The following is a 57,671-nucleotide window of genomic DNA, read 5'->3' on the forward strand; positions in this document are numbered from 1 at the left end:
GTTATTACCACATGCTACGAGCATACTCACTGCACCCATGAAGATTAAACTTCCTTGTCCCCATTTTTTAATCATACCTGTCATTTTTGGTTCCTCCTCTTAACTATCTGTAAATAAAACAAAAAAGCGCAAATCCGTAAGGAAAGGCGCTTAGAATAAAATGCATGTGTGTACCCGGGTTTTGACAATAAAAATTCTATTAATAATAACAGAAAATGCCATGCATTTTAAACTTCCTTTCCTCGAAGGAGCTTAAAAACGAATAGGCAGGTCTCCTGACTTACGTCTTTATGAAAAACCCGTTTCTCCTTCCCATGCCGACAGCACAGTGGAATTGCTAAACAGATTCTAGACGTTTACAGTGGCGGGACCGTGTTGGATTTTCACCAACTTCCCTTTTCACCCTTTATGTTTAGCAAAAGCTGCTACGCGAACTTTCGTTAATATAAAGGGAACCTATTTGTTCTATATGTAATTTGCTTCTTTGCTCTATCAGTCATTATAAGTTAGTTTTTACAGAAAGTAAATTTAATTTTCAGCGTTTCCTTTCTCCGCGTCAGAGACACCTGCAGAAGAAAACGTAGCCATTTCACGCAAGATTCTGGTAGAGGCTTCTAAGATAGGAAAAGCCATTGCAGCTCCTGTCCCTTCCCCTAATCTGAAATTCAAGTTTAATAATGGTTTCGCATCTAGTAATGCTAATGCAAATGTATGGCCAGCCTCTTGTGAGTGATGTCCAAAAATTAAATAGTCTCTTACTTTACTGCATAATTTAGTCGCTAAAATCGCAGCTACTGTTGAGATAAATCCATCAACGAGAATTGGTGTTTGTCGAGACGCACCACCTAGCATCGCACCAACCATTGCTGCAATTTCAAGACCACCTACTTTTGCTAAAATATCCAAAGGGTCATCCTTTGCCGGACGACGATCTGCAAGTGCTTGTTCAATGACACGCTGCTTTTTAATTAACGTTTCTGAAGAAATCCCTGTGCCAGTCCCAACAACCTTTGATACTTCTGCCCCACTAACGGCTGCTAAAATTGCACTACTACTTGTTGTATTTCCGATGCCCATTTCTCCAAGAATCAAGCTTTTTGCACCTTGACCGATCACTTTTTCAGACATGTTAATTCCTACACGAATTGCCTTTTCTACTTCTACTTTTGTCAAAGCATCCTCTTCAGCAAAATTTTTCGTACCAAAACCGATTTTCTCTACGACAAGACCGTCCCTTTCAATGGTTTCAGCGACACCGACATCAACAACTTCCAAAAAGGCTTCTAACTGATTCGCCAAAACATTTATCGCTGATCCTCCGTCCAGGAAATTATGAACCATTTGTGCAGTTACCGCTTGAGGAAATGCTGATACCCCTTCGTTAACCACTCCATGATCTCCAGCAAAAACGATAATAGCCGGTGGAGTCACTTGTGGAAAATTTTCTCCTGTTATTTCCGCTAATTGAACGGCCAACTCTTCTAATCTCCCTAAACTACCGGGCGGCTTTGTCAACGTATCCAAATATGCTTCAACTTCCTTTGTTATCGATTTATCGACGGCCTTAATTTTTTTAATTGTTTGTTCCATCATCTAGCCCCTCCATCCTAGTTGTCCCTTTCCGAATCCGAAAACTCTTTCATCTTCTTTTCAATCAAGGCCATATCCAGACTTTTTTCAACAACCATGGCCAAATCTGAGAAGGCTTTTTCTTTGATAGCCTCGAACGGCTTTCTATCATGGATAGGTGGTAAACCTAATCTGGTTCTTAGATCGTTTAGAATTTCTATCCGTAATAAATCATTGTGAAAGATATGATGGAAATACGTACCTATACAGCGTTGATCTGCTTGAATAAAACCATCTTGACGACCGTCTGCTAATTGTATAAACGGTAATGAATGTTTGTCCTCATATGTGGAATCACCCATATGTATTTCAAATCCTTTTACAGGAAGTTCACGATTGGAGTATCGTGCATTTCCTTCTGACAGAATCGTCACCTTTTCTTCTAAGAGTTGAGTATGTAACCCTTTGATCAACCCTAACCCATTCGTTTTTTTCGTGGCTGATTCAATCCCAAATGAATCTTCTATTTTCTCCCCCAGCATTTGATACCCTCCACATATGCCGATAATCGAGCTTTTGCCTGTTTCCACAAGGGTGATAATCTCATCGACCATACCTAGTGTACGAAGAAATTCCAGGTCTTCTATTGTATTTTTACTTCCAGGCATAATGATCAAATCCGGCTGTCCAATTTCCTCTTTCGTTTTCACAAACCGAACATGACAGTCTTCCTCTTGAAAGAGTGGATCAATATCTGTGAAATTAGAGATTCTCGGATATTGTATAACCGCGATATCGATATCCTTTGTCGTATCTTTTAATGCTGTATATGTATCTAAAACGACGGAATCTTCCGCTTCAATATTCAAATCTTTTACGTGAGGAATCACTCCTAAGACTGGAAGGCTTGTGTATTCTTCAAACCATTTTAATCCTGGTTCCAATAATGAAAGATCACCTCTGAATTTGTTGATAATTACTCCAATAACGCGTTTTCTGTCTTCAGGATCAAGAAGCTGTAATGTACCAACCAGACTAGCGAATACCCCTCCCTTGTCTATATCGCCAACTAAGACAACTGGGGCATTTGTCATCCTTGCCACACGCATATTGACAAGCTCTCGATCATTTAAATTTACCTCTGCCGGGCTTCCTGCTCCTTCTATAATTATCCTTTCATACTCTTGGGTTAACGCTTGGTAAGATTTCTGAATAAGCATTAATCCTTGTTCATAAAAGTCTGTTCGATAAGAACCGGCTTCCATGTTTCGGTATGGCTTTCCATGAACAACTATTTGGGACCGACTTTCGCCAGTTGGTTTAATCAAAATTGGATTCATATTTGTTGAAGCCACAATCCTTGCCGCTTCAGCCTGAACCCCTTGAGCACGGCCAATTTCCTTTCCGTCCAGTGTAATATACGAATTTAATGCCATGTTTTGTGATTTAAACGGAGCCGTTTTAAAGCCTTTATCGGCAAAAATCCGACATAAGGCAGTAACGACAATACTTTTCCCCGCATCCGAATGCGTTCCTTGAACCATGAGAGGTTGGCATTTATCCAACGTGAGTCCTCCTTTCACTTTTTAGAATTCAATCCCTTTCACTGCTGGAATACCTTCATCATAGTAGTGCTTTTCTGGTTCCATAACTGAAACGAGGTCTGCAATATCCTTGATCTCCTTTTTTGCATCTCTTCCCGTAATCACGAGGTGAACATGATTAGGTCTGTTCTTGATCATATCAATCACTTCCGTGAGAGGTAACACATCGTCAATTGGAAACTTTTCCAATGCTAACGCGTTATTTAATTCATCCAAGATAACGACATCATATTCTCCACTCATTACCGCAGCTTTCGCTTTAGGCCATCCGATTCTTAACGCTTCCCGATGTTCTTCCGGTGTTTTAGTCCATGTGAACCCAATGCCGAGTTGTGTCATTTCTACGCCAAGTTTTTTTAATGCAATTTGCTCTCCGTAAGATCGCTCAGGCGATTTGATAAATTGAAAAATTCCAACACTCATTCCTCTCCCGATACTTCGAAGAGCCAGTCCTAAGGCCGATGTTGTTTTACCTTTTCCGTGCCCCGTAAAAACGAGGGTCAAACCGTGTTTTTTCTGTTCATTCATTTTTTTGCCTCCTAAAATTATATACTAAATGTATAAGTTCATTCTATCTTATAACTAACTCTTGCATACAACTTATTGTTTGCACTTCCAAAACTTAAAGTAATTGTAGTTGGATTAGGTAATATCATCAACACTTTATTATGAAGTTTAGTGAAACAAGATTGTATTTCTGCTTAAGCTTCGGTATGATAATAGTGTGGAAAACCGTTTGCACAAATTATATTGAAAGAATTCCACTTTTATATAATTTAAAAAATAAATCTACATTATAGAATATACGAGGTGGAGAAAATGGAGAGATTTTGGTGGAAAGAAGCTGTTGGATACCAAGTGTATCCCCGTAGTTTTCAAGATAGTAATGGGGATGGGATTGGCGATCTTCAAGGTATTATTCAACGATTGGATTATTTACAGGACCTTGGTATTAATTTTATTTGGATTTGTCCTATGTACAAATCACCTTTGGATGACAATGGATATGACATTTCTGATTATCAGGATATCTTAGAGGATTTTGGCACAATGGCTGATTTTGATGAGCTTCTTGAACAATGTCATGTGCGAGGAATCAGATTAATTATTGACCTCGTATTGAATCATACAAGCGATGAACACCCTTGGTTCATAGAATCCCGAACATCTAAAACCAATCCTAAACGTGACTGGTACATTTGGCGCGACGGAAAAAAAGAAAAAGAGCCGAATAACTGGGAAAGCATATTTGGTGGGTCTTCATGGGAGTATGATTCAAAAACGGATCAATATTTTCTTCACGTGTTTTCTCGAAGACAACCTGATTTGAATTGGGAAAATTCTGAAGTACGTTCCGCCCTGTATGACATGGTTAATTGGTGGCTCGATAAAGGAGTTGACGGATTCAGGATAGATGCAATTAGTCATATTAAAAAAAGACCTGGTTTTCCAGATATGCCTAACCCTCTCCATAAAAAATATGTATCTTCCTTTGACATGCATATGAATCAAAAAGGAATCCATACATTTTTGCAAGAATACAAGGATCAAACCTATGCAAAATACGACGACAAATTAATCGTTGGAGAAGCAAATGGTGTGAGTGTAGATGAGGCGCATTTATGGGTTGGTAAAACTGGAAAAATGGACATGGTTTTTCAATTTGAGCACCTTGACCTTTGGGACTCAAATCCAGATGTGGGTCTGGATATTCCTGGTTTAAAGAAAGTTCTGACTCGCTGGCAAAAAGGCCTGGACCACGACGGCTGGAACGCTCTTTTCGTTGAAAATCATGACAAAGCACGTGTTGTCTCAACATGGGGGAATGACAAAGAATATTGGCGTGAAAGCGCAACTTCAATTGCGACTATGTACTTCTTTATGAAAGGTACTCCTTTTATATATCAAGGTCAAGAAATCGGAATGACTAATAGTTATTTCCAGTCCATTGAAGATTACCGCGATGTCGCTGCAAAAAATTTATATCAGGAACAGATGGAAGCAGGTGTGGAAAAAACAGATATCATCCATACGCTTGCAAATACATCTCGTGATAACAGCAGAACTCCAATGCAGTGGTCTAGTGAAAAGAACGCTGGTTTTTCTGAGGGAAGTCCTTGGATCAAAGTTAATCCGAACTTTACGGAAATAAATGTTGAAAAACAGTCACAAGATAAAAACTCCATCCTTCAGTTTCACAAGGATATGATTCAACTTAAGAAACGTAATTCTATCTTTACTTACGGTTCTTATGACTTACTGTTAGCAAAGGATGAGCATATTTTCTCTTACAAACGTCAACTTGATGGTCAAACTGCAATTATCATTTCTAATTTAACAGATAAAGAAGCAACATGGTCAGTTGATTCAAAAGAAAACGCGATAAACAGTGAAGAAATTGTGTTACACAACCTTCCAATTACAGATCACCAAGATACGAGAAGTCTTTCCTTGAAACCCTTTGAGGCAAGAGTTTATTTGAAAAGAAAAGCCTAGATCTTAGAGCTAAGCTAGAACTGATTAGAAAGTTTAGCTTCAAAAACGCTTAAGCGCACCAGCCTATTAGGCTGATGCGCTTTTCCTTTCTAAGCTTCTCTTTTCACCTCTTCTTGCCATAGCATATCAATATGTGGAATATCATCTTCTGGATAAACCTCTGAGATTGGGCGGAATCCAAACGATGCATAAAACTTTTGCGCGTATTCTTGTGCCTGCAGTTTGATTTCCTTTTCATGAAGCTGTTCTTTCAAGAATTCCAAACCACGTTCCATTAGTTTTTTACCTAAACCTGTATTACGGTAATCATGTCTCACTAACACTCTGCCGATGGATGCTTGTTTTTCATAACTTATACCTAACGGAAGAAGTCTTGCATACGTTATAATCTCATCATTTTCCTTTGCAAAAAGGTGATACGAGTCTTGATCTTTGTTGTCAATTTCCGGGTATGGACACTCTTGTTCAACAACAAATACGTTCACCCTTTCATGTAAAATTTGATAAAGCTCCAATGTAGTTAAGTCATGGAACTTTTTTATATACCAATCCATATGTAGCTCTCCCCTTTATGAATTTGAAATCTCTAAACGTAACTTGTTAGGATGTTTTTGGCTTCATTAATTTCTTAGAATAATATAGAAAAGATATCCCAGATAAAAAACTACAAATAGGATACCTTCCACTCTTCCTACTTTCCATCCAGTCCTTGAAAATATTAGAAGTAACACTGTAAAAAGAATCATCACTACTGTATCCGTGAATATTTTAACATCTATCAACAATGGTGAGATGATAGAGGATGCCCCTAGAACAAACAATATGTTAAAAATACAACTGCCGACAATATTACCAAGAGCAAGATCGCTGTATTTTTTCAATGCTGCAGTAATGGAGGTTACAAATTCAGGTAACGAAGATCCAATAGCTACAATCGTTAACCCTACCAATGTTTCACTCATACCGAATCGAAGAGCAATATCTGTACTGCTCTCTACAACCCAATAACCACCAAGAATTACTGCCGCAAGTCCTAGCAGGGTAAAAACACTGCTTTTTTTCCATTTTGCTTCACTCTTAGCAGATCTGTTTTCGACACCCGATTCCATCGCGGTATCTCGACTGTTCAGGGCTAACTCAATAATATAATACATGAAAATAAGAAAGAATAGTAACAGAACTAATCCATCGCCGCGTGAAAGCATATTAGATGCTTCTCCATCCACCCCAACATCCGCAACCAATGCCAGCAAAGCAATACTAGCAATGAGTGTAAATGGTATCTCTTTACGAACTGTCTGTCCCTCAACTTTTAAAGGCAATAATATAGCAGTTATACCTACAACTCCTGCGATATTAATGATGTTACTTCCAATAACATTTCCAATTGTTACACCGGGATTCCCTTCTAATGCCGCAATAATACTCACAGTCGCTTCAGGCGCACCTGTACCAAAAGCGACTATCGTTAGCCCAACTAATAATGGTGGAACGGCAAAAATCCGTGCTAATTCAGAAGCTCCTGTAACAAACCAATCTGCTCCTTTAATGAGTAATAAAAATCCTAACACCAGAAATAAATAGACCATCATTAAACACCTTCCTGTCTTTTGTCACTAGAAGGTCTTATTATTTGCTCTAAATCACTATTTATTCCATACTTAAGACTTATGTTAAACCTATTTAGAAACGTTTTTCCTACTACAAAACAACTAGTACGAGATTTTTTCACATATTATTTTACGTAACCAGTAAATCATGAGTACTACTAGCGAGAAAGGGTATGTATAATAAAATAGAGTTACATTTAGTATCGGAGGAGCAATTATGAAAAAATATCTCATTGGTTTGTCTACACTAATATTTTCAATTTTACTTGTTTTCGTAAAAAAAACCAAAACAGAATCCTCACCAAGCGGCCTTGAGGACAAAGAAGTCGCTTTACCAAAGGATTCATCTATTCCGAATCCTTCACTTGCCCATTCAAGGGAAAAAAAACAGATTGAACCTCTGCCATTTAAAGGTGATATTCATCGTTCAAAACAAATTATTCAAGAATTACTTGAACAGGAGATAGATGTCGTTTCAATCTATATTGAAGAAAATTATATCTCAGCGGTTTTCACTTCACCAAACCATCGAGTCAAGGACGATGTAGAATTCCTCTTTGACACTGTCAATCAGCAGATTGATTACCACTCTGTTTCCAGAATCGGCTATTCCGATATTGGTGTCAATAGAAAAAGATACGATGCCATTCGAGAAAAATACTTGGCAAACAGTTAGTCTATTTTCGTTTTAAAGGATATGATACCATTTGAAACCTCTAGGCACCTTCTTTCGGTGAGGTCCTCAGCTATAGCTTTTCAAGGGCACTGTAAAAAAGATATTTCTTTTCAGTGTCCTATTTATGCCTTCTGAAGCCTTCATCCATTATCTGCTTCATACCAAGTAAAATTATTTTTACCGTGGTTTTTAGTTTTATACAAAGCTTGATCCGCTCGCTTTAGCATTTCAGCCAGATTTGAATTCTCATCGCTCCAAGTTAGCCCAATACTTATTGTCACAAAAACTTTTTCATCTTCATAAACCCAAGGTTCATCCATTGAATGAATCATCCTTAACGCAATAGCATTCACTTGTTCTTCGTCTTTTAATGTCGGAAGTAACACAGTGAATTCGTCTCCACCGATCCTAGCAATAGTGTCTTTAGAACGCATACATTTCTTTAGTCTGATAGCAAACTCACGCAACAGTTCATCACCTGCTTCGTGCCCAAAACGGTCATTTACTTGCTTGAAGTCATCGAAATCTAAGTACATAATCGTAAAAGGATCTTTTGTTTCTATATATCGTAAATACTCTTCTTCTAGCTTTCTATTAAACATATTTCGGTTAGGCAGCCCTGTGAGAGCATCGTGGAACGCCATATGGCCAACATATTCTTCATAGAGTTTCTTTTTGGTAATATCTCTAGTAATACATAAGACAAACTCTACCTTGTTTGATTTATATGTAATTGGTGACAATATAGACTCATCCACACATCCGTTTATTCGTTTGAATTCATAACTCATTGGTCGATTCTCCACACACGTTTCCTCATATTGTTCATGAAGTATGGCAGCAACATCTTCTGGAAGAACATCAAATAAACTTTTTCCAATAACATCCTCTGTTATGTTTGCTCTGCTTTTTCCTTCTTTATTAACAGCAACATATATAAATCCATCTTCTGATACTTGCATCACAAAAACTGCATCTGTCATACAATCAATAAACGTTTGGAATTCATCGCGCAAGTTTACAAATAATTCTTTAAGCAAGATTATCAAATCCCTTCACTAACAAATTCTCCTCTCAATCATATAGGAATAAATTCGCTATCGCCCACGGTAACTATATTATTAACAAATGAATAAAGAAAATCTGGCTCGGAGATAATTCCCGGTAAGCCAGATCGCTTTTATTTAGTAATGTTTTTATAAAGTTCGGATAACTCCTATTGTTGAAAGTCTTAAATAAGAAAATCCCCGATAATTCAACATGTCTATTAAAATTATTCTCTAACTCCAAATAAATTACCATCTATATCTGTAAAATAAAAGCATCCATGTATTAATGCCGTTACACTCACATTATTTCGTTTAAACTTTTCAAAGTCCTTCTCAATTTCGTTAGACTGAAAATAAATAAATGGTATGGAACTAGGTTTTGAAATAGATGTGCGTACTTTGGCTTCTTCTTCCATAAAAATTCCGATAGAAGCTCCTTTTATTCCTGATGGAAGAATTAAGCCTTTACCATCATTCCAATCATCAAATAACTTCATTCCCTCTAGTTCAAGAAACCAGTCACTTAATTTATCTACATTTTTAGTTGAAAGAAAAACACTTGCAACCCCATCAAAAATACGTTCACTATTTTCTTCGTATGCCTCTTTAATTGATGAATAAAAAGGATTCTTATAATCTCTTTCTTCACAAACATTAAGAATATTTCCGTCTGGATCTTTGAAATCAAATGTAAATACGGATGGTGATTCCTTGAAATTAAATACTTCCACACCTTTTTTCTTCAGTTGATCAAAACAAGTGTCAACGGTTTGAGTATAGAAATTAAATGGGGAAAGTTCCCCTTCAAGATCTTTCGACAGAAACTCTTCTTCTGTTACTTCTATTAATTCTAGATTTGCAAGTCCTTCGCCCACAATATATCTGGCATAACGGTGCCCACGAATATCACCTTCATCAATGCATTCAAAGCCTAACTTTTGCTCATAAAATTCTTTTGAAATAGTAATATTTCGAACCGACAGTACCACCGCATTAACATGCTGTAACATAGATCCACCCCATTCTTTCCTCGTAGTATTTATTAAATATAGTTTCTTTTATTATCTAAAGATTCTGTTACTTTATATTCTATAAATTTTACCACGTTCTATCCAAATTGGATAGAGAAGTGCCTAAGCTTTAAGGGAAAAATTACGAAACGTCTGCTTACCTGATAAGAAAAACTGCATTTCAGTCTTAAAAAAAGATGTGCCAATAACTCCTTGGCACACCTTTTTCCTAAGTTAAATTAAGCTTTAAAATCTACTGACGCACCTAAGTGCGGTTGTGCGGCTTGCTCAAGCTTTTGAATGGACGGCTGTTCCACCATTTCAGCAACGAAATCTACTTGTTGATCTGAAGTATCCATTGCTTTTTTCATCAACGACAGACTTGCCTGCTGTTGAACATTCATTTGACTCATTCCCATTGATAAAGCTGGAATATCCATAAAAACACCTCCAAACGTAGTCTTCCTTTCACTAATACTTTAGAGAATACAAGTTGTATAGAAAAGGATTTTACTACTATAATCGTACCACTTTCTAATTTTTAACACACATAATTATTACGATACGAGGGTATATTTGTAGTTTAGTACAGTTTTTTACCTAAATATGGATATTATTTTGTTGGTCAAAACTTAGTAAGAAGAAATTTCTTTCATATTCTCCGCTCTTTCAATTAACATCACAACAACCAAATCAATTTGCCCACTTATAGTTAAAGCGTCGTGGCGGTAAAATGTCTCAAAATCATTACTGAACAGTCTATTATTTTTTACTGCATCAAGATTGATCCAAATGGCAAACTCTTCAAGTTTTTATTCTCTCCTGTTCCTTCTTTCAACTTATAAGCTTATCATTTAAAAAAGGGAAAGCAATGGAATGCTTTCCCTCATGTTTCTTTTGTAAAACTCTCAACTTTACTTATAGATCGGCCCAAAGTTATCACAAGCTCTAAAGTCACTGGCTTCTTTATCTTTCGTACCAAACATATTCCATGCGTTTGGCCGGAATATTTTCTCTTCTTCGACATTATGCATGTTAACAGGGATACGTAAAATTGAAGCTAGGGATATAAGGTCAGCACCAATATGTCCATAACTCATAGAACAATGATTTGCTCCCCAATTGTTCATAACAGAGTATACATCTGTAAATGCACCTTCTCCTGTTAATTTTGGAACAAACCAAGTAGTAGGCCAAGTAGGATCTGTTCTATTATCTAATATATTATGAACCTTCTCAGGTAAATCTACAGTGTATCCTTCTGCAATCTGTAATACAGGTCCTAATCCTTTAACAATATTTAACCTGCATATTGTTACTGGCATATCGCCCTTTGTCAAGAAATCCGAGGAATACCCCCCACCTCTAAAGTACTCCACATTCGCGGGTCTCCATAACGTTGCCTCTAAGCATTTTTCAACTTCTTCATCCGTTACCTCATAATAAGGTTTTATACCTGCTTCACCTTTTACTGTTTGCTGTCCCGTTCCATCTAACGCGGCCGGTCCTGAGTTTATCAAATGGATTACACCATTTTTTCCTGCCCCAGTTAACTTATGTCCTGTAACTCTCTCTACCGCATCCGGACTCCAGTACGTTCTTACATCAGCAAATAGCTGGGCAGTGTTTGTTAATAAGTATCCAAAAGCCATAGAGACACCATTTAAACTATCATTTTCTGTCGCTAACATATATGGGGACCTTCTTCCGTTCCAATCAAAAGAAGAGGTAAGAATTGCTTCCATAAAATCACCATTTGGAAAATAATCGTTCCACTGTCTTTGCCCTTGAAAACCTGCTATTAAAGCATTTCTACCTAACGATTCTTCTTCATAGTCAATATCCTTCAACTTAGGGTTACCTACCATTAAATCACGTGCAATTAAAGTCATTTTAATACTAGTCTTCCAGTCCTCATCTTTTTCTTCTTCTGTCCTCTGGGCACCTTCTGGGTTATTATCCGGACCTATTTTACACTTTTCTTTTGTCCATTTATATGCCTTCTCGAATTCTTCTCTATCATAAATCTCCAAATCTATTCTTCTAATAAACTCTGACATATCTAAGTACTCATTTCGCATACCAAGATAATTCTGGAAAAAATCCTCCTGCACAATACTACCGGCTATTCCCATTGAGACACCCCCCATGGAAAGATACGATTTCCCTTTTAACATCGCCACAGCTAACCCGGCTTTTGCAAAACGAAGAAGTTTTTCTCTAACATCCTCAGGAATGCTCGTATCTCCTGCGTCTTGAACATCTTCTCCATAGATCCCGAATGTGGGTAGCCCCTTTTGATTGTATCCCGCGAGAACAGCCGCTAAATAAACGGCTCCAGGTCTCTCTGTCCCATTGAATCCCCATACCGCTTTTGGGATATGTGGATCCATATCCATCGTTTCCGTACCATAACACCAACAAGGAGTTACTGTTAACGAAACCCCTACACCTTCTCTTCTAAATTTCTCTGCCGTGCTGGCAGCTTCATTCACTCCTCCAATACACGTGTCAGCAATAACAACTTCCACAGGTTCACCATTATAGTAGAACACATTTTCAGTTATAAGATTGGCAACTGATTTGGCTAAATTCATGGTTGTTTCTTCCAAAGACTCTCTAACACCTCTTCTTCGTCCATCAATTGTTGGGCGAATTCCTATTTTAGGTAAATTACCTACGTATCTTTGGTCCGTCAATTTAAACCCCTCCATTATTTTTTGATAATATTTGCGAAAAACTAGCATATGCATTTTCCCACTCTTGCAAATTCTGAGGGTGATATTCGTTCAAATCGAAAGAGTTTTTAATAATATTTTTACCTTCTGTTATATTTTCAATATCACCTAATGCAATAAATTGAGAGATAGCATTTCCTATTGCACTTGCTTCAATTGGACCTGCTTTTACAATTCTGTTAAGTGCATTTGAGGTGTATTGACACAAAAATCTGTTTTGAATACCACCACCACCCATATGTACAGATGGTACCTTCGTACGAGTTACCTCTTCTATCTTTTCAATCACCCACCTATATTTCAATACTAAACTTTCATGAATGCACCGAAGAACTTGGCCTTTTGAAATAGGTTCAAGCTGGTTGGTCATCTTACAAAATTCTTTGATCGCTTCCGTCATACTGGCAGGATTAAAAAAATAACGATGATCTGGGTCTATAAAAGATCGAAAGGGAGTTGCTTGATCTAATAGTTCATCTTGATCTAAATACGTAATACTATCACCATTGGCTTCCCACTCTTTTTTACATTGCTGAATCAACCAAAGTCCCATGTTATTTTTTTGAAGTCGATAATTTCCATTAACGGTACCTTCATTAGTAAAACCATAATTGTAGGTTTTCTCGGAGACAATCGGTTCCTTAACCTCTATTCCTATAAGCACCCATGTACCACAACTCATAAACGCTGAGTTACCATTCTCTATAGGCATCCCTGCCAATGCACAAGCTGTATCATGACCTGGAACATTAATAATTGGAATAGCTTGTGAATTTATTTCCTGATTTATTGTTTCAGTTGAGTATCCTAAAATACTATTTGTGGGATTCAATTCTGCAAATGGTAGTTGTCTACCAAATAATTTACTTATGATAGATTCATCCCACTTTTTATCTTTGAAATTGAAAAGCTGTGTAGTAGATGCGTGTGTGAATTCGTTCGTTTTCACACCTGATAACAAATAACTAATGAGACTTGGAAGTGTTAAGATAGATGCAGTCTTTTCTAGTAAATCGGGTCTGGCTTTGAAAATTGCATACAATTGATAAATTGTATTAATCGATGAAACTTCCACCCCTGTTCTTTCAAACAATTCTCTTTCAGCTAGTTTTTCATGAACTTCATCCATCACGTTAACGGTGTGGGTATCCCGATAGGAGTAAGGATCTTCTAATAATTTTCCATCCTGTGATAAGAGTCCAAAATCAACGCCCCAAGTATCTACACCTACTCCATCGATTGCTACAGGATTACCCTCTAAATAGAGTCTAAGCCCTTTTAATATCTCGTGAAACAAATAGGAAATGTTCCAATGTAAATGACCATTTTTCTGAATTGGTTCGTTTGAAAAACGATGAATCTCAGTAATTTCCAATTTACTCTTGTTAAAAAGTGTCGCAAGAATTAATCTTCCATTTGAAGCTCCCAAGTCAATTGCTATAACTTTCTTCATTTCTTTCACTCCTAATGAATAAGGCTACTGCTGCTTTTTTAATAAGCTGGATCGGTAAGTTTCAGCTGATAAATTTTTTAAGTCTGTGCACTCTTCTTCACTTAAAATTCTTGGCTCGCCTACCGATGAAGCAATCGCAAACACTTTTGCAGCTTCTTCCGTTAACTGCATGTAGAAGTAGGCCTCTTTCATCGTCTTCCCAGTAGTCAAAACACCATGGTTTCTCATGACAATTACTTGGTGATCATTTACTACTTTACTAATAGCCTTTGCTAACACATCTGTCGTTGGGATGACGTAATCTATATAGGTGATATTCTTCACCATTGCTGGAAAATCTGGAAACATTGGAGGAATCTCTTTCCCACTTGAGGAAACCGCCACAGAATAACTAGGGTGAGCATGTAAAACAGATGAAATATCAGGATTTTTTCGGAAGCATTCTAAATGCATTTCTAATTCGGATGAGGGCTTTAAGTCACCATAAACTTCTCCTGTATTTATATCCACTTTAACCCAATCAATTTCAGAGATCTCTCTTAAATCAAATCCACTGGGAGAGATATACATATTGTCTCCATCTCTCATGCTCAAATTACCACCAGCACCTACCACTAAGCCACTATCAACTATTTTATGAGCGTATATTTCCAATTCTTTTTTAACATTAGACATGGTTAAGTCTCCTTTTCTTTAATTTACGATTACTTTCTCACAATAGAAAAATAGTCTCTTAATGGGTATAAATTTAAGGGAAGAGGCTGTTATGTCAGCCCCTAGCTCCTGTAGTGTTTTATTCATAAATTGCTGCTTGAACCTCTTCATCTTGCATATTCTCAGCATCGAACCAGAGGAATCCAGTATCAATAAGTTCTGGTACTTCCTCTCCATTCAATGCATCAACTGCTGCTTTCACTGTTTCATATCCAATACCCACTGGATTCTGAGTAACTGCTCCTACCATAACTCCACTTTCAATGGCGTCTATTTGTTGTTGCCCGGAATCAAATCCGATGATGACAATATCTCCTGCACGGTCCAGTTCCTTAACTGCATTCACTACACCAACTGCAGAGCCTTCGTTAGAACCATAAATACCGGCTAACTCAGGGTGTGACTGCATCATTGTTTTTGCAAGATTTGTTGATTCTAAGTGATCCCCACCGCCATATTGAGTATCTACTATTTCAATATCAGGATAATCAGATTCTATTTTTTCAATAAAACCATCTCTTCTTTGTACACCTGTGACACTCGTCTGGTCATGAATTACCAGGGCAACTTCACCTTTTCCACCTATGTTTTCTGCCATTTTATCAGCTGCTAATGCTGCAGCAGCATAATTGTCAGTAGCCGCCGTTGTAATTGGAATATCACTATCTACCCCTGAGTCAAAAGCAACTACAGGTATATCTCTTTCTTGTGCTGTTTCTAAAAGAGAGGTGGATGCTTGACTATCTAATGCCGCAAAACCTATCGCATCTGGTCCTCTATCTAAAGCATTTAGTAGCATATCCATTTGAACATCAACTTGGGATTCATCATCAGGTCCTTCGAAAGTTATCTCGACATTGAATTCTTCAGCTGCTTGCTCTGCTCCTTCTTGAACCGCTTGCCAAAACTGATGCTGGAAACCTTTTGAAACGATAGCTATATATGTTTCCGCGTCTTCTGCTTCTTCACCATTGTTACCTGCATTTGCTTCAGCACCCTCTTCATTTCCAGCTGAATTGGAGTCAACAGTCTCTTCATTATCACCACAAGCAACAACAAAACCAGCTAACAAAACAACCATAATCAACATAATTAACTTTTTCATTTTTTTCTCCCCTTTAATATTTATATTTTTAAACCCCTAAATAAAGGGTATTTAAACTAGTTAGACTTTCCTCGCCTTAAAATATCCGCATAAACTGCTGTAATAACAACTAAACCTACTACAACTGTTTGCCATTCTTGTGGAATAGACATGATCCGAAGACCATTTGTAAGGACACTCATGATTAATGCACCAATCATTGTCCCAACAATAGAACCTTTTCCTCCACTGAGGGAGGTTCCACCTATAACAACTGCTGCAATTGCTTCTAACTCATACCCCATTCCTAGAGCTGGTTGTGCAGAGTCCAATCTTGAAGCCATGATTACTCCTGCAACACCTGTAAAACTACCAGCAATTGTGTAAATTTTTATTTTCCATCTGTCAACATTTATTCCTGATAATCTTGTTGCTTCCTCGTTACTCCCTATGGAGAAGGTATATCTGCCAACTATTGTCTTCGATAATAAAATGCCTCCGATGATAACCATCAAGAAGAATATTAATATCCCATTTGGTAATGCGACACCTGGAATAATAGAACCTAATGCAATCCCTCTGAAACCTTCTACTCCACTGAAGTAGATCGGTGTAGCACCTGATATAACCAAAGCTAATCCTTGGGCAATCATCATCATCGCCAGTGTTGCAATAAAAGGTGGAATTCTTAGTTTCGTTACCCAAAAACCACATATAAAACCAGCAAATGAACCAGTTAAGATTCCTCCTAAAATACCTACAACTATCGGCAGATTCATGTTAACTAGAAATACACCAGTCATAACCGAACTTAGTGTCATAACTGTTCCTACAGATAAATCAATACCACCTGTAATAATGATAAATGTTACACCTAGAGCCAAAATTCCAATTACTGTTGTTGATAAGAGAATTCCGGAAATATTCGACCATTGCCAAAAGTGTTCGGAAACTATTGAAAAGAACACTACTAATATTATTAAACTAGCAAAGGCTAAAATTTGCTGTAATGCACTGGATCCTTTCAACTTACTTATTACATTATTATTTCTAGTCACTGTATGCGTTTCCATAATTGAGCCTCCTAATTACATTTCACATTTTGGTCGTAGCATAATTCATTATTTTCTCTTGAGAAGCTTCCTCTCTACTAAGTTCTCCAGTGATATATCCTTCACTCATGACTATTATGCGATGGCTCATTCTTAGAATTTCCGGTAATTCTGAGGAGATCATGATGATTGATTTACCTTCCTTAACAAGTTCATTTAACAACTCGTAAATCTCCCCCTTCGCACCCACATCAATCCCTCTTGTTGGTTCATCAAAAATTAAAATGTCACAATCTTTCACTAACCATTTGGCAATAACAACTTTTTGCTGATTTCCTCCTGACAAAAATTTAACTTTTTGATAGATACTTGGTGTTTTCACTCTTAACTTATCAACATATTTTTGTGAAATCTTAGATAGGGAGGATTTTTTCACAAAACTATTTTTAGTGTGATTTTCCATGGTTGAAATCATAATATTTGTATTGACGTCCATATCTACCATCAATCCAAAATGTTTTCGGTCCTCCGACAAATATCCAATTCCGTTGTCAACGGCATCTTTCGGTTGCTTAATCCGGACTTCCTTTCCTTTAATAGTTAGTTTTCCGGAAGTAATAGGATCTGCCCCAAAGATAGCTCTCGCCACCTCTGTTCTTCCTGCACCTACCAGTCCTGCAAATCCTAGTATTTCTCCTTTTTTTAGATGAAAGTTTATATCTTTTACAGATTTATTATTTAAGTTCTCAACGGATAGAACTGTTTTTTGGTCTGACACTTTTACTATTTCTTTTGATTCAATGTAGACATCTCTTCCTACCATTAGGGAAATTACTTTATCAATTTCTGTCTCCTCTGTTTTTAAAGTATCTACGTATTCCCCGTCTCTCATAACGGTAATTCCGTTTGAAATCTTTTTTAACTCTTCCATTCTGTGTGAAATGTAGACAATTCCGACTCCGTCATTTTTAAGCTTATAAATAATTTCAAATAATGTATTAATTTCTTCGTCCGTAAGCGCTGCAGTCGGTTCATCCATAATTAATATTTTAGCGTTATAAGAAAGTGCCTTTGCTATTTCTACCATTTGTTGCCTAGCCACTGTCAGTGAAGAAATTTTAGTCCTTGGGTTCAAGTTAATATTAAGCTGTTCGAATAACTTAGAAGCTGCGTCGTTTAACTTTCTCTCATTCAAGAAAAAATTGAGGGCACTTTTTGGTTCTTTACCGATAAAAATATTCTGAGCAACTGTTAAATCCGGCATTAAATTGAGCTCCTGATGAATAATTCCAATACCCAGATCTTGAGCTTGTTTTGTATTTGATGGATTAATCTCTTTTCCTTCTAAATGAATTGTCCCTTCATCCTTTTCGTATATTCCTGTAAGAATTTTCATTAGCGTTGATTTACCTGCACCATTTTCTCCTACTAACGCCAGAACTTCACCGTAATTGAGATCAAGTTTAATTTTAGATAATGCTTGAACACCTGGAAAACCTTTTGATATGTTCTCCATCTCTAATAATTTAGAATTCACGTTACCACCTGCCTTTTATCTTTATCGATCCATTGCAACCGCTTACTATTCTGTTTATATTTTTGTTTTTCTTTGTTTATTTTTATATAAATGAATTATATACAAAATACTTTTTGTTTTCAACACTATTTTTATAAAATTCTGATTTTTACTTTTAAGGGGATGTTTAAATTAATTATCGATCGTCTAATTTTGTATGCGCTTACATTTATTAAGAAAGGGTACTTTTAAGAACCCTTCTCTATCATTCGTTAATCGTTAATAGTAATGACTTTTATTTTTTTATTCTCCAAAGCTTTTTGAATCGTTTTATCCGCTAACCGGTCAACAATTATGGCATCGAAATCCTCCACAGGTCCTACTTTAGAAAAAGAACGCCTACCTATTTTACTGCCATCTAACAAAAGAACTTTTTTACTGGCTACTTCAATCATTTTCTTTTTCACAGCAGCTTCCATGTCGTTTGAGTCACTAATTCCCCACTCATGATCAATACCCTTACAAGACATAAATGCGATATCCACATGAAATTGATCTAAGGCATCCAAAGTTAAAGGGCCAACAAAAGACAATGTATTCGTAGAGAGTGTTCCCCCAGTGTTTATTACGTTAATTTGGTCTTTTTTTGAGAGCTCATAGGTAATCCTCATAGAACAAGTGACCACTGTTAAAGGCATATTAGGTAGTATTTTTGCCAAGTAAAATGCAGTAGAACTCGAGTCCATTATTATTCTATGTTTCTCTTCTATCATCTTTAGCGCTTCACTTGCCACTTGCATTTTTTCTTCCACATGTATCGTCTCTCTTTTAAAATAGGGTAAATCTCCAGAGTTTTGAGCAAGAGGTACAGCACCTCCATGAGTCCTTAATAATTTCCCCTCTTTCTCTAGTTTTTCCAGGTCACGTCTGATTGTTTCCTCTGTAAATCCATACGTCTTACTCAGTTCTGTCACTCGTATGCTTCCTTGTTCCAAAAGCGTCTCCACTATTTTTTGATGCCTTTCAGCAACTAACATATCAATTCCACTCCTAACACATTTAATTTAATAGACTCTAAATTTTTTATTTTCTTATTACTCCTTTTTTGAGAATGATATTGCCATATAAAGCACTTTCAGAAGTTGCTACAATTGCGTAGGCATTTCTTGAACGCTCATAAAAGGTATATCTTTCAAAGTGACCAATTGCAACATTTTCTTCACATCCACTTTTAATGACTTGTTCGTATATTTTCCAAATCGGCGGGGCTGATTGATTAGCGTCCACCGTATCCATTAACATAACAGGGGTATCAACAAAGTCATCTAATGGTAATAGAGAAAGAATTGATTCTAATAAAACTGCCCCCCCGTGTCCATCAGCGCGGATTAATTTTTTAGCATAGCTAGCTGCAGGGAAATTTCCATCTGCTAATACAATTTCATCCCCATGTCCCATTTCCATTAATACTTTTACTAAATCGGGAGAAAGATTATGCGGTATACCTTTTAACATTTTCATACCACCTTTGTTTTATCTTTGTTTACTTTTGTTTGTATGGTTATATACTACCAAACAAACACAAATAAATATATAATTATTTTAATGTACAAGAAAGCTATCAACTTATACTTTCCATCTCACGAAAAAAGGGAAGCAATTGAATGCTCCCCCCTAACCTTATTCCTTTAAATCATAATTTTACACATATCATTTGTAAATTCAACTGGGTCTGAAACAGGAAGTCCCTCAATGAGAAGGGCTTGATTATACAACAGATTGGTATAAAGATCTAACTTTTCCTTATCATTGTCAAATGCTTGTTGCAATGAATTGAAAACGTCATGATTTATATTAATTTCCAACACCTTATCAGCTTTCACATTTTGATTATCAGGCATCGCTTGAAGAACTTTTTCCATTTCAATTGTTACTTCTCCATCAGCAGACAAGCAAACCGGATGAGATTTCAATCTTTTTGAAACACGAACATCTTTGACTCTACCTGAAAGAATTGATTTCATATGGTCAAATAATTCTTTGTTTTCAGTAGCGTCTTTTTCTGCATCCTTTTTATCTTCTTCTGTGTCAATGCCTAGATCACCACTGGAGACAGATTTAAATTCTTTCTCTTTGTAAGACATGATCATTTTGATTGCGAACTCATCCACATCTTCAGTGAAATAAAGAATTTCAAAGCCTTTTTCTGCAACCATTTCTGTTTGTGGCATCTTTTCAATTCGTTCATTGGAATCACCGGAAGCATAGTAAATATACTTCTGATCTTCAGGCATTCTAGCTACATACTCAGCGAGAGTCACCTGTTTCTTCTCTGTTGAAGAGAAAAACATTAAAAGATCTTGAAGCGTGTCTTTATTAGCACCAAAGTCACTGTACACACCATATTTCAACTGTCTACCGAAGGAATCATAAAATTTCTCGTACTTTTCCCGGTCCTCTTTTAAGAGACTTTCTAATTGACTTTTGATTTTCGTCTTAATGTTTTTGGCAATCATTTTTAATTGTCGGTCATGCTGAAGCATTTCTCTTGAGATATTCAGCGATAAATCCTCTGAATCAACCATTCCTTTAACAAAACCGAAATAGTCAGGAAGCAGATCAGCACTTTTCTCCATGATCAACACACCGTTCGAATAAAGCTCTAGACCTTTTTCAAATTCCTTGGAATAATAATCATAAGGCATGCTTTCAGGTATAAATAAAATCGATTGGTATCTGATTGTACCATCTACTCTAATATGAATATGCTTAAGAGGTTTATCAAAACCATAATGTTTTTCTGAATAGAAATTTTCATAATCCTCTGTCGTCAACTCGCTCTTATTTTTGCGCCAAATTGGGACCATACTGTTTACCGTTTGTTCTTCTTCACTATCTTCCAATTCCTCTTCATTATCCTCTTTTGGCTTTTGCACCGTTACATCCATTTTAATTGGATATCGAATGAAATCAGAGTACTTTTTGATGATTGTCTTGAGTCGGGACTCATCCAGATACTCATCAAAGTTTTCATCTTCTGTATTTTCTTGAATTTTAATGATAATCTCTGTTCCAACTGAATCTTTTTCAAAGGGAATAATCGTATAACCGTCAGTACCATCGGATTCCCACTTATATGCCTCGTCAGTGCCTGATGCTCTGCTTATTACTGTAACATTATCAGCTACCATAAATGAAGAATAAAACCCTACCCCAAATTGGCCGATGATATCGTGACCATCTTTGATTTCCGTTTCTTTTTTAAACGCTAACGATCCACTTTTGGCAATCGTACCAAGATTACTCTCCATCTCTTCTTTCGTCATACCAATTCCAGTATCTGAAATTGTTAATAGACGATTTTCTTTGTCCGTCGAAACTTTTATGTAGTAGCTTTCTTGCTCAAAACTAATTGAGTCATCCGTCAAAGCTTTGTAATACATTTTATCGATGGCATCACTAGCATTTGAAATCAACTCTCTAATAAAGATTTCTTTTTGTGAATAAATCGAGTTAATCATCATTTCTAACAATCTCTTCGACTCTGCTTTAAATTCTTTCCTAGCCATATAAATCTCTCCTTCTTTTCAAACTATATATCAATTTTAGCACTCTAACCTTACGAGTGCTAATCTTACCTATTATTTTACTTATTCTAGTTTACATGTCAATATTTCAGTAGGAATAAATATACGATAAACTATCCTTAATGGTGAGTCCAGAATCTTCTAATAATACCCTATCTAACAAAGAAAAGAGAGGTGCATCAATGGATCAAACTTTAAAAAGAGTACATAAACGAGCAAAACAGCATAAAAAATGGCTTGAAAAAATAACTGTAAACCATTTTCATCGAACGATTAATCAAACGCGATACTTCTTAATATTATATTCTAAATCAATGCAAGTTCGGGGCTCAGCAATTTTATCCAACTCCGAAGAAAGTGAACGGGATGCCCGAGAAGCTCAAGGAACACTTTTTCGCTTCTATGGTTTAACCGAGCAAATTCATCAAAATGGTCACCTACAAGCAGAGATAGCTTCGGATTTTTTTGAAGTCCCTTTAGGGTTAACCAAAAAAACTACCCGTAAGAAATTGAAGGCAGGTCTTTTACTAATTGAGTCGTTGTTTCAAAAGCAAACTTTGTTAAAGCATACTTTTAATGACTATTTTTCGCATTTCAAAGAGATTAAGGAAGTAACAGATCAAGAATTACAGTTGGCTATTCACACAGCTGCAACGATAGACGTGTTAAATTATCAAATTATTAAAGAAATTGCGGATAATCTTGCTGTTTTAAAAGACTGGAAGGACCAAATGAAAATGGAAGATTTGTGGGATAGAATGAATGAGAACCAGAAAGTTTTTTATGTACAATTGACTGAAAACGAGACAGAAATGAAAGAACAACTTGCCAATATGCCAATAGTTAAACATAAAGATCCAGAAAAAATGGTGGATTTAAACAAAAAAAAACTAGCTAACATTAAAAATGAAACCTATCAAAAAAATTTCCTTCCAATACGATATCCTCAATAAGGATAGTTAGAGTAACCCTTACCATGAATGAAGGGACTAAAGAAGTAAGTTTGTTTGTACTTAGCTCTTCAGTCCCTTTATATTCAAAAGATCTATTCTTCATCCTTTTTAGAAATATACTCGTTTGGTTCTTCTCCGGCTTTCTCATTATGGTTTTTGAATTGCGCTAACCTTCCATTTCTATGTTCCCCGTGATTCGTGTTCTCCTTGAATTGATTATCTGGTTTCTTTTCTTTATTTCCCATAGTGTACCCCTTTCTTTTACAATCGTGATTTATATTAGTTTCTGGAAAAGGGATACTTATTATACAGTATTTAATCATGAATTTTTACCTGTTGAAGTAGGACAGCATATAAATTCTAATAAAAATAGATGTCTATTGTCCACAACGCATAATTTCAATCCGTTGTTGCAATTTTATGACAATGATTTATAATAATTCATAAAGAGGGGGGTTGCAAAATGATTATACAATTTCAAATTAAAAACAATGATGAAGTAATTAAATTGAACAAGATAGCTACGCAATATACGTATGACATTTGGGTTCATAGTGACAATCAAATGTTCGATGCAAAAACGTTACTTGCACTTTATACTCTCCCATTTAAAACCGATCTTAAAATGGTGATTGAAGATGATGTCAACTCCAAAGCTTTACTGAAAGATATGGAATATTTCCAAAAATAGTTTATAGTTATTCATAGCTTAGGAGATTCATAGTTATAAAATCGGGTGCAGTCCATTGACTGACACCCGATTTCATTATTCCCTTGCATATCAAATTTGTATGATGACTACCAAACCTAAAAGAATTTTTTTAGAGATTTTCATTCTTTTTCAGTGGCAGATCCTTAATGTTGCTAGGAATTTCAGCCAAGTAAATCTGCCCGTAGCCATCCATGTCACTTGTAAATAACACGTGTTTTTCGTCGGGAGATAACCGTGGATGTACATGAACCTTTTGTGATTGAAAACTTCCTCGATGCTGACAAAGGATATAAGGCCCACTATATTCATTCTTCTCCTTTACCCACAGAAAGATGGAATCATTAAAAGACTCCCCATGGTAAGCTGAACGCTGTTGACCGTCTCCTACTATCAAATGATCTGAATTAGAGTGGATGTGCATGTTTTGATAAGGAAAGGAATGTAGCGATTGTTCTGTTTGGTCATATTTAATTGATCCGATAAACTTTCCTTCTTTTTGCTCAAGTGAGTCACTATAGCCATGAAAACCAATGTGAGTTCCATTTTTTAGCCAGTATTCATGACCAGCAAATTGATTCGTGTCGAATTCGCCTACCTTGTAAGCCTTATTCTCTTTTAGATCAAAGATCCAAATACGATGATCCACTTGATCCCATGGGCCTTCATGACAGAAACTAAGCAAATGTGATTGGGTGGGAGAAGCGTTCACATGTCCAATCCACCGATTTTCTTCATGAAGGGTCCGACTTTTCTTCGTTTCAATTTCCAGTGCTAAAATTTTTGAATGCGGCCGTGCCTTTTCAATCTCCTCAAACCCTAAATAACCGCTTCCTAATGATTGTTCTTCTTTACTTAACACATCTTGAACAAGCGCAAAAAAGATTTCCTTTCCATCCGCTGTCAGACTCAAATTACTCAAATGATACCCGTTAGGAGCTTCATAGTAACTTTCTTCTTTAAGTGTAGGTAAATGAAGCGACCGAATGCCGTTATTTACGATTAAGAAGACATTCTCCTCATCCGCTGCTAGAAAAGCTCCTTGAATTCCTGCTTCATCTTCTTTCGTGTACTCTGTGAGTTGCGTAAAGTTTCCTGAAAGCATATCTAAACTATATAAATTACTTGCATTGTCACGATCAGATCCAACAATTAATTTAGTATTGTTTTCGTACCATCCATCGTTTGTGAAATAAAGATGAAACGTATGAGATAGTTCTGAGGATAGCTTTTTAAGCTTTGTTTTGGATACTGGATCTGTAATTATTTCTATTTCACTTTTATAAATGACTCCTTTTCCCATTTCATCGACTCCAATCTGCAATAAAACTTATCTAAGGAAAGAAAGTTGCTGTATTGACTAAACACGTTGACCGGTAACTTCTTCTATGTCTTGCTGCGATTTCTCTTTTTCTTTCTCTAATTCCTTTTCTTCTGCCTCTTCTTGAAGTCTCTCTCGTTTTGCTTCAATCCCAAGAAATGTTCGATACGTAACGTACATTAAAATAAAGCTGAATAAACTAGGACCTACAAAGATAATTAATACAGGATAAAAATAAAATATGTGATAAATGGTTAAAAGGACAGCTATCGCATATATAGTTCGTATTGGATGAAAGATCGATATTAAGATAGCATTTTTAAAATAACTAAAAAAAGAATTATTATAGTGAACAAACAATGGAATAATATAGATAAGCATTATACTGTAAATTAATGTGGTTAAAAGTAATAATATCGTAGAAATAAGTGGAATCCATTCTCCATCAACCGTAAAGAAGTTTAAATTGATATATAAGATATATCCTAGTCCAAACAGAATCCAAAATAAGAAGTTAGATTTTAAAAAGTCTGTACGATACAGATTCCAAAATGTTTTAAAAACTGGTATATCACTTTCAGACATTAAGTATTTCCTGCATACACCATACATGGCAACAGTACTAGGTCCTAACCCAAAAACAATCAGACCAAGTAAAGAAAAACAAATCCATAAAAAATTGACGTATACTAAAAAAATGGATATCTCACCAAATTTATAAAATTTACCCATAAACCCAGTACCGTTTAACAATTAAAACCTCTCCTTTCAATGTCTTCTGATAGTTTTAATTCTAGCATATAACTAGTCTTCAAAAACTTCCTGGCTGAAATGTTATTAAACTTCGTCCTTCACTTGAATCGTAACAGGACCTATCAATCCTGATTTTAATGACAGGTTATCCATTTTATTTGCTATACTATTTGTAACCTCAACCTTGAGGGCATTTTTACCGCTTTTTAAATCGCTTGATTTCATTTCTAATTGGTAAGGAGCCCACATTTTCACGCCAATATCGTTCTCATTTATAAAAACATGAGCAAGTTCAAAAACTTCCCCTAGATCAATCCAAACCTTCGATAGTAAATCTTCTTCGTTTAATTCAAAAGTTGTTTCATAGGTAACTTTTCCTGAAAAACGCTTCATTCCTGACCATTCTGTCCAAGACTGCAGTCTTTTTAGTGAAAAGGCTAATTTCTCGTTCTTAATAGACCAGTTACTAGTTATATCGATTGTTCTCCACGTTTTTGCTGAAACAGTTTGTTCCCTAATAGTTGGTTTTTGATTCGGGTCCACACAATATATGAGTGATTCCCTTCTATTCAAGAAGATTGGTACACAATTACTTTCTGATTCTTTAATAGATGCTTCCCATGCGCTCCATACTTCCACTTTACCTTCTTCATTTACAGTTAATGTACCTCTATAAGCTGCTTCACCTTCATTAACAAACACATAAAATACCTTGTCATTTTTCTTGAGTTTACTTACCCTGATATCCTTCCCTTGAGGAGATAACAATACTTGTCGTTCATGAATGCCATCTAGTACATCAATAATAGAGTCATTCTGTGAAATCGAAACAGCATCACTCAGTGGTGAATCCCCAAGACTAACAACTTTGCCACCGTCTTCTATGAACTGCGCTAATTTCCGCTCCACTTTTATTTCTAATTCTTTACTAGCTTCCATAAGAAGCACACGATATTTTTGCTGTTTAATCTTGATGAAACCTTTATCAATCCTTGAACTATTGAGAAACAATGATTCCTCCAAATAGTTAAACTCCACTTGATTTTCAAACAGAGGTTTCACTATTTCACATGGTAAATGATCTTCCTCACATAACACCGCTATTTCAGTTGTATTGACACTATCTGTCATTAACCAGCTCATCCGTTTGATATACTGGGCAAACTGTTTATAATAAGGCCACCAACTATTATTTGGTCCTACATCCGGAGGCCGTTCATGACTTCTCTTCATCCCGTCAATGGAATAATAAAAAGCATGTGGAGAAATGAGGTTTACCCCTCTAACAAACAGCCAATCAAAATACCATTTCATATCGCCAGGACTTAATGCCCAAGCACTTTCTTTACCACAAACTCCTAACACTTCGTTTAAATTCCTACGTCTCCCACGATGTCTGGCAGCATCAGCAGAACACTTTCCAGCAGTAGAATGTTGCCCCTCTAGTGCCTTCCCGTCTTCAGGTGCAACCCAACGCCAAACAACGTCCTGTCCAGGGATTTGAAAATGTTCCAATAACCCAATATCATCACTAGCTGCCGGATGACCGGTTAACGAAATATGATGTGACTGGCACCAATCACTTATTGGTTTGTAATACGATGCTGTTAATTTCTTATTTACAGTTTTCCGATATGCTTTTCTAATTTCCAAGGAATGAGAATCCGCATCAAACCAAAGAGCTGGCAAATATGATTCCTCATTTCCTACCCGTATGTAGAATGCGAGAAAATCATTGGTCCACGGCATCAAGTTTGCATCCGAGTTTCTTCCTAGCATATCCGGTTCATCCGTAAACATTGCAATAACAGTATTACCGAAGAATTCCTTTAATGCCGAGTAGTATTTGTCATGTGTAAGGTGAATATATGTTTTCATAGCATCAGGATTCAGCAGGTCGGCAGATTTAGGTGCAGCTTCTTCGCCATCATCCTCACCGAAATGAATACCTCTAATTGTTCCATTAGTATACGTCTCAATAAAAAATAGAATCGACCATTCACTGTCATTCGGCGGCGAAAACGATACTTGTTCACCCTGATCACCGATTACCTTCGTCTTTTCGAAATTGATTGCTGACTCGGAAAGTTTTTCAACTGCTTGAATAGAGACAAGTTGTTCCCCTGATGATACTACTGTGGAAATAGTATTTTCTCCTTGTTCACAAGGGTATTCCACCATCTTGAGACCTCGACTAGCAAACTCAGGATTCTTTTTAACGACTTGCCCATTTGCAGAACCGGAAGGATACATGCCTTCATCATATAGAATGACAGTCATCCCTAAGTCATTTGCTTCTGCTACTGCAACTTGAACCAGTTTCATATAAGCATCAGATAAATAACCTATTTCTTTCGGAATTCCAATTCGAGGATGCAGAACAAAACCAGTAACCCCTTTATCATAAAAATCATGGATTTGTCTTATGATTTCTTCTTTTGTTAACTGGTCGTTCCAAAACCAGAAAGGAAATGGGGTATATTCATCTGAGGGACTCAAAAATTGTTCTCTTATGCTCGCCACAGTCATTTCGTCACACCTGCCTTTGCTCCTTATACAACTTCGTTACTCCATTTACTAGGCTCATCATTATTTGAGTTTTCCAGTGCCTTTTTAAGTTTCATTGTTTCGATCCCAGCTAATAAGACGATCCCTGTTCCATGTGTGTCATTTAAAATCCATGTTAGATCATTCTTATAGTAATCACCTGTAAAAGAATAGCCTGACCCCTGGCAAACGCCATATACATTTCCTTGTTTATCAATGGCTCTTTTCGCCATTCCTTCCCATCCGCGATAAACAGATTGAACGTAGAGCTCCTTATTCTTTAACCACCCATGACGTATCCCTCTCGAAAATGCACAAACAAACATCGATGTACAGGATGTTTCTTCATATGATTCTTGATCGGTTAATACTTGATGCCACATGCCATTTTCACCTTGCAGCCGGATAAATCCCTCTGATAATTCACGGAAAAAAGTAAGAAGTTCATTTCTTTTATCATGACTTTCAGGTAAGACAGCCAACAACTCGGATAGAGAAAATAATACCCATCCATTCCCCCGTCCCCAAGGTACATTCGTCGCAGTATCAAATTTAAAGTCATATACGTGTGACATGATTTTTAGTTCAGGAATATATAAATACTTCTTATATTGTAAGAATTGATGTACAGCATCCTTTAAATACGACGGATCACCTGTTTTTTTATAATAGCGGCATAAAAATGGTGTACTCATATATAAATCATCACACCATATCGTATCTTTCATGAAATCTACGCTTCCAAATCGGCGGTATAAAGTGCCATCAGCAAGTCGATCCTGAATATTTGTAATATGGTTTACGATGTCGTCCGCTATATGGGTTGCATCTTTAATCGGTACAGTTTCTTCGCTTAAAAGCATGGTTGCTCCGAATGAACCACAGTCATCCAGACTATCAATCGCTGACAGTTGATTGTTTATACCCGCAGCACCATATTCATCTTTATCCCAGAGTGAATACTTATATAAAGCCGTACTCGTCTCCATATGTTTTATGACATATTTGATGATGTCACCGCGCTGAAGCTCTTTTCCAGTCTCAATTAATCCGTATAACGTAACGCCCAACGGATAATCCCACTTTCCGAACAAGCGATTTTCCAGGTATGGTCTGACCCATGTATTTGGCTGATTAAGCCTCCAAAATATCCTAGAATCTGCCCCTTCCTTGAGTGAATCCATACTCTTCAGTGTATTTAAGTCCAACACTTGATTTCTATCAAAGGGTCCAACGAATAACCAATGATCATTCGCCCCCTTCACCGGATAAGGAAGTTCAAATTCCATACCCTCTTGAGTAGTTTCTAAATGAAACCCCCAGTTTTCGGTTAAGCATGTACTCTTGACGAGAACGTCGCTCACTCCAAAAGGTAAATCAATTGCAAGATGAAAAGATCTGCTTTCATCTGCTTTAAAAACTACTATTTCATTAATAAATATTTCCAAGGCACCTTTACATCGACCACTTAAGGTAATCTCTTTTTGCTCAAAGGATGTGTTTTTTATTTTTGTCCAAGCAATTGCATAGTTATTGTTTTGTTCGCCAAACATTCTTGCCATTTGCAAAGCTTGGTCGGTTTCTTCCCAGTGTGTCTTAGGTAACCAATTTACTGAATCTAATTCAGAAACTGGAGCATTTAAAGGTTCCGTGAACACCCATCCCTCTTGACCTTCCTTTTCCTTTAGAGGAGACAAAAAGTGCATCGGATGCCTTTTGAAAGAACCTGTGCCAAAAATCCCGCCAATTCCAGAGGTTGTTTTCATAAACCTTAATAAAAAGTGATTCCAGCCTTTTTTTAACGTTAGCTTAAAACCGCTTCTTCTCTTTGGGTCTAACTCTTCGACGATCGTGGAGCGATAAACAAATTCATCATTCAGATATACTTGAACCGGACTGTAACAATTCAAGGCAAACATAAAATCTGCTTCATCGTCCTGCCATATCTTTGCCCATGCATAGATGTACTGCCCATCCTTACATCCAGGGAATTTTCCATTGAAATTTAAATCATACCGATAATCCGGTAACCTAGTTAATCCGCTTTTGTTAAATGCTCGATAAACAACAGGATGAGGCGGATTATCGCCTATATAGCGGCCAGCAATCGTGGTTAACATCTCTGCCACATCATCAGTTAACTTGCTATAAATGCTTTCATTTAAATCTATATAGGTTTCCAATCATCTCACTCCATTTCTATCTGTGAATGTTTACTAATTCATCCACTTTTACTGCTTGGCCTGTGCGTAGAGATATGTTTCCAGCAATACCAGTGAGGATAGACATCGCGCCATCCACATGCGAGGCTGCTCGATGAAATTCATCTTCTTCAGGAGTACCGAAAATATCTCGTAATAGAGCGGGATCTCCTCCGCCATGACCACCCTCACCCTCTGAAACTTCTACTTCATAAGCCTTTCCGAACATAGGCAGCACATGAATAGACTTCTCTTCAATCGCCCCTTCATCTGCTTTTTCTCCACCCGAATTAATATACGACTGTTCTCGCACCTTCACTTCAATTCTTCCCTTACTGCCATTAAAGGAAATAATAAATCCTTCCCAAGGTAAGTAAGCATTTAACGAATACGTTAACATCGCCTTGTTTTTATAAGTAACCATCACTCCTAATGTGTCTTCAATGTTGATTCCATCTCCAAACACACTTTGGTCACGTTGGTAGCCATCTTCCTTCTCGGCATCTAAGTACATCGCTTTCAAATGCTCATTATCTTCCATGTGTATCGCAAATGGATCTTCCTTTGCATATTCACTTCCATGTGCCCTTTGATAAAATTTCGTAACACCTCTAGACTCTGCGTTTTCTTTTCCATAAAAACGAAGTCCTCCATTTGCATAAACTGTTTCAGGTTCCGTTCCAAGCCAAAAGTTAACTAAATCAAAGTGGTGGGTCGATTTATGTACGAGTAACCCGCCACTGTTCCGTTTATCCCGATGCCATCTCCGAAAATAATCAGCACCATGTTGGGTATCTAATGCCCACTCAAAATTCACTGAATAAACATCCCCAATCGTGCCATCTTTAATGAGCTCTCTAATTTTTGTATTGTGTGGTGCATAGCGGTAATTAAATGCTACACGGACTTCTTTTCCGGTTCGATGAACTGTATCAATAATTTCTTGACACTTTTCTGCATCGATGGTCATTGGTTTTTCTGTAATCACATTACAGCCTAGTTCTAATGCTTTAATAATGTATGTATGGTGCGTACGATCAACCGTTGTTACGATCACGAAATCAGGTTTTTCTTGTTCAATCATTTTTTCAAATTTATCACTTAAGTATGTCGGTACAGCCGGGTGATCATATTTCTTTTGTAATAAGGTGTTCGCATAATCCATTCTAGTTTGGTTGATATCACAAAACGCCCTTAATTCTCCCGTTTCCTTGAATTCGCTAGCCAAAGCTCCATAGAAAAACTCTGCCCGACCGCCTGTTCCGATTAACACATATGTCTTTTTCATTGGTCATCTCCCCTTACTCATTTTCTTTAATAACTATTGTAGCCATAGCAGTTCAAACTACGGCTACTTTTTCTATGATGACTGATTTCACTTTAACCCTTCACTGAACCTAACATCATTCCTTTAGCAAAGTGCTTTTGTAAAAATGGATAAACCAACATGATTGGTACAGTAGCTACAACTATGACAGCCAACTTAAGTGATTCATCAGGCTGTTCAACCAGAGTATCCACTTCACCAAATTGCGTATCAGCCATCGTCATAATGTTTTGCAGTAATAGCATCACAGGGTACTTTGAATTATCACTTATATATAAAAGTGCATTGAAATAGTCTCCCCAGTATTGCACTGCGTAAAACAAAGCGAAAGTTGCGATGATTGGTTTTGATAAAGGCAATGCAATTTTCCAAAATACCCCTAAATCGGTACATCCATCAATACGCGCCGACTCTTCCAACTCTTTAGGAATATTGCGAAAAAACGAAATAACAATAATTAACCACATCGGATTCATTGCAATTGGCAAAATTAATGCCCATAAAGAATTTAGTAAACCTAAGTCCCTTATTAGAAGGTATGTAGGTATCATCCCACCTTGGAAAATAATTGTAAAAATAACAATATAAATATACCACTTATGCCCAATTAAGCGTGATTTCGATAAGGCATATCCCATTGTTAAAGTTAATGATAAACTGATTAACGTCCCCGCTATTGTGACAAAGACAGAAACCCCTATACCTCTAATAAATGTAGGTGTGGAGAAAATATACTTGTAAGCATTAAGGGAAAATGTTTCTGGTATAATGAAAAATGCTCTTCGCGCTAGCTCTGATTCGGTTGAAAACGATCCAGCTATAACATAGAAAAATGGTACAATCATAGCCAGTGCAATAATGGCTAGAATGATGTAGTTAAATACATCAAATACTCTGCCTAATGGTGTATTATGCGATTTCACAACCATTACCCCCTCTATTTATGAAATAGATTTTAAAATAACGTTTCTTGGTTTAATCTTTTCGCTATATATCTTGTCGATAAAATTAATATAATTCCAACGACACCCTTGAATAAACCTACTGCAGTACTGTGGCTGAATGCACCTTGGGTAATACCGGAAAAGTAAATATAAACATCAAATACATCAGCTACAGAGCGATTTAAAGAATTCGTCATTAAATAGATTTGTTGAAATCCTTGATCAAGAAAATTTCCCATCCGTAAAATTAATAAAATGACAATAACGTTGCGTATTGCTGGTAATGTCACGTGCCACATTCTTCTAAATCTGCCAGCCCCATCAACGATTGCCGCTTCATATTGTTCGGAACTTACACCAGATAGTGCTGCTAAGAATATAATTGTTCCAAATCCTGCATCTTTCCAAATTTGCTGTCCAATAATCATCGAGCGAAACCATTCCGGACTGGACAAGAAATTAAAGGTTTGTCCTGTTAAACTCTCAATGATTACATTTACAGCCCCACCACTTGTTGTTAAGAAAACGTAGGATAAACTGGCTACGATTACCCATGACATAAAGTTAGGGATATAAATAACCGTTTGGATGATTCTTTTATACTTGGTAAATCTAATTTCATTTAACATCAACGCCAAAATAATTGGAGCTGGGAAAACAAAGATTGTTTCATAAAATGCAAGAATCAATGTATTTTTAAGTATTCTGTAAAAATCAGGATTCTGAAATAATCTTTCAAAATGAGTAAAACCAACCCAGTCACTTGCCCAAAACCCTAAATAAGGAGAATAATCTTTGAATGCAATTAAAGCTCCCCACATTGGAACATATTTAAAAACAAGGAACCAGATGAGCCCTGGTAATAATAATAAAAACAGCCATTTATCCCTTTTTAACATTTTCCATTTAGATACTTTACGAACTGATATTGGTTCTATTGAAGTACTATGGTCCACATCTACTTTTGGCATATTGTTTCTCCTTTCATTTTGATAAGAAAAACGGCATAGCCGTCTTTTATTACATACAGCGTCAGCTTCCGCCGCCCCGAGTAGCACCTACGTAGTGAGTGTAGGTGCTACTCGATAGGAGGGTGGGTTTCCCTTGATACGTGCGGCGTGAAGGTTGCTGCTAATTTTATAAATTCTTATCTTGTAAGAAAAACGCGTAGCGTCTTTTGTTAAAAGCAGGGGAGGATCCCCTGCTCCATCAGGCTAATAGGGATTTTTTACTCAGCTGCCTGAGATTCTTCATAAGCCTGATTAATTTCGGCAATATATTCAGTACCGCCAGCACCCATCCATCTTTCTATTTCTGCATCAAATTCTGCATCATCAATTTGTCCAACAATGTACTGAATACGAGCATCATCAATAATATTGTCTAACTGTTGTCCTCTTTCAGTATAAGTTGGAGAAATCAATGGTTCTGCAGGATTAGCTACGACAAACTCCATATTTTCTTCCATCAGTGCAGCTGCTTTCTCTTGCAATGCGGTTTGTGGTTGTTCCATAAAGTTTTCTTCAGGAATAGCCATTTGGAACTGATTTAAATCAGAAACTTCACTTTCAAACTTTGTTCCTCCATCTGCTTGTGAAGTAATATCAAGAACGCCGTCTACAATTTCATGGTGAACACCTTCCACACCTATATAGGCAAGATTTTGAACTTCTTCATCGTTCAAATCGTCTAGAAATTGCAATACTCGTTTCAATTCTTCTTCCGTTTCTACAGCTGTTTTGGAAATGGCAAGCATACCTGCATATCCTGCAGTTGGTAACGTATGCAATCCATGAGGCCCTTCAACTGCTCCAAAAACATCTAAAATTTGATTTTCTTCGGTATAGCCTTCCGTGATTTGATTTTGAATTCTATTCGCTGCGTCAAGCACGTCCACAAAAACACCTGCTTCTTGATTTACGAGCGGTTCCGTCCACTGTCCGGAATCCATTACAGCAAAGTCTTCATTGACCAATCCTTCATCATATAACTCCTTGAAAAAAACGAGTGCTTCACGGTATTCATCAAATGTGAAATCCGGAGCTAGCTTATTATTTTCGTCAAAGCCCCACTGGTTAGGTGCCCCCATCCAAACTTGCATCGTATTCCATGGCCCTTCCCATTCAGATACGACCATTCCATACGTATCATCTTTACCTGATTGGTTTGGATCATCATTTGTAAAGGCTCTTAGTACTTCGTGAAATTCTTCTATTGTTTCAGGCATTTCTAATCCAAGATTATCTAACCATTGTTTATTAATTGCCGCACCATTTCTTCCAAGTGGTCTTGCACGATACACACCATAAATTCGGCCATCAATCGTTGTATTATTTAATACAATTTCATTCGCCTGGCTTAAATTTTCATAGTCATCTAAGTGATCTGTTAAGTCCCAAAATGCACCATCCCTTGCGGCGTTGATAAAACTTGGTTCTTTGTTTGCAACCATAATTTCTGGGAATTCCCCTGAAGCCAACGTTACATTAAAACGATCCTCATAATTTGCATTGGCTACAAACTGTAAATCGATATCTGTATTCGTATACTCTTCTATTGCCTGTAAAGCGGGGCTATCTTCGCCAGCAGGCTCAGCTGCAAAGGATGGGGCCATAATAGATACTGACAACCTCTCTTCTCCGCCGTCAGAATTTGAATCAGCATCTGCATTCGCCTCTGAATTACTATCATTATTACAACCGGCAAGTAAGAAAACAAAAAGTCCTAGTGAAATACCTAAAGATGTTTTTTTCATTTGTACATTTCCCCCTTATTCTAATTGAGTGAATCGAACCATCCATACATAGAACCTTTTTTATAGAACTTTCATCCCCCCCCTTTGCTTCAAGGCATGAATTAAATTTTCCAAGGTTCTCCGGTTCACACCCTAAATATAAAGCGTTTACATTTTTCCGACAACATTCAATTTTTGCTATCCGTTATTACAAAGAATACATATGTAAAAACCTTATATGTAAACCTTTTCACTCGAATTTGCACTTTCTTGGCAAACCACACTTTCTTGCAATACAGCATCTATTCATAACCTAAGGTAGGAAATAAAGTACTTCTCTGCTCTAATTAAAAAACAACACAAAAGCATTACTAACCCCCAATAATAATTGAAGGGTTAAGTAATGCTTCCTGTTAATCATTGTTCATTAGTAAGCTTTTTCCGGTATTGACTCGGAGTAACACCAACCTGCTTTTTAAAAATACGATTAAAATAACTATGCCGGTAACCTACTTCTTCAGCAATATCGTTAATTTTCATATTTGTTTGCAGAAGTAACTCTTTTGCTTTATCCATTCTTAATCCAGTCAAGTAGTCTATGAAATTAACACCAATCACTTTTTTGAAAGCTTTACTTAACGTATACGGATTCGTTTTTACATCATCCGCACAGCTTTCTAACGAGACATCCTCCTTAAAATTCTCTTGAATATATGTGCAAACTTGTTCAACAACACTTTTCATTTCAATATTAACTCTTCCCTCTACTTTCTGAACAAAAGGAGTAATGACTTCATCTCTTAACCAAATGACCATTTGTTCAGGTTCGCGCAGGTGAGTCACTTCTTCAAACATATTCTTCCCTTCAAAAATCTCATTTGGGTGAATTCCGGAATACAGTATTTCATGTTGAATACTACTAAACAATTGTGTAATTGCTGGTAAAATGTTAATTTCTTTACTTCCTTCTTCAATAAGTTCCTGTATAAAATCCCTTATTAATTTCTCCGCTTCATCGATATGTCCTATCCTTATAGCTTGTAAAATTTCTTTTTCAATTTCAAATGGATAGTGAATATAATTTAAATTTTTAGAAGGTTCCATCGTTTGTAAATCAATGATTTGATTTTCATCTTCAAAATTACGATACCGTTTTCCCTGTCGTACCTCTTCAAATAAGTACGGAATACGTTTTATTTCTTCATCCGGTTTACTTATCGTTACCGTTACTTGTGTTTGAAGTACTCGATTAAGAATATCCGTAATTTGTTCAGAGAAGCCATGTAATTCTGCTCTCATTTCTTTATTACTAGGATAAACAATGAGGACTACTGTCGATAGATCATAAAAATTGATGACATTATATTGATCAAATCGTTGGTGTGAAGCTTCCTCCATTATGTTTGTCAACGTAAAAGCAACTAAACTTTCATCTTGCTTCATAAGTGCCCCTTTGGATTCATGTAAACCTAATACTTGAATATCAATCACTACAAAGGAGTGTTCCTTTAATTCCCATCCATAGTTTTGCATTCGATTGTATAAATCTTGTTCTGTATAATGATACAAATACCCTTGAATAAGTTGCAGTAGAAAACTATTCCTTAATTGAGGCAGCTGTGTCGTTAACCGATTTTGTAATGATTTACTTTCCTTTGACAATTCATTAAATTGCTGTTCAATTAGTAAGAACTCATCCTTTTTTTCATCATTTGACCACTTATCCTCGGCACTAAGTACCTTTATCAGTTTTGCTACGGGACTATATATCTTTTTAGAAACAAACCACGATAAAATTAAAGCCAATAGTAGCCCTGCCAAGCTGATGAGGATAATAATCTTTGATATAAAAACGATTGGCGTTGTAATCGAGGACATTGGTGCAGCTGATACATATGTCCATTCAGAGTCTATTCTCTTCATTTTCCCATAAGAAACAGAATACGTTTCATCTGAATATTCAAAAGTAAAAGAACCCGCTGGCACATTGTCAAATTCATTTAGTAATCTCTCTCTCACCATCTGATTAAATGATTCTTCTCCTGTACTGTTATCAGCTACTAAAACATTATTATCTTCATCTAACAAAAATGTTGCACCTTTGTCATATGGAGTTAATGCTTTAAATATATCAGCCACCTTCGCACGGTCTAATATTAAAATAATAGATCCGAATGGGGCATTGCTGTTTCCAGGAATACTATGAGTAAGAACAAGCGGGGTTGGGTCTTCAAACTCACTTTCATTTGGAGAATAATAAAGTCGATTCCAACTTATATTCTTGTGATTTGCTAAAATTGACTGATAAAATTCATGTTCTTCTTCCTCAAGTACGTTATAGCTCGGTTTAAATATTACAGGTGTTGGAGAATCAACATAAAGCTCCACCTTATCAATCATCGGATTACTCCCCTGTAAAACAAGAAGTGTTCGAACGATATCACGAGTGTCTTGAAAATTTTCTACATAATTAAGATCCATTAATGACGAATTGAATCTAGGTTCAAATGCCCAATGTGAGACAGAAGTCTCAAGATAATCAAATTGATCATTTATGTTTTCTGCTCGCTGTATTATTTGACTTTCATGCATTTCCTTAAGCGAATCCTCCACTTCACTAACTCCAAACCAGTAAATACCAATCCCTGATATTAATCCTGGAGTAAACGCAATCAAGAGAATTAGAATAAAACTTTTACGAAAATACTGACTTTTCCAACCATATGTATTTTTCTGAGTATTCTTGAGATGTTTAAGCACTCAGTCCCCCACCTTATTCCTGTATCGTTTCCCCACCAATTATGTAAGCATTATCATTATACTACACTAATCTGAATTTTTGTGCTGTATTCTGTCGAAAAATGCTAGATGTGACCTAAACATCTAGCATTTTTAGTTACTCCAAATACAATATAAGGTAGGTGTTGCCGAATAACTCTTTGAAAGAAAGTTTACTGTTTTTTATTAGATTATTATTTTAGTCGAAATCTGTAGTGGTTCCATGAATTCTCCATTCATTTAAATCTTTTTGGACATTTAATATTTTCTGCTCCGCAACCTCATATGCGTCTTTCCCTAGAAATAAATGTAAAGGAGGATTTTCTGATTGTACTGCCTTAATCAAAACATCCATCCCTTTTTCTGGGTCTCCTGGCTGGTTTCTGTCGTACTGCTGGATAGCTTCGATTTGTGCTTCCCTTGCTTGTTTATAATCATCAATGGGAATGTCTGGTCTAATCCCTATTGATTCTTCTGATAAGAAACTTGTTCGGAAATAACCCGGCTTTACAGCAATAACTCTAACCCCAAATGGTTCTACATCCTGCGATAAAGATTCACTGAATCCATCAACTGCAAATTTAGTTGCAGCATAAATTGAACTTCCGCCAAATCCGTAGAATCCTGCTGTTGAAGAGAAATTTACTATCCTGCCAAATCTCTGTTTACGCAATTGTGGCAGAACTTGGCGTACTACATTAAACGTACCAAAAACATTGACTTCAAAATTTTGTCTTGTCTTTGCATCAGAAATCTCTTCAAAATATCCAATTTGTCCGTACCCCGCATTATTTACTACAACATGCAATTGTCCAAATTTGCTTATTGTTTGTGCAATTGCCTGCTTCACATCTTCTTCATCGCTTAAATTTAATTTTATAGGTAGAAAATCTTCACTTTCTCCTACTCCTTCCTTTAATAACTCTATATTTCTCGATGTGGCAGCTACCTTAAACCCTTTTCCTAACAGTTTTTTTGTTAAAGTAAGTCCCATTCCTTTAGAAGCACCCGTAATAAACCATACCAGATTATTCCTCATGTATTATCATCTCCTTTTTTTAGTTACTTTTATAGTTTAGCAATTAGAGTATTCTATAAGTCAAATCAAAAAAAATATCTGCTATTCTACCTTGTTTTTGGGTAAAAATAGAATTTTACAAGGATATATATCGTACAATAACCTTAGAGTAACTATAAGATTAAGAGAGGTGAGAAATAGATGTCCTTTACCGTAAAAGAAGTTTCAAAAATAACTGATGTAACTCCCTATACATTGCGTTTTTATGAAAAAGAAGGAGTGCTTCCCTATGTTAAAAGGGATAAAAATGGGTTTCGTACCTATAGCCAGGGGGATATTGAATGGATTGAATGTGTTCAGGTGTTACGTTCTACCGGATTACCATTAAAAGAAATTAAAGAATATGTAGAGCTTTACCAGATTGGGGATAGCACTTTAGCAAGGCGAAAGAAATTAATGTCCAATCAAAAGGAAAAAGTCACAAAACATATCAATAAACTTATGAAAACATTAGAACTAATCAACTACAAGATGGCCCTCTATGAAGTACAAGAAAAGAAAATTGACAAATTCCCATAAATAGAAAGGTAAAAGAGAACATAGCACGAAAATGATAAAACTTTTTTATGAAAATTTTTTTCAAAACAAAAGAATCCATTTTGATCAATCATTTTTGCTAAATGGATTCTTTTATTTTGACGTAATAAGAGAGTTTGAGAGGGATTTTTGATAAAACTTTATTTCAAAGCAACACCTAAAGTAATAAAGCACATAAAAAATACTACATTCATGTTATCACTCTAAAAAGGATGCAAATGAGTTAAAACGATTGTAATTGCGTTTATTCTTAAAATATTAAAGCGCATTAATCTATTAAATAAGTGCAAGGCAACTGATAGTAAATATTGGTGCCATATAGAGGTGAGCATGGCAGTCTGAGTGTACCTATAATCTTTCTATAGCGCCACTCAGGGTGACCGTTTTATCGGTGCGAGTGTCACTAAAAGAGGATGTTCAAAAAGGTAGTTTTGCTTACCTTTTGAACATCCTCTAAGCAATGAGCTAAGTCGATGCATTGTCTGAGTGATTTTCTCAGAACCAACAAGCAGCGTGTGTAGCCATTGCACATACCTTTTTGAACGAACTCTTAAAGACTTCTATCTTCCATCGTAACACTTTTTGAATACAAACACTTTAATCCACTGAATTTAACTTTTAGCTAGGTAAGCATCTCGTTAAGAACAAACATCATTTCTTTTTCACCTATTTTGTTGCTCTGTAATCATCGAAGGTTGTGTGGAAGAATACCGCTCGCCTATCAGGAGAAAGGCGTTACTAATAGGCTTTTTAAAAATGCGGATGCTTCGCTCATTGCGTCAATAGGCACTAAAAAAGTAAAAATCGACTTTTTCAGACCCCTTCTAACTAACGCTCTACGGGGTGTCGAGGATTCTTCCAAGCAACAACTTTTTAAAAAGGCAATTTACTTATAATGGGTTCTGTATTCGGAGACAAAATAAAAAATAACAATCGAATTAGCCTCTTTTATTCATTGTTAAATCAATGAAGTAACTTCATTTATCTTTTAATTAATAACCCAATTAACAAACAAAATTACTGCATGACAATAGCTATTGTCATAACTCTGATAACATTGCTAATATCAAACGGAAAGTGTGGCAAGGAGTTTTTGAATTGGATATATAGTACATATGAATTTGGTGAAGATATGGGTTTAATGGTTTTAGTTAATAAAGAAGATAACACTCTAATTGGTCACCCTGGTTTGGTTCCGCAACTGATTGATGGTAATGAGGAAATAGAAATAGGCTATTAGATATGCCGAAACATTGGGGGTAAGGGTATGCAACAGAATCAGCTAAGGCACTTTTGGAATATGGTAATAAACAACTTAATAAACAAAGGTTTATTGCACTAATTCAACCTGAAAATTTGGCTTCTAAAAAAGTTGCAAATAAAATAAGAATGGAATTAGATAAGAAAATTGTATTAGACGCACAAGACGTAAATGTATATGCCACTATATAAATGTAATTTCTTGAAAGAAGAGCTTGTGAAGAATGTACTTAAAGTAACTGGTGGAAGAGTGGAATAAGGGGTTATTATTTTGTTGGGAATATAAGTGGAGTTACTGGTGGAATTATAATTCCTATTTTATTTTTAGTATTTCTTATAATCGGACTTTGGTATAGTTAAATTCATTTATTTAAATCAGGTGTTTATTTTTTCTTTTTATTGATAATTCATGAAATCTATTTATTCGTATCACCGCCTTTAGTAAGACGCTATATAGACACGCTTGTATCAGAGGATAATGCTCTAATGTTAGAAATGACTGTCGGGGAATTGGTAGCATTACTTTCTCTTATTCCAAAAATAATTGAATTGATTGCTTTTATTTTTTTAATAGTAGGTTTATACCGTTTTTCGAGTTTAAAAAAAATATCGTCAAAATAGTTTCTTTGTGAAATATTCCCCTTAAACAAATGGGGGAGCGGTAGTTACAAAAGCCTGCGCTTTCGTCATGGTGCTAACGGGAAGAATAGTTGGATAACTCTTTTGGTTATTTGTGGTACGCCCAGCAGGCGCTGTAAGCTCGAGGGGAAAGTCTTAAGCACGAAACGTTAAGTGTAATGCCCAACTGAGGTAAAGGTGCCTCGGCATCGTGGTTTGTTTTTTGGATTGTTATTATGCTGGGTGTGATAGTTAGGGAGTCTATGTGAACAAATTGAAATGACTACTCGATTATACCATCAATTTCATTAAAAAAAGGAGTGAATAATCATTAAATCAGACAGAAAAACAGCTATAATTCTAGGGTTATTGTTGGTATTAAGTTTTGTATTTGGAATACTTAGTTCTGTTCCAGCGTTAGAGTATCCAGATTATCTTGTAAAGTTGTCAGAAATCGAAATGCAAGTACTGATTGCAACTTTTTTTCAGGCAGCAATGGCAGTGGTATATGTAAGTATTGCCGTGTTATTATATCCAATAATTAAAAAATACAACGAAAGTTTAGCGACAGGATACTTAGGTTTAAGGATTATCGGAGCTGGATTTCTCTTTGCAGGTATAGGCCCACTCCTTCTTTTATTATGGTTGAGTCAGAGTTATGTAATTACCAGCGAGGTTAACTCATCGTATTTTCAAATAACGGGTGAATTACTAAGACAAGGTAGAGATATTCTGAATCATATAGGAATGGTATTGCCATGGAGTATTGGCGGTTTGATACTCTATTATTGCCTATATAAAATTAGACTCATCCCAAGATGGTTATCGATATGGGGTATTATTGGTTCTACATTTACTCTCCTTGCTACGATTATGTTGATGTTGAACATCATAAAATTAGTGAGCCCAGTCTACCTTATTTTAAATGCACCAATAGCCTTTGGCGAGCTTGTTCTAGCTATACTTCTGATAGTCAGAGGGTTCAATCCCCACGAAAATAAATCTAATTAAAAAGGAGTTAGAAAATGAGAGTATTAGTTCTTGGAGCAAGCGGCGCTACCGGAAAACAAGTGGTCAAACAATTAATTGAAAAACAAATATATTCTCGGATTGTCATTAGAAAAAGTGCGGTTCTTCCTGAAGAAATACTAGAAAATCCATTAGTGGAAATAGTGGAGGGAAATATCAACGAATTAAATGATTCTGAGATAAATAACCTTATAGGTGAGTGTAATGTCATTATCTCGTGTCTTGGTCACAATGTTACGCTCAAAGGGTTGTTTGGTATACCTCGTTATTTAGTGTTTGATGCAATAAAAAGAATAAGTGGGGCAGTCAAAAATAAGGCTAACAAAAAAGTAAAGCTTATACTTATGGGTACAACAGCTTATACGAATTCTTTATCGAGAGAGACAAATTCTATGGGAGAAAAAATAATCCTTTCCTTACTGAAGCTTTTGCTCCCTCCTCATTGAGATAACGTCAATGCTGCAAATTATCTGATTACCGAAATTGGTAAAAAGGACTAAAAGATATTGGTTTGTAGTACGACCCGATACATTAGTCAACCATGATGAATTAAAGTATATATGAAGTTTGCGAATCTCCTGTAAGAAGTCCAATATTCAATGCAGGTAAAACTAGCAGAATTAATGTAAGTCATTTTATGACTGAACTAGTGACAGTTGATAAAACATGGAAGGATTGGCAGTTTAAGACTCCAGTAATTTATAATAAATTGATAATAAAAAGCGATGAGTAGAATTGCACTTTCTTTTATGAGGATGCCAAAGTGCGTCCGTGCGCTTTGGTGTTTTTCAGTCGGGCACTACTCTTAACACGGCGTGGTTATTTAATAGACCTTGATGGCTATTATTGGGAAGCGATACCGAGGTGTACATGTATATGAGTGACTCTTCTGACTTATATAGTCTGGAGGACATCGAACAGTTTTGTGATAAAATCAAGGACCGAAAAAACTATATAAATTATAGACAAAAAGACAAATAAAGAAATTGGGCGAGTTGCGTTACCATTTCTAGACTATGAGCATAGGAATACTGAAATCTTAATTATGATTGGTGAAAAAGATTACTGGGGTAAAGGGTACGGAAAAGAAGCATTTCAATTGCTTTTAGATTACGTATTTATTGAGCTTAATTTACATCGAGTTGGTCTAAAGGTATTTTCTTTTAATGAAAAAGCAATTAGAATGTATGGAAAATTGGATTTCCAAGTTGAAGGTAAACTAAGAGAGTCATTATATAGAAACGGGAAATGGCACAATATTTATTTAATGGGATTATTAAAAAGTGAATACTTAAAAGGAAATTAACCACAATTATATACTTCAATTAACGGGTGCTATCATTTAATAAGCAAAAACGGGGGTTTTAAATCTTTCTTTTTTGTCAGCTCACAAACCTCTTAGTGAAAAGGGATTGAGATTGAATTTTGGTTAATGATCCACTAATTTTAATTGTCCCTCATTTTGAATGACCACATGAATTTGAAGATCCATTCTTAAATTAGGGTAATATTCGGATCTCCAGTTTTTCAGCTGTTCTCTAGGAATTTTGGTTCTGAAGTATTGTCCCACCCCTAAAATATCAGCTTCACTCTCTTGTATTTTTGTGAACATCTCGTTGAAGCGTTCAGTAAGTAGTGTTTCAAGAGATGTTTTTATTTCTTTTGTAGTAGGGTTATCTGTAGTCTCCAAGAGTACTACTTTTAAATTTAGCTGGCTTTTTAAGTAAGGTATTTGATTAATAAACTGACTTTTATGATCCATAGAATTGCTGACAATCATTAATGTTGCTTCATCCATTACTTCGACTTTTCCAGAGGTGCTTTCATTATAGAATGCATTTAGAAGTAATGTTTCTTCTGTATTAATACTTTCAACCATCTTGTCATTTTTAATGACAGCGGACCCAAGGTGTTCCACTGTTGTACTGTCACCTGATTTGATAATGGGTATAGCAACGTCTTTTGTGTATGAATAAAAACTTCGATAGACTTGCCACACTCTTGTCAGTGAAATTTGCGGGTTCCATCCTGCTTCCTTGTCAAAAAAATCAAAAAGATTTGTTCCTTGAGGGTCCGTCGTGTTTTTAAGTTTAGAAAAAAGAGTTTCGATTTTTTCATCACTCACTACAACTAAGGCTTTAGGGGAAACTTCGCGGTCTCTCATAAATCCGGAGATGAGATCTTTAAACCCTTTTGTCGCTAAGTCTTTATCGATGACAATTACTTTCGTATGGAGTAAATCAATCTGACTTTCCATATTAGCACTAAGTTTGTCTATTGCTTTACTAATTGATTGTCCTTTTTCTGAAACGATTTTAATCTCAACAGATTCTTGATTAGTGTCAGGTATCTGGAGGTGTATTTCATAATTATCATCTTCCAAAGCAACCCCCATTGCAATCGGTAAAGAGCGGTGATTGAGATCTTTAGTGTCCCAACATCCGCTTAAAAGAAGCAATGAACATAGAGAGGTCAATATTATCAAGGTAAGTGTTCTCATGATAGTCCCTTCCTTTTTGAGCGGCGTCCAATATTATAAATAGATAAGGTAACCGTGAATATTACGTAGAACCGTAAAAATGAATTCAACCATAATAGGTGTTCAACAGTCTCCCAATTGGTAATCATCAGGGAAGTGATGAAAATGATTATAACTAATGTGACAACACTATAAATAGGATTATGTGGTATCCAGTGGTTGATAATCTGACTAGCCATCCATAATAACAGTGAAACTTGAACTATAATAAAAGTAATCAGACATAAGATAAAGAACATCGTAACTCTATCGAACATCAGCCAATTGAGATAAGTAGAGTCAACTGCCATGATATATGGAAACAAAAACGTTGAAGAAGTACTATGGCCAAAAGTAAGGACTGGAATGTACACTGCCAACAAAAAAAATGGTATAAGGATAGCTGCTGCAATCAGCACTTTTTTTCTTTTATAAGTAAGAAATGGTGACACGAATCCAAGAAATAAAAACCCTCCTGTAAATGCTGAAAAACTTTTCAAGTAAGAAGGGTTTGTAATGAAGCGGAAATCATCGTTGAAGAGTGGATATAGATATCGCCAATCAACGTTCTGAAAGGAAGCAATCAATACAAATAAGATGATTGGAAAAATAACAAATGCTAATATTACCCCTGTGCGGAAAATCACTTCTACTCCTTTGGAAGCTAAGTAAGCTGATATTAAAAGCAATAAGACGATGATGGCCCATGACGGAGTATTCGATAAAAAGACAATGGTTACTATTTCTGAATAAGCTCGAACCCCGATGATATTTGTCAACAACAAATAAATGAATACAGGTAATAGAATAAAAACTGCAAGACCATTGCTAATCTCAGAATAAATATGGATAATGTTCTTTTCTGGGAGAAAACTCAATCCTCTCATATAGATATAAACAAAAACAAAGTGTACAATGAGACCAATCAAGATCGGCATCCACTGTCCTTCATCTGAGCTACTGATGATATCGTTTGGGAATAAAAAAAATATGAGCCCAAAATGAACCAGGAGATACATTAGAACAACATGAAAACTCTTATCCATACTTTGTTCCTTCCTTTTCATAATTTAAGTGAAGATACGATATCCCGAACGTTTCAATACTGGCTAGATATGCACTGATCAATACCATCCCCCCCAATATTCCTAAAACTCCATAAATGGATGCCAAGATGACCATTAAATATTTTAAAAAACGGACAGCTAAGAAATTTTGTATTCCAACCAATGTTGAATTCGCAATCGTTGTAGCTGCAAGTATAATTATCAGTAAAGTGCTTACAAGTTTGGCTTCCACTACAGCCTGTCCAAGAATGATCCCGCCAACCATTGTAATTGTTGGACCGATTGTACTTGGCAGCCTGACCGTAGCTTCAATGATTAATTCCATTATTATGAGCATCAGTATAATCTCGACTAACGCAGGATACGGTATTGCTTCTCGACTTTGAGCAATAGTCAATGCTAGTTCTAGTCGTAGAACTTCGGGATTGACTGCTACAAGCGCAACATATAGAGCCGGTAGGAATAAAGTTATCAGAATTCCGATGACCCGAACTGTGCGTATTGAAGTCATCAAGGGGATGGGGAAATTTCGGTCGTTTTCAAGGGTAAACATATCCCATAAAAAACACGGAATAATAAGGGCAAAAGGAAACCTATCAACAAGTAATACTATTCTTCCTTTTCGTAAGTAAGGAACGGTTTCCGAAGGAAGTTCAGTAACATTGAATTTTGTGATGACAGACCAACCAGAAAACCCTAATACTTCTGTTAAATCTTGTAAGTTATTTAGTTCTCGGTCTTGATTTTTTTCAAGTAATAACTTGACTTTCTCCACCAACTTTTTATCTACTTGTCCATCAAAGTAAAGTAATGAAAGTTTAGTTTTCTGTTCAGGACCGACCGAAAAGAATTCCGCCCGTATTTTACTTGAGTTAATTTGCTTTCTAATCAGGCCAATGTTGGTTTCGATATCTTCATTGAATGAACTTAGTGGACCCTGTAGAACATTTTCATTTGTAGGTTTTTCAATTGCACGACTCAACAATTTTGGCACAGGTTCTAAGATCACATATTTATGCTGATCTTTGATAACAATAAGCAGTTTACCTTTCATAATGGAGGAAATAGCTTCCGTCATGTCTTCCTCTTTTACTTCACCCAACTCATTCAATAGTTCACCTATTGTTTTTTTTGAGGAAATTGCGTTTGCTATATGTTTGTGAAGGGTTCTTTTAGTTTTAGTTAAATCAATTAGGGTATTAAATCCTATGAAGATAACGGAAACATCAAGGATTTGTTCTTCCTGAAGGAACAAATCATCGTTGTTTCTAAACTTATTTTTAATTTTTATTAAGAATTCATCCATAATTTGAATCCCCCCAAAAGTCCATTATTATAATTATCTCCTCGCTAAACCTTAATATACATGGAACCTTGTTAACCATTGATAGTAAGATGGATATTCTAATTAAGCGAACGGGTGCGTTAGCAAAATAAGGTGTCGCTTTATCCTTGTTTAACCATTAAAGCAGGTTAGGACGATATTATTCCTTATATGACAAAAATAGTTAGAAAATTGTGGAAATAGGTAGTGTATTGAATTATAAATTAGTAGCTTTAGACTTAGATGGCACATTGTTAGATAGTAATGGAAACATTCCTCAAAACACATTGAGGCTTTAAAAAAAGCTCAAGATGCAGGAGTGATTTTGGTTATAGCTACGGGAAGATATTTTATGCAAACAAAATGGATGATAAAGAAGTTAGGATTTAAAGGAATATTAGTTTCTAATGATGGTGCTATTACTTTAAAAACAGACACAAAAGAAATTATTCACGAATTTTCATATTCTATTGAGTATTATCAAAGACCTGAGACATTATATTTATCCTTAAACACACACCACGTTGGTTCCATCCCAACAATCGTTGATTGTAAATTGTTTTTACGATTTAGCTCGTTGATCCACTCATTTAACCTATGAAATCCATCCTCATTATTTTCGAAGGATAGGGGATCACCTACAACAATACCGCGGAAATTCACTGCACGAGCCACATGGATATGTTGGGCAATATCAACACCAACAACGAGATGACTGTCTGAAATTCTTTCAATCAATTGATTTTGTTTGTATTGCATTTTATACTTCATTTAGAGCTTCCTCCTTAGAATGATTTGTGTTCGTGTCTATAATCATTTTACAGAGGAGCTCTTTTTTTAACAAACCTGATAAATACGATCTACAGGAATGCTATTGGGGGAGAATCCTTTAATAAGGAAATACCATAATTATTAAACTAACGACGCAGGATAGTTTCATAAGCAGCAGATTAGAAAATCTTATGAAGTTTCATAACACTATTCAAGTTGCATTATCAATTACCTGATGGCGATATTTAAAATGAAAATATGGAAAGGAATGGTATAATAATGAAAGCCATAGTCCAAAATGAATTCGGCGATACAAGTGTACTTTCTTACTCAGATGTTAAAATACCACAAATAGATGATAACGAATGTTTAATTAAAGTAGCGTTTACAAGTGTGAACTATGCAGATATAAAAACACGTAATGGAAAAAAAGGAAAGGGGAATTTCCCATTATTATTAGGTTTGGATTGTGCAGGAACAGTTGTAGATGCTGCTCTTAATTCGTCATTTTCAATGGGAGATCGTGTGATTGCTTTTCCTAAAGGTGGTTCATATGCAGAATATGTTATTGCAAATGAACAATTAGTTTTTAAAATTCCAGATAGTCTTTCATTTGAACAGGCTGCAGCAATGCCCACTGTATCAATCTTATCGTACATTCTTTTACATGAAATTGGACAAATACAAAAGTCTGACTCCATTGTTATACATAGTGCTGCTGGCGGAGTTGGTTCGATGCTCGTACAATTAGCTAAATTAACTGGAGTTCAAAAGATTATTACAACGGTTGGAAGTAAAGACAAAGTAAATTATGTGAAGAAATTAGGGGCTGATGTTGTATGCACTTACGATACATTTACAGAAGAAGTTTTAACGCAAACAGATAATAAAGGTGCAAATATTATTTTTGATTCAGTTGCTGGTGATGTTACAAGCATGAGTTTACATTGCTTAGCATTATATGGCACACTCGTACAATTTGGAAATAGTAGTGGTAAAGCTGGTACTTTTAAGACAAGTGATGTTCATAGTAGCTGTAGAAATATTAAGGGATTTAGCTTAGGCACAACAAGAAAACATAATCCAGTACGATTAGCGCCTGTTGCAGAAAAAGTTATAGAACTATTTGAGTCAAAACAAATCACCATCCCGATAGCACAAGTTTTTAATTTAAGTAATGTAGCAGAAGCACATAAATTAATCGAGAGTCGTAATTATGAAGGGAAGGTTTTGCTTAAAGTTTAAATATCACAATAAGGGCCATTTTGTTGAAGAAAAAGCCGTTCCGTTTATAATAGAACCTAAATGGAATGAAATCATAAAATGCTTTAAAAAGGGAGAATACACGATGATTGCAAAGACTGAAGAGGATTTTAATGGTTAAGAGAAATTGGTGAAATCTGTGGATCGATTCGAGATAAATTAGTCCAATGTACTAAACCTGGAATTACTACAAAAGAACTCGATGAAATTGCGGAGGAGATTTTTGAAAAAGCAGGAGCTCAATCTGCACCAAAAGGAGAATACGATTTTCCTGGGTATACGTGCATTAGCATAAATGAAGAAGTAGCGCACGGGATTCCGAGGGAACGGACCATTCAAGAAGGGGACCTTGTAAATATTGATGTTTCAGGTTCTAAAAACGGGTATTTCGCAGATACTGGAATTTCCTTTGTTGTTGGGAAGGGAGAGATAATTTTGCAGAAAATATGTGACGTTGCTAAAGAAGCATTCGACGCTGGACTTGAGAAGGCAAAACCAGGTTCGAAAAAAAGCGCTCTCGGAAAAGCTGTACACAATGAGGCGAAACAGCATGGCTTAACTGTCATAAAAAATCTTACTGGACACGGTGTTGGGCGGTCGATTCATGAAGCACCAGACCATATTTTCAATTACTTCTCTCGCTGGGATGACGAAATTTTAAAAGATGGTATGGTAATTGCCTTTGAGCCTTTTATCTCTACATTTGAAGAGGAAGTTTTCCAATCCGAAGATGGATGGACCATCCTAACCGATGAAAGCTATGTGGCTCAATACGAACATACGATTATTCTTACAAAGGAAGGGCAGATTATTACTACATTGTAAGAGTATTAATACGATAAGGCGCGTTTGTAGAAGGATGAACTTGTTAAAATAAGTCCACAGTAAATAAATTACAAGGGATAAATGCTCATGTTTTGCTCATGTTCATGTGTGTATTCTTATATTAATTTCACTTGAGTGAATATGCTTATATAACAAGGTTTATGAGACACATTTCACTGTATTAATCGGGTTACTAGTTGGGCGGCATGATGTAATATACCCCTTAAACTCTGATTTATAAGGGTTTTGGGTGATTGATATCAATTATGCTAATGGTTTTTGCTCATGTTTTTAAGAATGCTAATTTAAGAGGTCTTTCATTAAGTTCTACAACTTAATGAAAGGCTTCTTTTTAACAGATAAGAATGTATAAGTTGACAGCTATCTTTACGCCACACGCATCAAGGGAAACCCGCCCTCCTTTGTGTATGCCCAAACTGCAAATTTTTAAAAATCAGTCTCTTTTCTGAGGAACTAGTAAATTGGGGAGAAATTAATAAAGCTAAAGTAAATGCTAATATTTTTCACTTATGGAATTGGAATAAAAATGTTTCGAAAGATAAATGGCAAGAAACCTTTCATCACCTAATAACGCTAATAAATGAGAAAAGGTTACGTTTAATGATGGTTGATTCTAACCTAAACACGACTTATTAAACATAAAAGAAGTTGTCAATATTGTTTCTTCAAATAAAACCAAAAAGGAAAAGTGTTTTTTACTGCTAATTAATGTTCTTCTTCAGCTAACGGATACCGATAGCACAACAAGCTTTGCTCCCATTATGGCGCTTTTGGGGAGAAAAGTTGCAGTAAGAATAAAAAAGAAGAAGCTAGAAATATCCGCCTCTCCTTCATATTCCGTTTTTTCTAACTAGTTACTTCGTATTGGTCTTCACGGTGTTGGGTAATCTCCTACTGACCTCATATTCTTCAATAGTAAGGATAGTAAGGATAGTAAGAGTAGTAAGGATACTGAGAGACATAAGGTAATAAGGCTAAAGCAGCTAAGGAAGCTAGTGGGAAATCTCGACGCCTAAAACGTCGGAACCTCCTTCTAGGGCGACCAAAAGCCCCATAGTATTGTCGAGTATCCAATTCATCCCCCTCACTTTCTCGCTCCATTACATCCTCACCAGCTAATACCGTAATATTATCTAAATCAACATTTTCAATAATGCCATCAAATGTACTTCCATCTGTCATAGTTAAAGTCACATGATAATACATGTGATTTCTGCACTCATCATGTAAATCCCTAAAGTGGTTACGGTAATCATGGTTTTCTACATTCACTTTTTACCTCAGCTCCCTTCAAATACATGGTATTCACCTAGAAGAAGGAGGTTACTTTTTATAGGATAAATTTGAATAATTAATTTAACACGAATTTTTTTATCGTGATTACACTAAACTCCTCTTTTCTTCAATAATGTTTATGGCCAGTGCATAATAATTAAATATCAACAAAAATTATCACATCATATTTCTGATTAATCTTTTTCTCTCTGTTTTGTCCTTTCATTAACATCTTTTTATTCTACTTTTCTAGTACCAATAATGCATAGCTAAGTCTGAAGTAACAAAAACCTGAGGATTCATCTGTAGCAGTCAATTTATGAATTTGTAATGTTTCATGCCAGATAAGATGATCTGGTGGATAAAATTTCTCGTGTTATTCATACGGGAAAATAATTAATGAATCGTTGTCCCCCTTAACGTACGCGTAAAAAATGGTACGAAGATCTTGGTATCCCTTATGTTCTAATTCACTTATTAACCATTCCTCTGTTTTATTAATATAAGAGAGATTTTTATGTTTCATTCTCCCTTCCGCAATTACAGTTATTGGAAACTCTGTATATTCGGGACTTATGTTGAGATCTTTAGGTGTTAAAGGACGTAAATTCCCTTTTGAAATTACACTTATTTGACCATTTGGTTCTAAGATTGCATATTTGATATCTTGAATATCTGGATATCCAAAAGAGCGAATGGTCGATAATAATTCAGTTATAGAATAGCGAAGTTGTTTTAAGTTCGTTTGGATAATTTCTCCGTTTTTTATTAAAATGGTAGGTTCTCCAATAATGATATGTGTTAACGCTCCACACAGGCTCAATTTAGATAACGCCATATAAAATACTCCAATTAAAATAATACAAATTACAGCATGAAAGAAACCTTGAACGTTTACGGCTCCGAGTGCTGCATAAGATAAAAAAATAATTGTCACTAGATCATAGGCTGTCCACTGTGATAAAAGAGTTTTGCCAAGCATACGCATGACAATAAAAACTAATATAAATAAACCGGATAGCTTTAAAGTTTCAATCACCATTAGTTAAAACCCCGAATGTCATATTTTATTATTATGTTAACATAATAAATATTAATATAGTGTATTAATATTTAAGGACGAAAATGTGAAAAGTTGCAATTGTTGTTTGTTTAGCATTTTAAAAACCCCTTCGCAATTTTTACGTTTGTCGTGTATGACAGTAGTTATTATTAGGAGAGTCAAGGAAAATAATTCAAGGAATCTTAAGTCCTATACGTTTTCATTTGTAGGTTTTTCAATTGCACGACTCAACAATTTTGGCACAGGTTCTAAGATCACATATTTATGCTGATCTTTGATAACAATAAGCAGTTTACCTTTCATAATGGAGGAAACAGCTTCCGTCATATCTTCCTCTTTTACTTCACCCAACTCATTCAATAGTTCACCTATTGTTTTTTTTGAGGAAATTGCGTTTGCTATATAATTGTGAATTTTTCTTTTAGTTTGAGTGAAATCAACTAGAGTTCTAATTCCTACTAAGGTAACAGAAACATCAAGGATTTGTTCATCCTGAAGAAAGAAGTCATCGTTGTTTCTGAACTTATCTTTAATTTCTATTAAGAATTTATCCATTATTTAAAGTCCTTCCAAAGAGTCCATCGTTATAATTATCTCCTCGCTAAACCTTAATATACATGGAACCTTGTTAACCATTGTTAGTAAAAAATGCTTACCTATTGCTGACGTTAATAATAATGATGAGAAATATTGTTGTTGAATGTAATTAATACATACAATTGAGTAACGCCCTTCTTCTAGGTGAATACCATGTATTTGAAGGGAGATGAGGTAAAAAGTGAATGTAGAAAACCATGATTACCGTAACCACTTAAGGGATTTACATGATGAGTGCAGAAACCACATGTATTATCATGTGACTTTAACGATGACAGATGGAAGTACATTTGATGGCATTATTGAAAATGTTGATATGGATAATATTACAGTGTTAGCTGGTGAGGATGTAATGGAGCGAGAAAGTGAGGGGGATGAATCGGATACTCGACAATATTATGGGCCTTTTGGTCGTCCTAGAAGAAGGTTCCGACGTTTTAGACGTCGAGGTTTTCCACTAGCTTCCTTAGCTGCTTTAGCCCTATTACCTTATATTGCTCCGCCTCCGTATCCTTATTATCCTTATCCGTACTATTATTGATAAATAAAAAACAAGAATAATTGCTGGCTCTAATAAGGAACGTAACCTTTTTGAAGTATTGGGGGAGAATCCTTCCACAAAGGATTCCGTTCTTCTTATTGAACATACGCACCTTAGTGGAACAAGAATGATGAAAAACCAACTCACTTTTATGGTGGATTTGACCGCTATAGCGCATTAGGTTGAAATTAGAAAGCAAATAACCGACCATAAAACGGGCGGTTTTAATTTCGCCCTATAAGGGCACTTTACCAACAAAGAAGGTGTCTCAAAAGGTCAAAAAAGACCTTCTGAGACACCCTTTAAAGCAATGAGCGGAATCGCTCCATTTTTTAAAAGCCCGCTATGAGTGAGTTTTCTCATAGCGGGTGCGGAGCCCAACGAAGCCATTGCCTACAATATTCACAAACATACTAACTTTTGGGACATCCTCCTCTTAATTGACCGCCAACCGTTTGCCCTTCCCTCTATTTTTTGAATGGATCTACATATTCTCGTTTGCTCATGTTATCTCGCAAACGATCTTCTGCTTCTTGCTCTCGAATGTATTTCGCTACCGTTTTTTGATTCAATCCTACTCTACTCACGTAATATCCTTTTGCCCAAAAAGTTCTGTTTCCATGACTGTATTTTAAATTTGCATGTCTATCATGGATCATTAACCCTTTAAGTACCACATGAAGTACGAAACAGACATTTTTTGGGGGATTCTTACTAACATGTGAATGTGATCTGGCATTGCATGAGCTTCTATAATTTCTACATTTTTCATCTCACACAACCTTCTTAAAATTGCTCCTATATCTCTCTCAATTTTCCGTATATTAGCTTCCTTCTAATAAACACGAGATGTACTTACAATTCCATCTCGTATGTGATAGACTATTGCCGCTCGACATGAGCTGATCTCCTTTCGTTATTAGAAGTTCGTTTGGCGGCCATCTTCTATTATACGAATGGAGATTTTTCTGTTACAACCCTTAAAGGTTTATTTTCACACAGGCAGAGCCTGTGGTTTTCAAAGACGCAATAAAAATGCGAGCACTTTGTATAAGCGCTCGCATCAATAAAAATTTAGTAATGTGGTCTAACGAAAGCCGCGCCTACAATAATCAACAAAATGAACAAGACAACAATTAACGCAAAATTAGAGTCTTTTCTTCCTGCTACAGGAGAGACGTGTCCATAATCACTCATTATTAAAAACCCCCTTTCTATAGGGATAGTACATCTTATGTAATTAAGTAAAAAACGAAATAGTTAATTGCGGATCGATAGAAAAAACAGTCGAATTAATCATGGACAAAAGAAGAAGAAGATTCTTTTGGCTGGTGAACAGTACGAGAAAAATGTACATGGAAAGAGAAGGTGCTTGTTGAACTAACGGGTTAGCAATAGTTGAACAAGCTGTTTCTCCTGTTGTGATGCTAACGGAGCAGAATACTTCAACAAGGACTAAGTATTTTTATGTTAAAACAAATAAATATAATGTTAAAAAAGGAGAGGTTATCATGGTTGTAAAAATTGAACCTATTACAATTGATAAATTGGAACAATGTATCGATTTATATATGAAAGTTTTTAATAGTGAGCCTTTGAATGAAACTTGGAGTTATGAAGATGCCAAAGAGAGACTTACTGATGGTTAGTAAGGCGGAAGGTATAAATGCGATTTTATGATAAACCGCTTAAAGCGTATTTATATAATGATTTAAGTGCTGTTGAAGAACATGACAAAAAACTCATTTATTATTTTGAAAAGGGATACGTGACAGTCCTTGGCGAGTTTGAATACTTCACGAATATTCTTCGAGTTTGTCTCGACGGATGCCACTTCAGAGCGTTGCCAGGAAGAGACATGGTCTTTTTCCCGAGGTGGCTAAAGCAGTTGCCCGCGGAAAGCGTCCTCCTTGAGCAGATTCGACTTCTCTATCTATATTGAATCAACCCTCTCTAAAAAACCAAGAAATTTTAAATCCCCCTAAAAAACAGTAACGACTACTCTTTTTTCTTCCCTAACTTCAGTCCATTATCGTCTACTACCGAAAAAAAACATGGTCTTTCATTCGGAGTGGAATTTGGCGAATGAATGGTTAGGAGTAGGTCCTTTTCAAACGTTTCGAAAAGCATGCCATGTCCACCACTTTCAGCAAAGAGTGGTTCCGCTTCCTGTACCCACGGTCCCAGTATGTTTCCACTTTCGGAACGGGCAACGCCAATCGCATATCCTTTCTCTCCGATGCTCGACCATAACATCTTTAACTGACCTTGACTGTCTTTAATTAAAAATGGACCATCCGTTACATAATTATTGTTTTCTCCTCTCGTCCACTTTGCCTCTGATGCTCTAAAGAGAATAACAGGATTACTAACTGCTTCTCGTAAATCTTCGGAAAGCTGTATAGCACATATCTCTCCATCTTGAACTTGTATCCATTCATGACAAAAAATCATCCAAGGATTATTATGATTATCAATATAGAGGGTGCCATCCAGACACTCCCAATTTTCAGGAGTAACTGGTTTATTTGTTAAAGGAACAAAAGGACCTAAAGGATTTTTAGAAATTAAAACTTGTGTTCCACGGCATTGATCTTCAGACTTAAATGATGCGAACATATAGTATTTTTCGTTTAAATAATAAACTTCAGGTGCCCAAAAATGTTTCGTTGCCCAGAACTCCTTCGTTGGACGAAAAACCTGAACAGGCCCTTCCCAATTTTCTAAATCAGCACTTGTAAATGCATCAAATCCTGTCCCATCACCGTCCCACACATTCTCATCTGTTGTTCCGTATAAATAGTAAAGCTTTTTCTCTTTATCCGGTAAAACAAATGGGTCTCTTATTCTAATTTCTTCTTTTTTCATAGAAAAATACCTCCAAAGTGTTTAAGCTGTTATTGGACTTTCACTCCCTCCAAGCTCGCTCCCTTCGTGAACACTCTTTCAATCTGTTTCTCCACTCCTGGATCTTCCACTAATGGTGGTGCATGATGAGTTTTAATACGAGCATCAATAATCATTGTTTCACAAGACCAATGTTTGTTTTCATAAGAACTGTTCACTCCGTAAATGTCATGAGAAGGATTACTTCGTGTGAAAGTAGCCCAAAGAAAATTTTTGTCTGTCGCACTCATAAATGTACTATCATCACATAATACGATCATCGGGCACGATTCTACGGAACCCTTTGCTTGAATCGTATCATCTAACTCTTTTAATTCTTTTTGCGCAAGATCATAGTTTTGGAATTCCGGTCCCTCTATGGCTACAACTCCCGGCATTACTAGTTGAGGGTTTCCAAACTTACTAATATCTTTTAAACCATCAGGCACATCCGTACACAACTCTCTTTTTTTATCGCCGAAAGCAGCAATAACAACTTTGCTTCCTTGATTTAACCCAGTCCCTGAATAGTCAAGTGTATCCATCGTTGTATTTGTGTAAAAATGAAGATCT

At 36.0% G+C, this 57,671-nt stretch carries 51 protein-coding genes, 5 pseudogenes and 1 riboswitch (2 of these 57 only partly in view); of the genes and pseudogenes, 16 read left to right on the forward strand and 40 right to left on the reverse strand.

All coding sequences use genetic code 11. The features are described 5' to 3' along the window. The 4 genes from CEF18_RS13985 to cobO all read right to left on the reverse strand — a co-directional run. Positions 1-84: the beginning of an ABC transporter substrate-binding protein gene (locus tag CEF18_RS13985; protein WP_110937036.1), read on the reverse strand. Its footprint begins 978 nt before the window's first position; only the first 84 of its 1,062 coding nucleotides appear in the window; it begins with the start codon at positions 82-84; its stop codon lies beyond the left edge, outside the window. A gap of 163 nt (positions 85-247) precedes the next feature. Next, positions 248-445, reverse strand: a riboswitch (cobalamin riboswitch). An 83-nt stretch (positions 446-528) separates the two neighbouring features. Continuing rightward, positions 529-1,590, reverse strand: coding sequence for a nicotinate-nucleotide--dimethylbenzimidazole phosphoribosyltransferase (cobT, locus tag CEF18_RS13990; RefSeq protein ID WP_220693833.1), 1,062 nt, complete (start codon positions 1,588-1,590; stop codon positions 529-531). A gap of 17 nt (positions 1,591-1,607) precedes the next feature. Beyond that, positions 1,608-3,134 carry a cobyric acid synthase gene (locus CEF18_RS13995; RefSeq protein WP_110937038.1) on the reverse strand — a complete coding sequence of 509 codons (1,527 nt, stop codon included), beginning with the start codon at positions 3,132-3,134 and terminating at the stop codon, positions 1,608-1,610. Positions 3,135-3,155: 21 nt separating this feature from the next. Further along, positions 3,156-3,701, reverse strand: a complete 546-nt coding sequence (gene cobO, locus CEF18_RS14000; protein ID WP_110937039.1) for a cob(I)yrinic acid a,c-diamide adenosyltransferase — start codon at positions 3,699-3,701, stop codon at positions 3,156-3,158. A gap of 291 nt (positions 3,702-3,992) precedes the next feature. Between cobO and CEF18_RS14005 the strand changes: the two genes are divergently transcribed. Then, positions 3,993-5,669, forward strand: a complete 1,677-nt coding sequence (locus CEF18_RS14005) for a glycoside hydrolase family 13 protein (protein ID WP_110937040.1) — start codon at positions 3,993-3,995, stop codon at positions 5,667-5,669. 89 nt (positions 5,670-5,758) lie between these two features. On the opposite strand, the gene CEF18_RS14010 is transcribed toward CEF18_RS14005, so the two are convergent. Beyond that, positions 5,759-6,223, reverse strand: coding sequence for a GNAT family N-acetyltransferase (locus CEF18_RS14010; protein ID WP_110937041.1), 465 nt, complete (start codon positions 6,221-6,223; stop codon positions 5,759-5,761). 66 nt (positions 6,224-6,289) lie between these two features. Then, positions 6,290-7,258 carry a calcium/sodium antiporter gene (locus CEF18_RS14015; RefSeq protein WP_110937707.1) on the reverse strand — a complete coding sequence of 323 codons (969 nt, stop codon included), beginning with the start codon at positions 7,256-7,258 and terminating at the stop codon, positions 6,290-6,292. A 238-nt stretch (positions 7,259-7,496) separates the two neighbouring features. Here CEF18_RS14015 and CEF18_RS14020 point away from each other — a divergent pair, with 238 nt between their 5' ends. After that, positions 7,497-7,955 (forward strand): DUF1499 domain-containing protein, encoded by a 459-nt coding sequence (locus CEF18_RS14020; RefSeq protein ID WP_110937042.1) that lies wholly within the window; start codon positions 7,497-7,499, stop codon positions 7,953-7,955. Positions 7,956-8,095: 140 nt separating this feature from the next. Here CEF18_RS14020 and CEF18_RS14025 read toward each other — a convergent pair whose 3' ends face one another. From CEF18_RS14025 to htpG, 12 genes are all read right to left on the reverse strand, one after another. Then, positions 8,096-8,995: a diguanylate cyclase domain-containing protein gene (locus CEF18_RS14025; protein ID WP_110937043.1), complete on the reverse strand. Its 900-nt coding sequence runs from the start codon at positions 8,993-8,995 to the stop codon at positions 8,096-8,098. A 233-nt stretch (positions 8,996-9,228) separates the two neighbouring features. Continuing rightward, positions 9,229-10,014 carry a VOC family protein gene (locus CEF18_RS14030; RefSeq protein ID WP_110937044.1) on the reverse strand — a complete coding sequence of 262 codons (786 nt, stop codon included), beginning with the start codon at positions 10,012-10,014 and terminating at the stop codon, positions 9,229-9,231. A 239-nt stretch (positions 10,015-10,253) separates the two neighbouring features. Beyond that, entirely contained in the window at positions 10,254-10,454 is a 201-nt protein-coding gene (locus CEF18_RS14035) for a YjfB family protein (protein ID WP_110937045.1), read from the reverse strand. 474 nt (positions 10,455-10,928) lie between these two features. After that, complete coding sequence (locus tag CEF18_RS14040) at positions 10,929-12,713, reverse strand: L-fucose isomerase (protein WP_223292306.1); 1,785 nt, start codon at positions 12,711-12,713, stop codon at positions 10,929-10,931. 1 nt (position 12,714) lies between these two features. Then, entirely contained in the window at positions 12,715-14,205 is a 1,491-nt protein-coding gene (locus tag CEF18_RS14045; protein WP_110937046.1) for a rhamnulokinase, read from the reverse strand. A gap of 24 nt (positions 14,206-14,229) precedes the next feature. Then, the gene (locus tag CEF18_RS14050; protein WP_110937047.1) at positions 14,230-14,880 is read right to left on the reverse strand and encodes a class II aldolase/adducin family protein; all 651 of its coding nucleotides are present in this window, start codon (positions 14,878-14,880) and stop codon (positions 14,230-14,232) included. A gap of 118 nt (positions 14,881-14,998) precedes the next feature. Further along, positions 14,999-16,024 (reverse strand): ABC transporter substrate-binding protein, encoded by a 1,026-nt coding sequence (locus CEF18_RS14055; RefSeq protein ID WP_110937048.1) that lies wholly within the window; start codon positions 16,022-16,024, stop codon positions 14,999-15,001. Positions 16,025-16,080: 56 nt separating this feature from the next. Beyond that, positions 16,081-17,076, reverse strand: a complete 996-nt coding sequence (locus tag CEF18_RS14060; protein ID WP_110937049.1) for an ABC transporter permease — start codon at positions 17,074-17,076, stop codon at positions 16,081-16,083. A 22-nt stretch (positions 17,077-17,098) separates the two neighbouring features. Beyond that, positions 17,099-18,592 carry a sugar ABC transporter ATP-binding protein gene (locus tag CEF18_RS14065; protein ID WP_110937050.1) on the reverse strand — a complete coding sequence of 498 codons (1,494 nt, stop codon included), beginning with the start codon at positions 18,590-18,592 and terminating at the stop codon, positions 17,099-17,101. Between the two features lie 251 nt (positions 18,593-18,843). Continuing rightward, a complete protein-coding gene (locus CEF18_RS14070) occupies positions 18,844-19,608 on the reverse strand; it encodes a DeoR/GlpR family DNA-binding transcription regulator (protein ID WP_110937051.1) in 765 nt (254 codons plus the stop codon). Positions 19,609-19,654: 46 nt separating this feature from the next. Further along, positions 19,655-20,086 carry an RbsD/FucU family protein gene (locus tag CEF18_RS14075; RefSeq protein WP_110937052.1) on the reverse strand — a complete coding sequence of 144 codons (432 nt, stop codon included), beginning with the start codon at positions 20,084-20,086 and terminating at the stop codon, positions 19,655-19,657. Between the two features lie 173 nt (positions 20,087-20,259). Beyond that, entirely contained in the window at positions 20,260-22,140 is a 1,881-nt protein-coding gene (gene htpG / locus CEF18_RS14080; RefSeq protein ID WP_110937053.1) for a molecular chaperone HtpG, read from the reverse strand. 200 nt (positions 22,141-22,340) lie between these two features. Between htpG and CEF18_RS14085 the strand changes: the two genes are divergently transcribed. Beyond that, positions 22,341-23,111 carry a hypothetical protein gene (locus CEF18_RS14085; protein ID WP_110937054.1) on the forward strand — a complete coding sequence of 257 codons (771 nt, stop codon included), beginning with the start codon at positions 22,341-22,343 and terminating at the stop codon, positions 23,109-23,111. Between the two features lie 92 nt (positions 23,112-23,203). Here the strand turns inward: CEF18_RS14085 and CEF18_RS25955 are convergent, their stop codons facing one another. Beyond that, entirely contained in the window at positions 23,204-23,356 is a 153-nt protein-coding gene (locus CEF18_RS25955; protein WP_183041148.1) for a hypothetical protein, read from the reverse strand. A 218-nt stretch (positions 23,357-23,574) separates the two neighbouring features. Between CEF18_RS25955 and CEF18_RS14090 the strand changes: the two genes are divergently transcribed. Continuing rightward, entirely contained in the window at positions 23,575-23,802 is a 228-nt protein-coding gene (locus CEF18_RS14090; RefSeq protein WP_110937055.1) for a hypothetical protein, read from the forward strand. A 130-nt stretch (positions 23,803-23,932) separates the two neighbouring features. Here the strand turns inward: CEF18_RS14090 and CEF18_RS14095 are convergent, their stop codons facing one another. The 10 genes from CEF18_RS14095 to CEF18_RS14140 all read right to left on the reverse strand — a co-directional run bounded on the left by CEF18_RS14095 (position 23,933) and on the right by CEF18_RS14140 (position 39,464). Further along, positions 23,933-25,123 (reverse strand): oligogalacturonate lyase family protein, encoded by a 1,191-nt coding sequence (locus CEF18_RS14095; protein ID WP_110937056.1) that lies wholly within the window; start codon positions 25,121-25,123, stop codon positions 23,933-23,935. Positions 25,124-25,180: 57 nt separating this feature from the next. Further along, the gene (locus CEF18_RS14100; RefSeq protein WP_110937057.1) at positions 25,181-25,894 is read right to left on the reverse strand and encodes a YesL family protein; all 714 of its coding nucleotides are present in this window, start codon (positions 25,892-25,894) and stop codon (positions 25,181-25,183) included. Positions 25,895-25,978: 84 nt separating this feature from the next. Further along, entirely contained in the window at positions 25,979-28,423 is a 2,445-nt protein-coding gene (locus CEF18_RS14105; protein ID WP_110937058.1) for a glycosyl hydrolase, read from the reverse strand. A 23-nt stretch (positions 28,424-28,446) separates the two neighbouring features. Further along, complete coding sequence (locus CEF18_RS14110) at positions 28,447-30,624, reverse strand: glycoside hydrolase family 88/105 protein (RefSeq protein ID WP_223292307.1); 2,178 nt, start codon at positions 30,622-30,624, stop codon at positions 28,447-28,449. 16 nt (positions 30,625-30,640) lie between these two features. Beyond that, positions 30,641-31,930, reverse strand: coding sequence for a Gfo/Idh/MocA family oxidoreductase (locus tag CEF18_RS14115; protein ID WP_110937059.1), 1,290 nt, complete (start codon positions 31,928-31,930; stop codon positions 30,641-30,643). A gap of 92 nt (positions 31,931-32,022) precedes the next feature. Further along, the gene (locus CEF18_RS14120; RefSeq protein ID WP_110937060.1) at positions 32,023-32,898 is read right to left on the reverse strand and encodes a carbohydrate ABC transporter permease; all 876 of its coding nucleotides are present in this window, start codon (positions 32,896-32,898) and stop codon (positions 32,023-32,025) included. A 26-nt stretch (positions 32,899-32,924) separates the two neighbouring features. Further along, entirely contained in the window at positions 32,925-33,812 is an 888-nt protein-coding gene (locus CEF18_RS14125; RefSeq protein WP_407690418.1) for an ABC transporter permease, read from the reverse strand. Between the two features lie 329 nt (positions 33,813-34,141). Then, entirely contained in the window at positions 34,142-35,668 is a 1,527-nt protein-coding gene (locus CEF18_RS14130) for an extracellular solute-binding protein (protein ID WP_110937062.1), read from the reverse strand. Between the two features lie 396 nt (positions 35,669-36,064). Then, positions 36,065-38,407, reverse strand: a complete 2,343-nt coding sequence (locus CEF18_RS14135) for an AraC family transcriptional regulator (RefSeq protein ID WP_110937063.1) — start codon at positions 38,405-38,407, stop codon at positions 36,065-36,067. A 217-nt stretch (positions 38,408-38,624) separates the two neighbouring features. After that, positions 38,625-39,464 (reverse strand): SDR family oxidoreductase, encoded by an 840-nt coding sequence (locus tag CEF18_RS14140; protein WP_110937064.1) that lies wholly within the window; start codon positions 39,462-39,464, stop codon positions 38,625-38,627. 180 nt (positions 39,465-39,644) lie between these two features. Between CEF18_RS14140 and CEF18_RS14145 the strand changes: the two genes are divergently transcribed. The 6 genes and pseudogenes from CEF18_RS14145 (at position 39,645) to CEF18_RS14165 (ending at position 44,253) form a co-directional block, all read left to right on the forward strand. Continuing rightward, the gene (locus CEF18_RS14145) at positions 39,645-40,022 is read left to right on the forward strand and encodes a MerR family transcriptional regulator (RefSeq protein WP_110937065.1); all 378 of its coding nucleotides are present in this window, start codon (positions 39,645-39,647) and stop codon (positions 40,020-40,022) included. Positions 40,023-41,133: 1,111 nt separating this feature from the next. Beyond that, on the forward strand, positions 41,134-41,280 hold the full coding sequence (locus tag CEF18_RS25960; RefSeq protein WP_183041149.1) for a hypothetical protein: 147 nt from the start codon (positions 41,134-41,136) through the stop codon (positions 41,278-41,280). A gap of 35 nt (positions 41,281-41,315) precedes the next feature. After that, positions 41,316-41,492, forward strand: a pseudogene (locus CEF18_RS27195) (GNAT family N-acetyltransferase); the annotation flags it as partial. Positions 41,493-42,287: 795 nt separating this feature from the next. Beyond that, a complete protein-coding gene (locus CEF18_RS14155) occupies positions 42,288-42,929 on the forward strand; it encodes a DUF4386 domain-containing protein (protein WP_183041150.1) in 642 nt (213 codons plus the stop codon). 14 nt (positions 42,930-42,943) lie between these two features. Further along, a complete protein-coding gene (locus CEF18_RS26495) occupies positions 42,944-43,393 on the forward strand; it encodes an NAD(P)H-binding protein (RefSeq protein ID WP_223292308.1) in 450 nt (149 codons plus the stop codon). A 515-nt stretch (positions 43,394-43,908) separates the two neighbouring features. Beyond that, a complete protein-coding gene (locus CEF18_RS14165) occupies positions 43,909-44,253 on the forward strand; it encodes a GNAT family N-acetyltransferase (RefSeq protein WP_223292378.1) in 345 nt (114 codons plus the stop codon). 123 nt (positions 44,254-44,376) lie between these two features. Here the strand turns inward: CEF18_RS14165 and CEF18_RS14170 are convergent, their stop codons facing one another. From CEF18_RS14170 to CEF18_RS14180, 3 genes are read right to left on the reverse strand one after another with little or no spacing between them, the layout of a single operon-like run. Further along, positions 44,377-45,447, reverse strand: a complete 1,071-nt coding sequence (locus tag CEF18_RS14170) for a Ger(x)C family spore germination protein (protein ID WP_110937069.1) — start codon at positions 45,445-45,447, stop codon at positions 44,377-44,379. Continuing rightward, positions 45,444-46,511, reverse strand: a complete 1,068-nt coding sequence (locus CEF18_RS14175; protein WP_110937070.1) for a GerAB/ArcD/ProY family transporter — start codon at positions 46,509-46,511, stop codon at positions 45,444-45,446. Before CEF18_RS14175 ends, CEF18_RS14170 begins: the two co-directional genes overlap by 4 nt. Further along, complete coding sequence (locus CEF18_RS14180) at positions 46,504-47,838, reverse strand: spore germination protein (RefSeq protein WP_110937071.1); 1,335 nt, start codon at positions 47,836-47,838, stop codon at positions 46,504-46,506. The genes CEF18_RS14175 and CEF18_RS14180 overlap by 8 nt, the downstream gene beginning before the upstream one ends. A 301-nt stretch (positions 47,839-48,139) precedes the next feature. Between CEF18_RS14180 and CEF18_RS27200 the strand changes: the two are divergent. Further along, positions 48,140-48,457 (forward strand): annotated as a pseudogene (locus CEF18_RS27200) (HAD hydrolase family protein); the annotation flags it as partial. Here CEF18_RS27200 and CEF18_RS14190 read toward each other — a convergent pair. Beyond that, positions 48,379-48,627: pseudogene (locus CEF18_RS14190) on the reverse strand (IS110 family transposase); the annotation flags it as partial. The pseudogenes CEF18_RS27200 and CEF18_RS14190 sit on opposite strands and share 79 nt — an antisense overlap. Before the next feature lie 279 nt (positions 48,628-48,906). On the opposite strand from CEF18_RS14190, the gene CEF18_RS14195 reads away from it, so the two are divergent. Together CEF18_RS14195 and map are read left to right on the forward strand one after the other, a co-directional pair. Beyond that, complete coding sequence (locus CEF18_RS14195; protein WP_110937073.1) at positions 48,907-49,872, forward strand: quinone oxidoreductase family protein; 966 nt, start codon at positions 48,907-48,909, stop codon at positions 49,870-49,872. Positions 49,873-49,975: 103 nt separating this feature from the next. Then, a pseudogene (map, locus tag CEF18_RS14200) lies at positions 49,976-50,715 on the forward strand (type I methionyl aminopeptidase). Positions 50,716-51,645: 930 nt separating this feature from the next. On the opposite strand, the gene CEF18_RS14210 reads toward map, so the two are convergent. The 3 genes from CEF18_RS14210 to CEF18_RS14220 all read right to left on the reverse strand — a co-directional run bounded on the left by CEF18_RS14210 (position 51,646) and on the right by CEF18_RS14220 (position 53,629). Further along, positions 51,646-52,008: a hypothetical protein gene (locus CEF18_RS14210; protein WP_110937075.1), complete on the reverse strand. Its 363-nt coding sequence runs from the start codon at positions 52,006-52,008 to the stop codon at positions 51,646-51,648. Between the two features lie 379 nt (positions 52,009-52,387). Further along, entirely contained in the window at positions 52,388-53,053 is a 666-nt protein-coding gene (locus CEF18_RS14215) for a DUF421 domain-containing protein (RefSeq protein ID WP_110937076.1), read from the reverse strand. 210 nt (positions 53,054-53,263) lie between these two features. After that, positions 53,264-53,629, reverse strand: a complete 366-nt coding sequence (locus tag CEF18_RS14220) for a spore germination protein (RefSeq protein WP_110937077.1) — start codon at positions 53,627-53,629, stop codon at positions 53,264-53,266. 223 nt (positions 53,630-53,852) lie between these two features. On the opposite strand from CEF18_RS14220, the gene CEF18_RS14225 reads away from it, so the two are divergent. Beyond that, positions 53,853-54,212, forward strand: a complete 360-nt coding sequence (locus CEF18_RS14225; protein ID WP_110937078.1) for a hypothetical protein — start codon at positions 53,853-53,855, stop codon at positions 54,210-54,212. Positions 54,213-54,679: 467 nt separating this feature from the next. Here the strand turns inward: CEF18_RS14225 and tnpA are convergent. Beyond that, positions 54,680-55,111: pseudogene (tnpA, locus tag CEF18_RS14230) on the reverse strand (IS200/IS605 family transposase). 175 nt (positions 55,112-55,286) lie between these two features. Continuing rightward, positions 55,287-55,409 carry a YjcZ family sporulation protein gene (locus CEF18_RS14235; RefSeq protein ID WP_110937079.1) on the reverse strand — a complete coding sequence of 41 codons (123 nt, stop codon included), beginning with the start codon at positions 55,407-55,409 and terminating at the stop codon, positions 55,287-55,289. A gap of 314 nt (positions 55,410-55,723) precedes the next feature. On the opposite strand from CEF18_RS14235, the gene CEF18_RS25965 reads away from it, so the two are divergent. Together CEF18_RS25965 and CEF18_RS14240 are read left to right on the forward strand one after the other, a co-directional pair. Further along, positions 55,724-55,861, forward strand: coding sequence for a hypothetical protein (locus CEF18_RS25965; protein ID WP_183041151.1), 138 nt, complete (start codon positions 55,724-55,726; stop codon positions 55,859-55,861). Between the two features lie 17 nt (positions 55,862-55,878). Further along, the gene (locus CEF18_RS14240) at positions 55,879-56,154 is read left to right on the forward strand and encodes a hypothetical protein (protein ID WP_110937080.1); all 276 of its coding nucleotides are present in this window, start codon (positions 55,879-55,881) and stop codon (positions 56,152-56,154) included. A gap of 56 nt (positions 56,155-56,210) precedes the next feature. On the opposite strand, the gene CEF18_RS14245 is transcribed toward CEF18_RS14240, so the two are convergent. Both CEF18_RS14245 and CEF18_RS14250 read right to left on the reverse strand, forming a co-directional pair. Continuing rightward, complete coding sequence (locus CEF18_RS14245; RefSeq protein WP_110937081.1) at positions 56,211-57,080, reverse strand: glycoside hydrolase family 43 protein; 870 nt, start codon at positions 57,078-57,080, stop codon at positions 56,211-56,213. 29 nt (positions 57,081-57,109) lie between these two features. After that, on the reverse strand, positions 57,110-57,671 hold the end of the coding sequence (locus CEF18_RS14250; protein ID WP_110937082.1) for a UbiD family decarboxylase. 1,274 nt of this gene lie beyond the right edge of the window; 562 of the gene's 1,836 nt are visible here — the last part of the coding sequence; the start codon falls outside the window, past its right edge; its stop codon occupies positions 57,110-57,112.

This window comes from Salipaludibacillus neizhouensis, assembly GCF_002886185.1.
Taxonomy (GTDB): domain Bacteria; phylum Bacillota; class Bacilli; order Bacillales; family Salisediminibacteriaceae; genus Salipaludibacillus; species Salipaludibacillus neizhouensis.

Excerpts from the sequence above, each read along its gene's own strand:
- CEF18_RS14105 (WP_110937058.1), bottom strand. The coding sequence starts at position 28,423 with ATGACTGTGGCGAGCATAAGAGAACAATTTTTGAGTCCCTCAGATGAA.
- CEF18_RS14240 (WP_110937080.1), top strand. The coding sequence starts at position 55,879 with ATGCGATTTTATGATAAACCGCTTAAAGCGTATTTATATAATGATTTA.
- CEF18_RS14170 (WP_110937069.1), bottom strand. The coding sequence starts at position 45,447 with ATGAGAACACTTACCTTGATAATATTGACCTCTCTATGTTCATTGCTT.
- CEF18_RS14060 (WP_110937049.1), bottom strand. The coding sequence starts at position 17,076 with ATGGAAACGCATACAGTGACTAGAAATAATAATGTAATAAGTAAGTTG.
- CEF18_RS14085 (WP_110937054.1), top strand. The coding sequence starts at position 22,341 with ATGGATCAAACTTTAAAAAGAGTACATAAACGAGCAAAACAGCATAAA.
- CEF18_RS14180 (WP_110937071.1), bottom strand. The coding sequence starts at position 47,838 with ATGGATGAATTCTTAATAAAAATTAAAAATAAGTTTAGAAACAACGAT.
- CEF18_RS14070 (WP_110937051.1), bottom strand. The coding sequence starts at position 19,608 with ATGTTAGTTGCTGAAAGGCATCAAAAAATAGTGGAGACGCTTTTGGAA.
- CEF18_RS14125 (WP_407690418.1), bottom strand. The coding sequence starts at position 33,812 with ATGTTAAAAAGGGATAAATGGCTGTTTTTATTATTATTACCAGGGCTC.
- CEF18_RS14235 (WP_110937079.1), bottom strand. The coding sequence starts at position 55,409 with ATGAGTGATTATGGACACGTCTCTCCTGTAGCAGGAAGAAAAGACTCT.
- CEF18_RS14095 (WP_110937056.1), bottom strand. The coding sequence starts at position 25,123 with ATGGGAAAAGGAGTCATTTATAAAAGTGAAATAGAAATAATTACAGAT.
- CEF18_RS25955 (WP_183041148.1), bottom strand. The coding sequence starts at position 23,356 with ATGGGAAATAAAGAAAAGAAACCAGATAATCAATTCAAGGAGAACACG.
- CEF18_RS14020 (WP_110937042.1), top strand. The coding sequence starts at position 7,497 with ATGAAAAAATATCTCATTGGTTTGTCTACACTAATATTTTCAATTTTA.
- CEF18_RS26495 (WP_223292308.1), top strand. The coding sequence starts at position 42,944 with ATGAGAGTATTAGTTCTTGGAGCAAGCGGCGCTACCGGAAAACAAGTG.
- CEF18_RS14140 (WP_110937064.1), bottom strand. The coding sequence starts at position 39,464 with ATGAGGAATAATCTGGTATGGTTTATTACGGGTGCTTCTAAAGGAATG.
- CEF18_RS14220 (WP_110937077.1), bottom strand. The coding sequence starts at position 53,629 with ATGGATAAATTCTTAATAGAAATTAAAGATAAGTTCAGAAACAACGAT.
- CEF18_RS14120 (WP_110937060.1), bottom strand. The coding sequence starts at position 32,898 with ATGGTTGTGAAATCGCATAATACACCATTAGGCAGAGTATTTGATGTA.
- CEF18_RS14115 (WP_110937059.1), bottom strand. The coding sequence starts at position 31,930 with ATGAAAAAGACATATGTGTTAATCGGAACAGGCGGTCGGGCAGAGTTT.
- CEF18_RS14015 (WP_110937707.1), bottom strand. The coding sequence starts at position 7,258 with ATGGTCTATTTATTTCTGGTGTTAGGATTTTTATTACTCATTAAAGGA.
- CEF18_RS14035 (WP_110937045.1), bottom strand. The coding sequence starts at position 10,454 with ATGGATATTCCAGCTTTATCAATGGGAATGAGTCAAATGAATGTTCAA.
- cobT (WP_220693833.1), bottom strand. The coding sequence starts at position 1,590 with ATGGAACAAACAATTAAAAAAATTAAGGCCGTCGATAAATCGATAACA.
- CEF18_RS14055 (WP_110937048.1), bottom strand. The coding sequence starts at position 16,024 with ATGAAAAAGTTAATTATGTTGATTATGGTTGTTTTGTTAGCTGGTTTT.
- CEF18_RS14050 (WP_110937047.1), bottom strand. The coding sequence starts at position 14,880 with ATGTCTAATGTTAAAAAAGAATTGGAAATATACGCTCATAAAATAGTT.
- CEF18_RS14145 (WP_110937065.1), top strand. The coding sequence starts at position 39,645 with ATGTCCTTTACCGTAAAAGAAGTTTCAAAAATAACTGATGTAACTCCC.
- CEF18_RS14245 (WP_110937081.1), bottom strand. The coding sequence starts at position 57,080 with ATGAAAAAAGAAGAAATTAGAATAAGAGACCCATTTGTTTTACCGGAT.
- CEF18_RS14175 (WP_110937070.1), bottom strand. The coding sequence starts at position 46,511 with ATGGATAAGAGTTTTCATGTTGTTCTAATGTATCTCCTGGTTCATTTT.
- CEF18_RS14010 (WP_110937041.1), bottom strand. The coding sequence starts at position 6,223 with ATGGATTGGTATATAAAAAAGTTCCATGACTTAACTACATTGGAGCTT.
- CEF18_RS14215 (WP_110937076.1), bottom strand. The coding sequence starts at position 53,053 with ATGGTGATTGAAACTTTAAAGCTATCCGGTTTATTTATATTAGTTTTT.
- CEF18_RS14130 (WP_110937062.1), bottom strand. The coding sequence starts at position 35,668 with ATGAAAAAAACATCTTTAGGTATTTCACTAGGACTTTTTGTTTTCTTA.
- CEF18_RS14090 (WP_110937055.1), top strand. The coding sequence starts at position 23,575 with ATGATTATACAATTTCAAATTAAAAACAATGATGAAGTAATTAAATTG.
- CEF18_RS14045 (WP_110937046.1), bottom strand. The coding sequence starts at position 14,205 with ATGAAGAAAGTTATAGCAATTGACTTGGGAGCTTCAAATGGAAGATTA.
- CEF18_RS14005 (WP_110937040.1), top strand. The coding sequence starts at position 3,993 with ATGGAGAGATTTTGGTGGAAAGAAGCTGTTGGATACCAAGTGTATCCC.
- CEF18_RS14075 (WP_110937052.1), bottom strand. The coding sequence starts at position 20,086 with ATGTTAAAAGGTATACCGCATAATCTTTCTCCCGATTTAGTAAAAGTA.
- htpG (WP_110937053.1), bottom strand. The coding sequence starts at position 22,140 with ATGGCTAGGAAAGAATTTAAAGCAGAGTCGAAGAGATTGTTAGAAATG.
- CEF18_RS25965 (WP_183041151.1), top strand. The coding sequence starts at position 55,724 with ATGGTTGTAAAAATTGAACCTATTACAATTGATAAATTGGAACAATGT.
- CEF18_RS14030 (WP_110937044.1), bottom strand. The coding sequence starts at position 10,014 with ATGTTACAGCATGTTAATGCGGTGGTACTGTCGGTTCGAAATATTACT.
- cobO (WP_110937039.1), bottom strand. The coding sequence starts at position 3,701 with ATGAATGAACAGAAAAAACACGGTTTGACCCTCGTTTTTACGGGGCAC.
- CEF18_RS14195 (WP_110937073.1), top strand. The coding sequence starts at position 48,907 with ATGAAAGCCATAGTCCAAAATGAATTCGGCGATACAAGTGTACTTTCT.